Annotated in this window: 51 protein-coding genes (1 of these 51 only partly in view); 19 read left to right on the forward strand and 32 right to left on the reverse strand. The window is 63.3% G+C overall.

The genetic code is table 11. The features are described 5' to 3' along the window. Window positions 1-133 carry the 3' end of a DUF502 domain-containing protein gene (locus tag BM059_RS14610; protein WP_074939517.1) on the forward strand. It extends 539 nt beyond the left edge of the window, so 133 of the gene's 672 nt are visible here — the last part of the coding sequence; the start codon falls outside the window, past its left edge; its stop codon occupies window positions 131-133. Here BM059_RS14610 and BM059_RS14615 read toward each other — a convergent pair. After that, on the reverse strand, window positions 130-597 hold the full coding sequence (locus BM059_RS14615; RefSeq protein ID WP_017363889.1) for an Lrp/AsnC family transcriptional regulator: 468 nt from the start codon (window positions 595-597) through the stop codon (window positions 130-132). The two genes, BM059_RS14610 and BM059_RS14615, sit on opposite strands and share 4 nt — an antisense overlap. 127 nt (window positions 598-724) lie before the next feature. Here BM059_RS14615 and BM059_RS14620 point away from each other — a divergent pair, with 127 nt between their 5' ends. Next, complete coding sequence (locus BM059_RS14620; RefSeq protein ID WP_074939519.1) at window positions 725-1051, forward strand: hypothetical protein; 327 nt, start codon at window positions 725-727, stop codon at window positions 1049-1051. A 123-nt stretch (window positions 1052-1174) separates the two neighbouring features. Then, a complete protein-coding gene (locus BM059_RS14625) occupies window positions 1175-2959 on the forward strand; it encodes a type IV pilus assembly ATPase TfpB (RefSeq protein WP_074939520.1) in 1785 nt (594 codons plus the stop codon). Here the strand turns inward: BM059_RS14625 and BM059_RS14630 are convergent. Continuing rightward, window positions 2934-3608, reverse strand: a complete 675-nt coding sequence (locus tag BM059_RS14630; protein WP_074939521.1) for a murein L,D-transpeptidase catalytic domain family protein — start codon at window positions 3606-3608, stop codon at window positions 2934-2936. The two genes, BM059_RS14625 and BM059_RS14630, sit on opposite strands and share 26 nt — an antisense overlap. Before the next feature lie 165 nt (window positions 3609-3773). On the opposite strand from BM059_RS14630, the gene BM059_RS14635 reads away from it, so the two are divergent. Then, window positions 3774-4028: an NfeD family protein gene (locus BM059_RS14635; protein WP_074939523.1), complete on the forward strand. Its 255-nt coding sequence runs from the start codon at window positions 3774-3776 to the stop codon at window positions 4026-4028. An 88-nt stretch (window positions 4029-4116) separates the two neighbouring features. Next, window positions 4117-4446 (forward strand): DUF2388 domain-containing protein, encoded by a 330-nt coding sequence (locus BM059_RS14640; RefSeq protein ID WP_074939524.1) that lies wholly within the window; start codon window positions 4117-4119, stop codon window positions 4444-4446. Between the two features lie 105 nt (window positions 4447-4551). Here the strand turns inward: BM059_RS14640 and BM059_RS14645 are convergent, their stop codons facing one another. The 3 genes from BM059_RS14645 to desA form a co-directional block, all read right to left on the reverse strand. After that, the gene (locus tag BM059_RS14645; RefSeq protein ID WP_074939526.1) at window positions 4552-5865 is read right to left on the reverse strand and encodes an OprD family porin; all 1314 of its coding nucleotides are present in this window, start codon (window positions 5863-5865) and stop codon (window positions 4552-4554) included. A 428-nt stretch (window positions 5866-6293) separates the two neighbouring features. Further along, on the reverse strand, window positions 6294-7265 hold the full coding sequence (locus tag BM059_RS14650; protein ID WP_074939527.1) for a GGDEF domain-containing protein: 972 nt from the start codon (window positions 7263-7265) through the stop codon (window positions 6294-6296). Between the two features lie 110 nt (window positions 7266-7375). Then, window positions 7376-8566 (reverse strand): delta-9 fatty acid desaturase DesA, encoded by a 1191-nt coding sequence (gene desA, locus BM059_RS14655; protein WP_037003854.1) that lies wholly within the window; start codon window positions 8564-8566, stop codon window positions 7376-7378. A 169-nt stretch (window positions 8567-8735) separates the two neighbouring features. Here desA and dibA point away from each other — a divergent pair, with 169 nt between their 5' ends. From dibA to BM059_RS14680, 5 genes are all read left to right on the forward strand, one after another. Continuing rightward, window positions 8736-11036 carry a phosphodiesterase DibA gene (gene dibA, locus BM059_RS14660; protein ID WP_074939528.1) on the forward strand — a complete coding sequence of 767 codons (2301 nt, stop codon included), beginning with the start codon at window positions 8736-8738 and terminating at the stop codon, window positions 11034-11036. A gap of 2 nt (window positions 11037-11038) precedes the next feature. Further along, window positions 11039-12175, forward strand: a complete 1137-nt coding sequence (locus BM059_RS14665) for an HDOD domain-containing protein (protein ID WP_074939530.1) — start codon at window positions 11039-11041, stop codon at window positions 12173-12175. After that, window positions 12172-16335, forward strand: a complete 4164-nt coding sequence (locus BM059_RS14670) for a PAS domain S-box protein (protein ID WP_074939531.1) — start codon at window positions 12172-12174, stop codon at window positions 16333-16335. Before BM059_RS14665 ends, BM059_RS14670 begins: the two co-directional genes overlap by 4 nt. Before the next feature lie 64 nt (window positions 16336-16399). After that, the gene (locus tag BM059_RS14675) at window positions 16400-16786 is read left to right on the forward strand and encodes a response regulator (RefSeq protein WP_074939533.1); all 387 of its coding nucleotides are present in this window, start codon (window positions 16400-16402) and stop codon (window positions 16784-16786) included. After that, window positions 16779-18461 carry a diguanylate cyclase domain-containing protein gene (locus BM059_RS14680; RefSeq protein ID WP_037002312.1) on the forward strand — a complete coding sequence of 561 codons (1683 nt, stop codon included), beginning with the start codon at window positions 16779-16781 and terminating at the stop codon, window positions 18459-18461. The genes BM059_RS14675 and BM059_RS14680 overlap by 8 nt, the downstream gene beginning before the upstream one ends. A 97-nt stretch (window positions 18462-18558) precedes the next feature. Here the strand turns inward: BM059_RS14680 and cysW are convergent, their stop codons facing one another. The 17 genes from cysW to chrA form a co-directional block, all read right to left on the reverse strand. Next, window positions 18559-19386, reverse strand: a complete 828-nt coding sequence (cysW, locus tag BM059_RS14685; RefSeq protein ID WP_037002310.1) for a sulfate ABC transporter permease subunit CysW — start codon at window positions 19384-19386, stop codon at window positions 18559-18561. Further along, window positions 19383-20222 carry a sulfate ABC transporter permease subunit CysT gene (cysT, locus tag BM059_RS14690; protein ID WP_074939534.1) on the reverse strand — a complete coding sequence of 280 codons (840 nt, stop codon included), beginning with the start codon at window positions 20220-20222 and terminating at the stop codon, window positions 19383-19385. The genes cysW and cysT overlap by 4 nt, the downstream gene beginning before the upstream one ends. 114 nt (window positions 20223-20336) lie before the next feature. Continuing rightward, a complete protein-coding gene (cysP, locus tag BM059_RS14695; RefSeq protein WP_037002308.1) occupies window positions 20337-21353 on the reverse strand; it encodes a thiosulfate ABC transporter substrate-binding protein CysP in 1017 nt (338 codons plus the stop codon). Between the two features lie 302 nt (window positions 21354-21655). After that, window positions 21656-21871: a TOBE domain-containing protein gene (locus tag BM059_RS14700; RefSeq protein WP_003464423.1), complete on the reverse strand. Its 216-nt coding sequence runs from the start codon at window positions 21869-21871 to the stop codon at window positions 21656-21658. A gap of 89 nt (window positions 21872-21960) precedes the next feature. Next, complete coding sequence (ssuB, locus tag BM059_RS14705; RefSeq protein WP_074939536.1) at window positions 21961-22761, reverse strand: aliphatic sulfonates ABC transporter ATP-binding protein; 801 nt, start codon at window positions 22759-22761, stop codon at window positions 21961-21963. Further along, a complete protein-coding gene (gene ssuC, locus BM059_RS14710; protein ID WP_037002304.1) occupies window positions 22758-23552 on the reverse strand; it encodes an aliphatic sulfonate ABC transporter permease SsuC in 795 nt (264 codons plus the stop codon). Before ssuC ends, ssuB begins: the two co-directional genes overlap by 4 nt. A gap of 167 nt (window positions 23553-23719) precedes the next feature. After that, window positions 23720-24868 (reverse strand): FMNH2-dependent alkanesulfonate monooxygenase, encoded by a 1149-nt coding sequence (gene ssuD, locus BM059_RS14715; protein ID WP_074939537.1) that lies wholly within the window; start codon window positions 24866-24868, stop codon window positions 23720-23722. Between the two features lie 61 nt (window positions 24869-24929). Further along, window positions 24930-25895, reverse strand: a complete 966-nt coding sequence (locus tag BM059_RS14720) for a sulfonate ABC transporter substrate-binding protein (RefSeq protein WP_074939539.1) — start codon at window positions 25893-25895, stop codon at window positions 24930-24932. An 83-nt stretch (window positions 25896-25978) separates the two neighbouring features. After that, entirely contained in the window at window positions 25979-26572 is a 594-nt protein-coding gene (gene ssuE / locus BM059_RS14725) for an NADPH-dependent FMN reductase (RefSeq protein WP_074939540.1), read from the reverse strand. Window positions 26573-26581: 9 nt separating this feature from the next. Then, window positions 26582-27220, reverse strand: coding sequence for a peroxiredoxin (locus BM059_RS14730; protein WP_074939541.1), 639 nt, complete (start codon window positions 27218-27220; stop codon window positions 26582-26584). Window positions 27221-27318: 98 nt separating this feature from the next. Further along, window positions 27319-28014: a response regulator gene (locus tag BM059_RS14735; RefSeq protein WP_074939543.1), complete on the reverse strand. Its 696-nt coding sequence runs from the start codon at window positions 28012-28014 to the stop codon at window positions 27319-27321. Continuing rightward, window positions 28014-30665 carry a sensor histidine kinase gene (locus tag BM059_RS14740; protein ID WP_074939544.1) on the reverse strand — a complete coding sequence of 884 codons (2652 nt, stop codon included), beginning with the start codon at window positions 30663-30665 and terminating at the stop codon, window positions 28014-28016. The genes BM059_RS14735 and BM059_RS14740 overlap by 1 nt, the downstream gene beginning before the upstream one ends. A 10-nt stretch (window positions 30666-30675) precedes the next feature. Beyond that, the gene (kdpC, locus tag BM059_RS14745) at window positions 30676-31233 is read right to left on the reverse strand and encodes a potassium-transporting ATPase subunit KdpC (RefSeq protein WP_074939546.1); all 558 of its coding nucleotides are present in this window, start codon (window positions 31231-31233) and stop codon (window positions 30676-30678) included. A gap of 183 nt (window positions 31234-31416) precedes the next feature. Next, window positions 31417-33474, reverse strand: coding sequence for a potassium-transporting ATPase subunit KdpB (gene kdpB / locus BM059_RS14750; RefSeq protein ID WP_074939547.1), 2058 nt, complete (start codon window positions 33472-33474; stop codon window positions 31417-31419). Window positions 33475-33487: 13 nt separating this feature from the next. After that, on the reverse strand, window positions 33488-35176 hold the full coding sequence (kdpA, locus tag BM059_RS14755) for a potassium-transporting ATPase subunit KdpA (RefSeq protein ID WP_074939549.1): 1689 nt from the start codon (window positions 35174-35176) through the stop codon (window positions 33488-33490). A gap of 10 nt (window positions 35177-35186) precedes the next feature. After that, window positions 35187-35276 (reverse strand): K(+)-transporting ATPase subunit F, encoded by a 90-nt coding sequence (gene kdpF, locus BM059_RS14760; protein WP_017676012.1) that lies wholly within the window; start codon window positions 35274-35276, stop codon window positions 35187-35189. 263 nt (window positions 35277-35539) lie between these two features. Further along, window positions 35540-36874: a chromate efflux transporter gene (chrA, locus tag BM059_RS14765; protein WP_074939550.1), complete on the reverse strand. Its 1335-nt coding sequence runs from the start codon at window positions 36872-36874 to the stop codon at window positions 35540-35542. A 629-nt stretch (window positions 36875-37503) separates the two neighbouring features. Here chrA and BM059_RS14770 point away from each other — a divergent pair. The 3 genes from BM059_RS14770 to BM059_RS14780 all read left to right on the forward strand — a co-directional run bounded on the left by BM059_RS14770 (window position 37504) and on the right by BM059_RS14780 (window position 39490). Beyond that, window positions 37504-38133, forward strand: coding sequence for a hypothetical protein (locus BM059_RS14770; protein WP_074939552.1), 630 nt, complete (start codon window positions 37504-37506; stop codon window positions 38131-38133). Between the two features lie 166 nt (window positions 38134-38299). Further along, window positions 38300-38905: a DUF1780 domain-containing protein gene (locus BM059_RS14775; RefSeq protein ID WP_074939553.1), complete on the forward strand. Its 606-nt coding sequence runs from the start codon at window positions 38300-38302 to the stop codon at window positions 38903-38905. Window positions 38906-39031: 126 nt separating this feature from the next. Next, entirely contained in the window at window positions 39032-39490 is a 459-nt protein-coding gene (locus BM059_RS14780; protein WP_074939554.1) for a hypothetical protein, read from the forward strand. Between the two features lie 663 nt (window positions 39491-40153). On the opposite strand, the gene BM059_RS14785 is transcribed toward BM059_RS14780, so the two are convergent. From BM059_RS14785 to BM059_RS14805, 5 genes are all read right to left on the reverse strand, one after another. After that, complete coding sequence (locus BM059_RS14785; protein ID WP_074939555.1) at window positions 40154-40528, reverse strand: hypothetical protein; 375 nt, start codon at window positions 40526-40528, stop codon at window positions 40154-40156. Window positions 40529-40930: 402 nt separating this feature from the next. After that, on the reverse strand, window positions 40931-41662 hold the full coding sequence (locus BM059_RS14790) for an ABC transporter ATP-binding protein (protein WP_074939556.1): 732 nt from the start codon (window positions 41660-41662) through the stop codon (window positions 40931-40933). Further along, window positions 41659-42489 (reverse strand): ABC transporter permease, encoded by an 831-nt coding sequence (locus tag BM059_RS14795; RefSeq protein ID WP_074939557.1) that lies wholly within the window; start codon window positions 42487-42489, stop codon window positions 41659-41661. Before BM059_RS14795 ends, BM059_RS14790 begins: the two co-directional genes overlap by 4 nt. Before the next feature lie 3 nt (window positions 42490-42492). Continuing rightward, on the reverse strand, window positions 42493-43485 hold the full coding sequence (locus tag BM059_RS14800; RefSeq protein ID WP_074939558.1) for an aliphatic sulfonate ABC transporter substrate-binding protein: 993 nt from the start codon (window positions 43483-43485) through the stop codon (window positions 42493-42495). A 70-nt stretch (window positions 43486-43555) separates the two neighbouring features. After that, window positions 43556-44875 carry an OprD family porin gene (locus BM059_RS14805; RefSeq protein WP_074939559.1) on the reverse strand — a complete coding sequence of 440 codons (1320 nt, stop codon included), beginning with the start codon at window positions 44873-44875 and terminating at the stop codon, window positions 43556-43558. A 488-nt stretch (window positions 44876-45363) separates the two neighbouring features. Here BM059_RS14805 and BM059_RS14810 point away from each other — a divergent pair, with 488 nt between their 5' ends. The 4 genes from BM059_RS14810 (at window position 45364) to BM059_RS14825 (ending at window position 50182) form a co-directional block, all read left to right on the forward strand. After that, entirely contained in the window at window positions 45364-46323 is a 960-nt protein-coding gene (locus BM059_RS14810; RefSeq protein ID WP_074939560.1) for an aliphatic sulfonate ABC transporter substrate-binding protein, read from the forward strand. Next, window positions 46320-47549, forward strand: coding sequence for an acyl-CoA dehydrogenase family protein (locus BM059_RS14815; RefSeq protein WP_074939561.1), 1230 nt, complete (start codon window positions 46320-46322; stop codon window positions 47547-47549). Before BM059_RS14810 ends, BM059_RS14815 begins: the two co-directional genes overlap by 4 nt. A 103-nt stretch (window positions 47550-47652) precedes the next feature. Beyond that, complete coding sequence (locus BM059_RS14820; RefSeq protein ID WP_074939563.1) at window positions 47653-48579, forward strand: sulfurtransferase; 927 nt, start codon at window positions 47653-47655, stop codon at window positions 48577-48579. A gap of 418 nt (window positions 48580-48997) precedes the next feature. After that, the gene (locus tag BM059_RS14825; RefSeq protein WP_074939564.1) at window positions 48998-50182 is read left to right on the forward strand and encodes a YeeE/YedE thiosulfate transporter family protein; all 1185 of its coding nucleotides are present in this window, start codon (window positions 48998-49000) and stop codon (window positions 50180-50182) included. A gap of 168 nt (window positions 50183-50350) precedes the next feature. On the opposite strand, the gene BM059_RS14830 is transcribed toward BM059_RS14825, so the two are convergent. Beyond that, window positions 50351-51592, reverse strand: a complete 1242-nt coding sequence (locus BM059_RS14830; RefSeq protein WP_074939566.1) for an MFS transporter — start codon at window positions 51590-51592, stop codon at window positions 50351-50353. A 279-nt stretch (window positions 51593-51871) separates the two neighbouring features. Continuing rightward, complete coding sequence (locus BM059_RS14835) at window positions 51872-52156, reverse strand: hypothetical protein (protein ID WP_036998902.1); 285 nt, start codon at window positions 52154-52156, stop codon at window positions 51872-51874. Between the two features lie 174 nt (window positions 52157-52330). Here BM059_RS14835 and BM059_RS14840 point away from each other — a divergent pair, with 174 nt between their 5' ends. Continuing rightward, window positions 52331-52960 (forward strand): class I SAM-dependent methyltransferase, encoded by a 630-nt coding sequence (locus BM059_RS14840; protein ID WP_074939567.1) that lies wholly within the window; start codon window positions 52331-52333, stop codon window positions 52958-52960. Between the two features lie 226 nt (window positions 52961-53186). On the opposite strand, the gene BM059_RS14845 is transcribed toward BM059_RS14840, so the two are convergent. Beyond that, window positions 53187-53834, reverse strand: coding sequence for a DUF998 domain-containing protein (locus BM059_RS14845; RefSeq protein ID WP_074939569.1), 648 nt, complete (start codon window positions 53832-53834; stop codon window positions 53187-53189). Between the two features lie 29 nt (window positions 53835-53863). Beyond that, window positions 53864-55081 carry an MFS transporter gene (locus tag BM059_RS14850; RefSeq protein ID WP_074939570.1) on the reverse strand — a complete coding sequence of 406 codons (1218 nt, stop codon included), beginning with the start codon at window positions 55079-55081 and terminating at the stop codon, window positions 53864-53866. A gap of 104 nt (window positions 55082-55185) precedes the next feature. Between BM059_RS14850 and BM059_RS14855 the strand changes: the two genes are divergently transcribed. Then, entirely contained in the window at window positions 55186-55959 is a 774-nt protein-coding gene (locus tag BM059_RS14855; protein WP_074939572.1) for an AraC family transcriptional regulator, read from the forward strand. A 150-nt stretch (window positions 55960-56109) separates the two neighbouring features. On the opposite strand, the gene BM059_RS14860 is transcribed toward BM059_RS14855, so the two are convergent. Further along, window positions 56110-57021 carry a LysR family transcriptional regulator gene (locus BM059_RS14860; protein WP_074939573.1) on the reverse strand — a complete coding sequence of 304 codons (912 nt, stop codon included), beginning with the start codon at window positions 57019-57021 and terminating at the stop codon, window positions 56110-56112. Between the last annotated feature and the right edge of the window lie 39 nt (window positions 57022-57060).

Genomic DNA, 57060 nt, shown 5'->3' on the forward strand with positions numbered 1-57060 from the left:
CGTACCGGAAGAGTGGATACGCCACGCCGACATGGGCGTGGACCAGTTGACCAGCATCTACGTATCCATGGGGCTCACCCCGCCGGGCAAGCGCAACGTCGAGCAATCGCCCCCCGTGGTGATCAGACCTTAGGCGAGCGGCAGGCTGGTGGTGGACTTGATCTCCGACAATGCCACGATGGAGTTCACCTCCTGAATCCCCGGTACCAGTGACAGCTTCTCGAAGAAGAAGCGCTCATAGGCCTCGATATCGCGGGTGACGATACGCAGCATGAAGTCCACTGCGCCCATCAGCACGTGACACTCCAGCACCTCGGGAAACTCGCGCATGGCCTCAGCGAATTCAGTCAGGTTGGAACGGCCATGGGCGTTGAGTTTGACCTGAGCGAACACCTGTGTGTGCAGGCCGATGCGCTTGCGATCGAGCAAGGTCACCTGCTTGCGAATCACCCCCTCCTCCTTGAGGCGCTGGATACGGCGCCAGCAGGGCGACTGCGACAGACCGATACGCTCGGCGATCTCCGCGGTGGAGAGGCCTGCGTCTTCCTGCAGCAGAGCGAGAATGCGCTGATCATAAGCATCCAGCACAACGGACATAAAAATTCCTCACCAGCCTATTATTCAGGCAAGTCTATCCACAGAAACGCCATTAACACAGCAAACCAGGCAGAACTTTTGCCCAAACAAGGCGGAAACTTAGGTAAAACCTGCCTGAGTTGCCGCCATGCCTGATACCACGCCGTTTCCGTCCGCCCATAACCGCCGCGATCCCTGGCAGGATCGCGCCGATGCTTGTGTCGAATACCAACTGCGCACCGACGCCGAGGCCGACGTCATGTGCCGGCTGCTCGGCCTGTTCGCCCAACTGCAGTTGCTCCCCGAAGCGCTGCACATGCAGCGTCTGCAGGATGACCTGCACATCAACCTGCGCCTGCCCGGCATCTCACTGCATCGCGCTGGCGTATTGGCGCAGAAACTACGCGGCCTGGTATGCGTGTGGGAGGTGACCTGGCAGCACCGGGATCACAGCCTGGTGACGGAGGTGGCCTGAATCGGGTACCTGGTCACGTCAGGCCCTTCGCCCTGGCGTGGCTTTTCGGGCATCCTAGTCCGGCTAACAGGCTGCGGGAAAACCACCTGCTACCCTTGTCCAGGCCGACCCCAAGGAGCCCGCATGTCCGCCTTCACTGCCACCGCACCCGACCGTGTACTGGATCTCGGCGACCTGCTGCGCGAGCTGGTGGCTCAGGGCCGGGTCGAACAGGACGTAGCCGAGCAGTGCCTGGCGATTCGCCGCAGCTCACTGAACAACACCCAGCACCCACTGGAATTCCTGGCCGCACAACAGGTCGATGATCTATCGCGCCCCGGCAAAAAGCTCGATCTGGAGACCCTCACGGTCTGGCTGGCCAACTTCGCCGGTCAGCCCTATCTGCGCATCGACCCACTGAAGATCGACGTGCCGGCCATCACCCCGCTGATGTCCTACGCCTTCGCCCAACGCCACAAGATCCTCGCCGTGGCAGTGGATAGCGAAAGCGTCACCATCGCCAGCGGTCAGCCGTTGGTGCACAGCTGGGAAGCCAATCTGGTACACGTGCTCAAGCGCCCGATCAAACGCGTGGTGGCCAACCCCAGCGATATTCAGCGTTTCACCACCGAGTTCTACCGCCTGGCCCGCTCGGTCAGCGGCGCCAATGCAACGGATCAGAAGATCAGCGGCGTCGGCAACTTCGAACAACTGCTCAGCCTCGGCGCTCAGGACCAGGAACCGGACGCCAACGACGCGCACATCGTCAACATCGTCGACTGGCTGTTCCAGTACGCCTTCCAGCAACGCGCCAGCGATATCCATATCGAACCACGCCGCGAGCAGGGCACCGTACGTTTTCGCATCGACGGCGTGCTGCACACCGTCTACCAGTTCCCCGCGCAGGTCACCATGGCGGTGGTCAGCCGCCTGAAGAACCTCGGCCGCATGAACATCGCCGAGAAACGCAAACCGCAGGACGGTCGGGTCAAGACCAAGACCCCGGATGGCAACGAAGTGGAATTGCGTCTTTCCACCCTGCCGACCGCCTTCGGCGAGAAGATGGTGATGCGTATCTTCGACCCGGAAGTGCTGCTGAAAAGCCCGGATCAGCTCGGTTTCTCCCCCGAGGATCTGCGCCGCTGGGCCAGCATGACCAGCCAGCCCAACGGCATCATCCTGGTTACCGGTCCCACCGGTTCGGGCAAGACCACCACGCTCTACACCACCCTCAAGCAACTGGCGACCGAGGAGGTGAACGTCTGCACCATCGAAGACCCCATCGAGATGATCGAAGGCGCCTTCAACCAGATGCAGGTGCAGCACAACATCGACCTGAACTTCGCCAGCGGCGTACGCGCACTGATGCGCCAGGACCCGGACATCATCATGGTCGGCGAAATCCGTGACCTGGAAACCGCGGAAATGGCCATCCAGGCGGCGCTGACCGGTCACCTGGTGCTCTCCACCCTGCACACCAATGATGCCCCCAGCGCCATTACCCGCCTGCTCGAACTGGGTGTGCCGCATTACCTGCTCAAGGCGACCATTCTCGGCGTCATGGCCCAACGTCTGGTGCGCACCCTATGCCCGCACTGCAAGGCGCCGGTACAGCTGGATGAAGACACCTGGAATGGCCTGACCCGCCCCTGGAGCTCACCGCTGCCGACTCAGGCGCACCATGCCGTTGGCTGCCTGGAATGCCGCGAAACCGGCTACCGTGGGCGCGCCGGTGTCTACGAGATCATGCTGATCAACGATGCGATCAAGCCACTGATCAACGCTGACACCGATCTTACCGCCCTGCGCCGCGCTGCCTTCAAGGACGGCATGCGCAGCCTGCGTCTGTCCGGCGCACAAAAGGTCGCGGCCGGGCTGACCACCCTCGAGGAAGTGTTACGCGTCACTCCACAGAGCGAGCAACGCTGACACTCGTGCAGTCGCGATAGCGGTCTGCTTTCATCTGCGGATGCCAGGCGAACAGGTACTGGCCATCCTTGAGCTGATCCACCAGCACACGAATCACCTCCTGCTGCACAGCAGGGCAACCCAGGCTGCGCCCCATCCGACCATACTTTTGCGCCCATGCTGGCGCCACATAGTCGGCACCGTGGATCACCAGTGCGCGCGCCCGTGCCTGGTCATTCAAGCCCGGCTCCAGGCCATCGAGACGCAAGGAATGACCGTGACGGCCGCTGTAACTTTCGGCGCCGCGAAACAGGCCGAGGCTGGACTGATTGCTGCCAGGCAGATTGGAGAAATGCTCGGCGAGCAATTCGCCGGACTGACGGCCATGCGCAACGAACTCACGTTGCAGCAGCTGCCTGTGCGTCAGATCGAACACCCACAAGCGTCGTTCCAGCGACGACTGCGAGTAATCGATAACCGCCAACCGCCGGGCCTTGCTCGCCCCGCCACGCTCGGCGCACTGCAGTGCCTGCAACGCACCTTGTAGAGCCCGAGCCTCCAACTGCGGTGCCGCACGCTGCAGGGCATCCAACATTTCTCCCGCCATCACACGCGACCCCGGTAACAACAGAGCGACGAGCAGCAGCGGTATCAGCAGAGGTTGGAACATGCTCGAGCGCTCATGGATGACTGGACATCTGCCCACCTTGCGAAGGGGTCGGCGGCAGACCGCAGACGGCTGTGCTTAGATTGATTGATCTGGCAATGGAGTCTATGCAATGCACACCAAAGGGCGATCAGCGAACAGTCTGAGTATGGGCAGCCGCGTCCAACCATGATCACCTACCTGCAAAATCTGTCGTTCTGGGACTGGCTGGCCCTGGCCACCCTGCTGCTGATTCTCGAAGTGTTCGGCGCCGGCGGCTATCTGCTGTGGATAGGCCTGATCGCTGTCGGGGTCGGTGCGCTGACCTACTTGGCCCCCGAGCTGCCCTGGGTTTGGCAATTTCTGCTGTTCGCCACACTGGCGCTGCTCTCTGCCCTGCTCTGGTGGCGTCACCAGCATCGCGCACGCAGGTTGAGGAACTGAACGATCTGGCAACCGGCCATCGCCTGCAAGGAACCACCGGTGGCTTGCACGACTCCTAGGATAGGAATGACCCTACAGGAGTTTCATCATGCGTGTAACGAGCCGTGCCGCACTGGCGTTCAGTGCCTGCCTGATCGCCCAGACCGCAGCAGCCGATGGCATGCTGCGCGATATTCTGTCCTCGGGCGCCACTACCGCCTCGACCTATCTGACCTTCAAGGATCGCAAGCTGGTCGCCGCGGCTGAAGAAGATGCCAGCAGCTTCGTCGCCAGCAACGGCGAGATTCGCGGCCCGCATCTGGAAGCCGCGATGCAGCAACTGCGCAGTGCCAACCCGCAGCTGCAGGACGCCAACGATATGGAGCTGGCCAGTGCCATCCTCGCGACGTCAGCAGCACCAGCTGAAAGCGCACACTGAGCCGTCACCAGTCGCGCATAAAAAATGCCCGCGTCCAGTGGATACGGGCATTTTTGTTTAGCCTCGGGACATCAGACCTTACCGGCCTCCCGAAAACCTCTCGTCTTACATCAGCGGCAGGGTGTAGCTGACGATCAGACGGTTCTGGTCAGCGTCGGCGGTGGTGGTGTTACCACGCAGCACGCCATAACGCCAACCCAGGCCGAGCCCCTTGAGAGCGCCATCCTGGAACACATAATCCAGAGCGACATCGCGCTCCCACTCTTTGGCATCGCTACCAGTGGTCTTGATGTTGGTGCCCTTGAGGTAGGCGACAGAAGCCTTCAGGCCCGGAGCACCAATACTGGCGAAGTCATAGCTGTACTGACCAAAGGTCGTACGCTCACCAGCACGGGTGAAGCTGTTCACCAAACGGTCAGTCAGCAGATACACGCTGGCACCACCAGAACCTTCAATGCCACCTTGGTTCAGTTGCACGAAGTTGCTGTCCTCGGAAACACGCTGATGGCCGAGCATAACGGCATGGCTACCCAGGCTGTAGGTGAAGGCAGCACTCCAGGTGTTGTTGTCGATCTTGCCGTCACCATTGCGGGTGTAACCACCTACGGAGTAACCCGCTTCCTTGCCGTTCTTGCCGTCGGAAGAAGTACGGAAGTAACGCAGGTCGGTCTTCAGGCTACCTTCGCCCAGCGCCAGGTTATGACCCAGACCGGCAAAGTGTTGCTTGTAATAGTCTTCCAGATTGGCGTAGTAGTACTGCGCAGTCAGATCGCTGTTGATCTTCCAGTCACCGCCAGCGAAGTAGAACTTGTTGCTAGCCTCGCTGCCGCCAGCGACGGACAAGCCGGTGCTGTTGCTCGACGCACGGCTAACGGCGTGCTCAATCTGGCCAGCGGTCAGCGTCAGGTTGTCGATCTCGTTGGAGGTGATCATGCCCCCTTCGAACATCTGCGGCAGCAAACGACCGTCGTTGGATACCAGGATCGGCAGTTTCGGCATCAGGGTACCGATGCGACCCTCGGTCTTGGAGATGCGAACCTTGGCGGTCGCGCCAGCCTTGCTGAAGTCATCAACGGCGCTACCATCGGTTTCCAGCGGGAACAGCTGGCCCGGAGTACGGTCACGGCCGGTCTTGGTTGCACGACCACCACCGTCCAGACGCACACCCAGCATGCCAACGGCATCAACGCCGAAGCCCACGGTACCCTCGGTAAAGCCAGAGGTGTAGTTGAGAATGAAGCCCTGGCCCCACTCGCTGGCCTCACCATTATTGTTGGCGGTGTTCTTGGTGTTCTGGTCGAAGTAGAAATTGCGCATGGTCAAGCTGGCTTTGCTGTCACCGATGAAATCGGCGAAGGCAACTTGGCTCAGGCCCAGGGTGCTGGCGGCTACGGCCAGTGCCAGGGAGGTCTTTCTCATTATGTTTCTCTCCAGTGTGTTTAAGGTGACGCATCGTCCGGCGCAGACTTCGGCACGAAGAGGCAGGCCGGAACGAATAGGGCATACGCACCCGCGAGCCAGGACACGGCAGAAGCCGGGCTCGAATGGGTGCGTAAAAAACTCAGGAAGAACAGAACAACGGCGAACGCAATGGCGCGACCGAAATGAGGCGGGCAGAGTGGTGCATGGGTGAGTGCTCTCTCGTCGTTGTTATTGTGCGCCGACATCCTGGCCGGCATCTGACGGGGCGTATGCAGATAGCGCGCCAGCTTGGCAAAGCTAGCGCACAAGCCCTCTAGAACAGTAGGTTACATTTTTTCGACAGAGAGGAGGCTAGTCGATGACGATACCTGATCGGCAATTTTCCGCGCATGAGAACTCGCTCTCAGGCGGAAAATCGCCAACCATCATCCCAACACGATTTGATTCTTGCCCTGGCGCTTGGCCGCATACATGGCTGCATCGGCGCGTGCGTAAAGCACATCGAGACTGAGGTCAGTGGCCAACAAACTGGTAAGCCCCTGGCTGACGGTGATGCCGAAGCTGACACCCTCGTGTTGAAAGCCGAGGCGTTGCACCTCACGCTGCAGTCGTTCGGCCACTTGCAAGGCCACATCCGGCTCACAGCCCGGGAACAGCGCGGCGAACTCCTCACCACCAATACGACCGAACAGATCGCCACGACGCAGCGCGTTGCTGCCGCAATGCGCCAGACGCTGCAGAACCTGATCACCGATCTGGTGGCCGTACTGATCATTGATCTTCTTGAAGTCGTCGAGGTCGAGCAACAGGAATGCCAGCGGGCTGCCAAACTGGCGCGCGTGCTCAAACTCGCGGCGGGCACATTCAAAGAAGTGCCGCCGGTTACTGCTCTGGGTAAGCACATCGGTGGTGGCCAGGCGGTGCAGCTCACCCTCCAGGCGCTTTTTCTCAGTGATGTCTTCGGCGATGCCGACGATCACACTGCTCCGCTCCGCTCCCGGACGGGGGCTGACGAAGCATTTGTCGCTGAGCCAGCGCAGTTGCCCGTCGGCACGGATGATGCGGTACTCGCGAGACTCAACAGCGCCGGTTTCCAGCACCTTGGCCAGGCTTTCAGCCGCGTAGTCGAGATCGTCCGGGTAAATGCTGTTACGCCACTCACCGTAATCGGCCAGCAGCAGCGCGGCAGAGCGCCCGAAGATTCGTTCGTAGGCCGGGCTAACGTAGATCATCCGCTGCTCGCCCCAGTCGAACGCCCAGAGCACGGCATTGACGCTGCCAAGCAGGCTGCTGAAAAGCTGTTCGCGCGCGCCCAGGCGCTCCACTTCGGCACGACTGTGCAGTAGCGCCAAGGTGAGTTCTTCCAACTCGGAAACAGCGTTGCCCTGATCGTCCATTACAGCGGCCATCCGTCCTTCGCCTCGCATTGAAATGAGCATAGTGCGAGCTATTGGACAAACACAAAGGCCCGCCAGTTCGGCGGGCCTTCGCTTGTAACGAGCGGCGGTCAGGCCGTCGCGCTGGACGGTCGCAGCGAGTAGGTCTTGAGCTGCTCGGCAAACTCACGCAGCGACTGGATGCCGCTGGCCTCGGCCTCGTGCACCCACTGCTTCATGGCTTCGAGCATGTCGTGGCCGTTGCTGCTGGTCTTGACCCAGATTTGCTGCAGCGCCAGGCGTTTCTCGTAGATCACCTTGAGTGCCTGGCTCTGCGCCAACATGTCGGCGATGTGCGCATGATGCTGCTCTTCCAGCAGGCTCGGTTCACGCGACAGCAGGCGCTTGGCACGACGGAAAAGGTGACGAACGGACTCATCGGCCTTGGCAACTTCCTGCTTGACCAGTGGCGCGATGACCAGCTTGCGGTACTGCGCCATGATCTGAAAGCGGTTGTTGAGGATGGCCATGGCAGTGTCCATATCGAGATGGCCCTTGCCCTCCACGCGGTGAGCAATGGGCGCCACGCGCTGCACCTGCGCCAGGCCGAGGAAGCTGAACAGCTTGATCCAGGCCCAGCCCATGTCGAACTCCCACTTCTTCACCGACAGCTTGGCGCTGTTGGGGTAGGTGTGGTGGTTGTTGTGCAGTTCCTCACCGCCAATGATGATGCCCCAGGGCACCAGGTTGGTAGCGGCGTCGCGGCATTCGAAGTTGCGATAGCCGACGGCATGGCCAAGGCCGTTGATGACGCCTGCAGCCCATACCGGAATCCACATCATCTGGATCGCCCAGACGGTCATACCCAGTACGCCAAACAAGGCCAGGTCGATGATCGCCATCAAGGTCACACCGCCAATCGGGTAGCGGCTGTAAACGTTGCGCTCGATCCAGTCATCCGGGCAGTTCTTGCCATAGATACGCAGCGTTTCCTGGTTCTTGGCCTCTTCCTGGTAGAGTTCAGCGCCTTTGCGCAACACGGTGCTCAGCCCCTTGATGACCGGGCTGTGCGGATCATCGACGGTTTCACACTTGGCGTGATGCTTGCGGTGAATCGCGGTCCACTCGCGGGTGTTCTGGCCAGTGCTCAACCACAGCCAGAAACGGAAGAAATGCTTGAGCGCGGGGTGCAGTTCCAGTGCACGATGCGCAGAGTAGCGGTGCAGATAGACTGTCACGCTGACGATGGTCACGTGTGTCATCAGCAGAGTCGCAGCCACCAGCTGCCAGACCGAGAGGTCGAGTAAACCGTTGTACCACATGGGCGCTGTTGCCTCTTGAAGGGGGAACACGGTTTGTCCTACAAGGACGAACCTGATTGCATTATCCCTGACCCATGCCAGAAAACCAGTTGGTCTTTTAGATAAGAATGTTTCAGCACGCCCTCCATCTATACTGATCAACCTTTACAAGGAGCGTAGTTGCCCACCCATGCGTATCGACACCGCCGCCTTGCGTCTGACTCTGGGTTATCTGCTGCTGGCCGGCCTGTGGATACTATTGAGCGACCAACTGCTCACCGCACTGGGCCTTTCCGCAGCGCAGCAGGAACGCCTGCAATCGCTCAAAGGGCTGTTCTTCGTGGTGCTCACCAGCGCGCTGCTGTACCTGGTGCTGCACCGTCACGCTCGCCAGTATCGCCGCGCACGTCTGGCACTGGCAGGAAACGAGGAACGCCTGCGCCTGGCACTGGATGCCACGCGCGACGGGCTATGGGATTGGGATGTTTCCAGACGCAAGGTGTTCTTCTCCGAAGGCTACGCCAGGCTCCTCGGCCTCACCCCGCAAGCGCTGGGCGATACTCGCGAAGACTGGGCATCGCGCCTGCATCCGGATGACATGGAGCGCGCGCTGCATGCACTCAATGCCGAACTGAACGACCAACCCTACGAAAACATCTACCGCCTGCGCCACGCCGACGGCAGCTATCGCTGGATTCACTCGCGCGGCCGCCTGCTGCGTGACGAAAATGGTCAGCCACAGCGTTTCATCGGTATCGCCAGCGACATCACCCAGCAGCGCGCCATCGACGACAGCCTGCGCCAGGCGGCGGCAGTGTTCGACGCCACCCAGGAAGGCGTACTGGTTACCGATGCCGAGCAAAACATCGTGCACGTCAACCCGGCCTTCAGCCGCATCACCGGCTACAGCAGCGAGGAAATCCTCGGCCAGCACCCCAACCTACTCAAGTCCGGGCGTCATGACACCGCCTTCTACCAGAGCCTGTGGCATGCCCTGCAGAATCGCGGCGCCTGGAGCGGTGAAGTGTGGAACCGCCGCAAGAGTGGAGAAATCTACCCACAGTGGCAGTGCATCCGTGTGATCCACGATGAACAGGGGCGAGTCAGCCACTACGTGGCGGTATTCTCCGACATCACCGCACTCAAACGCTCGCAGCGCGAGCTGGACTATCTGGCCCACCATGATCCGCTGAGCAACCTGCCCAACCGCCTGCTGTTCACCGAGCGCGTCGCCCACGCACTGGAGCGCAGCAAGATCGAAGAACTGCGCGGTGCGGTGCTGCTGATCGACCTGGATCACTTCAAGCACATCAACGAGAGCCTCGGCCACAACGTCGGCGATCTGCTGCTCAAGGGCGTTGGTGAGCGTCTTCTGCAGAATTTGCCTAACGGCTGCACCTTGGCCCGCTTAGGTGGCGACGAATTCGGCTTGCTCAGCGAAAACTGCGCTGAAGCCGCCCAGGCAGCTGAGCTTGCACAATGCCTGCTGCGCAGCCTGGAAACACCCTTTCGCCTCAATGACCACGAGCTCTATATCGGTGCCAGCATCGGCATCAGCCTGTTCCCCGAGGATGCCGACAGTGTCGAGCAAGTGCTGCGCAACGCCGACTCGGCGCTGTTCAAGGCCAAGAGCAGCGGTCGCGAGGGCTACGCCTTCTACGAGCAGGAGCTGACCGACTACGCCCGTCAGCGCGTGGAACTGGCCAGCAGCCTGCGCCATGCCCTGGATAATGATGAGCTACGCGTGTACTACCAGCCGCTGCATGACCTGCGTGACGGGCGTCAGGTCGGCATGGAGGCCCTAGTGCGCTGGCAGCATCCGCAACGCGGGCTGGTCGCACCGGGGGAGTTCATCCCGATTGCCGAGGACAACGGCATGATCGGCGCTATCGACGCCTGGGTGCTGGAGCAGGCCTGTCAGCAGATGATGCGCTGGAATGGCGAGGGCAACACGCTGAGTTTCGTTGCGGTGAACATCTCCAGCCGTCTGTTCAGCCGTGGCGAGCTCGCCCAGAAAGTCGCCAGCGTGCTGACGCAAACCGGCCTGCCGCCCGAGCAGCTGGAGTTGGAAGTGACCGAAAGCGCGATCATGGAAGACCCGGACGCAGCACAGAAACTGCTCATCAGCCTTCGCGCGCTCGGCGTACGCCTGGCCATCGACGACTTCGGCACCGGCTACAGCTCGCTCGCACGCCTCAAGCGCCTGCCAGTGGACAAGCTCAAGCTCGACCAGAGCTTCGTGCGCGGCCTACCCGATGACGCCGAAGACGCCGCCATCGCCCGAGCGGTGATCGCACTCGGCAAGAGCCTGGGTCTCAAAGTGCTCGCCGAGGGTATCGAGCAACGGGCTCAGGCCGACTTCCTGCGTGAGCTAGGCTGCAATTATGGACAGGGCTATCACTTCGGTCGTCCACAGCCTGTAGCCAGCAAATCCGTTGACCCCGACAACACGGGCGATGCGAAGGACAGCCATCCCAGTACCAGGAACTGAGCATGCGCGTGCTGATTCTCGAAGACGATCCCTGGATAGCCGACCTGCTCAAACAGATCGTCCTCAGCTTGTGCCCTGGCGCCCAGGTCGACTGCCAGAGCCGCGTCGCCGATGCCCTCGCGGCCTGGAAACGGCAAGCCGCCCAACTGGTCATAGCCGACTGGCATCTGCCGGACGGCAACGGCACCCAATTGCTGGAGGTGGTGCGCCAGCGCAGCAAGGACATTCCTCTGGTCATGGTCACGGCCCGCGCCGACCGCGACAGCGTACTGACCATCCGTCCGTTGAATATCAGAGCCTTCATCAGCAAGCCCTTCCAGGTGCCCAAGGTGATCGCCAGCCTGCAGCCGCTCCTGGTGAATGCCCAGACCATCGCCGGTGAAATCGACACTGTCGGCGACTTCCTCCTGCATCTGGAAACGCTGGCCGATGACGCCCTCGAACTGCCCCTGCGTGAATCCCTGCACCAGCGCTTGCGCGACATGCCGCCCCCCTTCGACAATCTGCAGCAGCTCGGCGACCTTTGGCAGAACGACCCTGCCGTCCATGCGCGGTTGATCGCAGCGGCCAACAGCAGTAACTACAACAGCGCCGGGCAGCCCTGCGTCAGCCTCAGCGAGGCCGTGCAACGCCTCGGTCAGGCCACTGCCGTCAACCTGATTCAAGGCCTCGCCTTGAGGCCGCAGGCGGTGCTGAGCGACCCAGAGCTGCAACGCCACGGCGATGAACACTTCGTTCACGCCCTGCGCCTGCGCCAGCGTATCGGTGAGCTGGCGCGCAGCAGCCGGGTCGACCCGGCGCCACTGCACAGCGCCGCTCTACTCCAGCGCATGGGCGAGCTGGCCCTGCTGGATCAGGCACAACGCTGGCGCAGTGCCGGCCGAGAGCTGGACGAGCCGACCCTGGAAACCGCCCTGCAGCGCCATAGCAGCCAACTGGCCAATCGCCTCAAGGCACACTGGCGCTTACCTATAGCACTGCGCGAGCTGATCGGCGCCTGCTACGCCCTGCCCCCTGGCAATACCCGACGTGACACAGTGGTGATGCGCCTGGCCTGCGCCGAGTTGCTGGGCGCCGAGACGCAGGAGATTGCACGTCTTAGGCGTCTCGCCGGCCTGGCCCGGACAAGCGCACGATGACCGGCAGCCCCAGGCCGATTTCCATTCGCTGGATCGTGGTCGGCGGCAGCCTGTGCCTGGCGTTGTTCTTCGCTTTTCTCGGGCACCAGGCGCTGCACGAACGAGAGGCGCTGTGGCAGCTGCAGATGAACAAGCAGGCCGAGGCGCAGCGTCTGGCACTGCAGAGCTTTCAACATGGCCTGCGTGAACGTGCACAACTGCTGGCCGAGGCCATCGCCGCCGACGCCTGGGTGACCGATCTGGTGCGTCAGGCTGCGGTCCTGCCCGAGGATGACCCCAGCGACCTGACCAGCATCCGCAACCAGCTCTACACCCGCCTGGCGCCGCGTTGGCGCAACATGCAGCTGCACCGCCCGTTCCGCCTCTACGTTCATATGCAGAATGACGCACGCATCCTGCTGCGGGTGCATGACCCCGCGCGCTTTGGCGATACCCAAGAGGCCATGCGCCCATTGCTGCTGGACACCCAGCGCAGCGGCGACAGCCACGCAGAGCTTACGCTCACCCAGGACAGCATCGGTATTCGCGCCGCCGCCCCATTGCGGGTCGACAGCCGCGAAGGCCAACGCCAGGTGGGCGCCATCAGCGTGGCGATAGATGTGCTCAACGACCTGCCCCAGCTCGACCAGGACCTCGGCGCCGGCATCGCCCTGCTGCTCAATGCAATGCCCGAGTCGGACGCACAGGACGCTAGCGCACCGGCCTGGCGCCTGATTCAACAGTCTCGCCCACAGGCGCAGACCTGGCTGCAAGCGGGTCTACTGCCCTCGCCCAGTGCAGGCAACAGCCAGCGCCTGCTGGAAGATGGCGGGCAACATTACCTGCTCAGCCAGCTGTCGATGGCGAGCTCACCACAACCCGGCGCGCCAGCCATGGCCACGGTACTGACCTGGCGTGACGTCAGCGAGCTGTATGCCGTGCATGAGCACGACAAACGCTGGCTGGTGGTGAAGTGGATACTGGCCTGGTGCGGCGCCGAAGCCCTACTGATGATCCTCCTGCGCACGACACGTCGCAGCACCCAGCGTCTGATGCAGCGCCAGCAAAGCGCGCTGCACGCCCTCAACGAGATTTCCGCACTATCGAGCCTAAGCGGCAAGGAGCAACTGCGCGAAGCGCTGCGCATGGGCGCCAAGTACTTCGATATGCCGCTCGGTGTGATCGGCATGATCGACGCCGATCACTACCGCGTACTGGTCCAGGTCTGCCCTGACACGCAGCTCGAAGACGGCCAGACCTTCGCCCTCGGTGAAACCTATTGCAGCCTGACCTACGCCCAGGACGACATCCTCTGCATCGAGCACATGGCCAGTTCGCCCTACCGCGAACACGCCTGCTACGCCCGCTTCACCCTGGAAAGCTACATCGGCACGGCGATCTGGGTCGATGGTCGCCGGGTCGGCACCCTGGCCTTCTGCGACCAGCATCCACGTGACCACCAGTTCGACGAGAACGAACGCGAATTCCTGCGCCTGTTCGCTCGCTGGGTCGGCGCTACCCTGGAGCGCGAACAACAGCAGCAAGCGCGGCAAAACCTGCTCGAGCGCCTGGCCAGCATCATCGAAGGCACCGACGTCGGCACCTGGGAGTGGAACGTACAGAGCGGCGCCACCGTGTTCAACGAACGCTGGGCGCAGATGCTCGGCTACCGACTCGAAGAGCTGCAGCCCACCAGTGTCGAAACCTGGAAGCACTTCTGTCACCCGGATGATCGCGAGCCCAGCGAACGCATACTGCGACGCCACTTCGCTGGCGAGATAGCCTTCTACGATCGGCAGATACGCATGCAGCACCGAGATGGCCGCTGGCTGTGGGTACAGGTGCGCGGGCGCCTCTCCAGCCGCGACGAGCAAGGTCGACCGCTGCTGATGTATGGCACCCACACGGACATCAGCGCGGCGCGGCAGCGTGAGGATGCGGTGATCGAGGCGCGAGCGTTCCTGCAGACCGTGCTGGATTCGGCCAGCGGCGTTGCCATCATCGCCACCGACCCGAACGGCCTGATCACCCTCTTCAACTCTGGTGCAGAGCGTCTACTGGGCTATAGCAGCGACGCCGTGATCGGTCAGATGACGCCCGAACGCTTCCATCTGCCCAGTGAAATTGATGCTCGGGCCCAGCAGCTCAGCATCAGTTGCGGACATCCGGTCAGCGGCTTCCAGGTCTTCACTCACAACGTACGCAATGGCGAGTCGGAAACCCGCCAGTGGACGTACCTGCACAAGGACGGCAGCCAGCGCTTGGTCAACCTCACCACCAATGCCATCTTCGACTCCAGCGGCCAGATCACCGGCTTTCTCGGCATCGCCAGCGACATCAGCGCCCTGCAGCAAGCCACTCGCGCACTGCAGCAGAGCGAAAGTCGCTTCCGTGGCCTGGTCGCCAACCTGCCCGGCGTGGTCTATCGCTGCGCCAACGACAGCGACTGGAGCATGCGTTACATCAGCGACGAGATCTTCAGCCTGACAGGCTACCCACCCAGCGACTTCATCGACAATCGCGTGCGCAGCTTCTCCAGCATCGTGCACCCGGACGACCTGCCCATCACCTACCGGGCCAACGACAGCATCGCCCGGCACGAGGTGCTCGAACTGACCTACCGCCTACGCCATGCCGACGGTCACAGTGTCTGGGTACGCGAGAAAGGCCGTGGCGAGTACGACGCCCAGGGCCGCCTGGTGTGGATCGACGGGTTCATCTGGGACATCAGCGAACGCAAGGTGATGGAGGACGAACTGCGCCTGAGCCAGCAACTGTTCAGCAGCGCCTTCGCCACGGCGCCACAAGGCATGGCACTGGTGGCTATCGACGGGCGCTGGCTGGAGGTCAACGACGAGCTGTGCCGCATGCTCGGCTACAGCCGCGAGGAAATGCTCGCCCTCGACTTCCAGCACATCACCCACCCGGACGATCTCGACGCCGACCTGCGCAACGTCGACGATCTGCTGGCCGGGCGCATCAGCGCCTATCAGATGGAAAAGCGTTATCTGGACAAACAGGGCCAGGTGCTCTGGGTGCTGCTCAGCAGCGCGCTGGTGCGCAACACCCAGGGCCAGCCCGTGCACCTGGTCGCGCAGATCCAGGACTTCAGCGACCGGGTCGCCGCCGAGCGCGCGATTCGCGAACGCGAGCATTACCTGCGCACCCTGCTCGACAACGTCATCGACGCCATCGTCACCCTCGACGACCAGGGTCAGATCGAAACCTTCAACCACGCAGCCGAACGCATCTTTGCCTACCGCCAGGCCGACGTCGCCGGCCAGAGCATCGCCAAGCTAATCCCGAGCATGGCCAACGACACCCTGCGCCAAGGCTGCGCCAGTGACCAGATTCGTGAGATGGAAGGTCTGCGCCAGGGCGGCGAACGCTTCCCCGTGGAGTTGGCGATGTCGCAGATCAGTCACCAGGGTCAGGTGCGCTTCATCGCGGTGATCCGCGACATCGCCGAACGCAAACGCATCGAGCAGATGAAGAACGAGTTCGTTTCCACCGTCAGCCATGAACTGCGCACGCCACTGACCGCTATCGCCGGCTCGCTGGGTCTGATCAACGGCGGTGCACTCGGCACCGTACCACCACCCATGGCGCACATGCTGAGCATCGCCGAGGCCAACAGCCAGCGCCTGAGCGCACTGATCAATGACCTGCTGGACATGGAAAAACTGGTTGCCGGCAAGATGCATTTCGACCTCCAGCGCAGGCCCCTCAAACCATTGCTGGAATTGGCACTGCTGCATAACCAGCCGTATGCCGACCAGCATCAGGTGCGCCTCGAACTGCATGCCGAGCACGACGCCGAAGTACGAGTCGATGCCCAGCGCCTGGCCCAGGTGCTGGCCAACCTGTTGTCCAACGCCGCCAAGTTCTCACCGCCTGGGGCCGTGGTGCAGGTCGGCCTGGAAGCAGCGGGCGACAGGCTGCGGGTCAACGTGCGCGATCAGGGGCCGGGTATACCCGCGGCGTTCCATTCGCGCATCTTCGCCAAGTTCTCCCAGGCCGACTCTGGCGACACCCGGCAGAAAGGCGGTACCGGCCTGGGCCTGGCGATCTGCAAGGAGATCATCGAACGCATGCATGGGCGTATCGGTTTCAGCTCGCTACCTGGTCAGGGCGCGACCTTCTGGTTCGAACTGCCGCGCGTCGATGAAAACGAGACATGAACCCTGCGCAAGGCTACAAAGCTGTACCACACTGCAGAAACAGCCAACGGCCGGGGAGACCGTCATGACTGAGCTCAAGCGCATCCTGCATGTCGAGGACGACCCGTCGATCCAGGCCGTGGCCAAGGTCGCGCTGGAGGCCGTCGGCGGCTTTCAGGTGCTGAGCTGCGCCAGTGGCCAGGAGGCGCTCGACCAAGTGCAGGGCTTCGCGCCCGACTTCATTCTGCTCGACGTGATGATGCCCGGCATGGATGGACCCAAGACCCTGGAGCTGATTGGTCAACTGGTCGACACCACACACATTCCGGTGGCCTTCATGACCGCCAAGGTGCAGCCCGACGAAGTCGCCCACTACCTCAGCCTCGGTGCTCATGGCGTGATCATCAAACCGTTCGACCCGATGCAGCTCGCCGCCCAGGTGCGGCAGATCTGGAACCAACGCCATGGATAAACACGAAGGCAGTGCCGTCCCTCAGGCGCTGCAGCAACACCTGCAACAGCTTGGCCAGCAATTCAGCGAACGCTTGAACCAGGAACTGCCGCAACTGGCACAACAGGCTGGACAACTGCTGGATGCCAATGAAACCGAGCGCAAGCGCCTGCTGCAGGAGCTGCGTCATCAGTTGCATCGCCTGGCCGGCAGCGCCGGCACCTTCGGCTTCAGCCAGCTCGGCCAGCAGGCGCGCGATCTGGAGCAGCACGCCGAACGCTGGATGGAGCGCCTGCTGCGGCAACAACAGAGCCTCAACGAGTTCGTCGCTGCCTTGCAGGTACTCGGCGAGCAACCGGTCAGCGCCGGCCCCCCCGCCGAACCGGCAGGCAAGGCGCGCAAGCTGCCACGCCAGGAGGACGACAGCCGCACCATTTACATTCTCGAAGGCGAAGCGGCCGTCGGCGAAAACATGCGCCAGACGCTGAGCAACTTCGGCTACCGCGCCGAGCACTTCAATTCCATCGCCAGCCTCGACACCGCACTGCAACAGCAGTTACCCGATGCGCTGATCATCGACGCGAAACTGCCCGGCGAGGCCAGTTGCGGCCTGGATTATGCCCACCAGCTGCGTGATCGCCTGGACGAGCCTCTACCGCTGCTGGTGCTCACCGACCAGCAGGACGACTTCGCCACCCAGCTGCATGCCGTGCGCGCGGGCGCCATGGGCCTGTTCAGCAAGCCGGTGGACATTCCACAGCTGGAAAGCCGTCTCGAACGTTGCTTCTCGCAGCAGAGCGGTGAGCCCTACCGCGTACTGATAGCCGACGATGACCATGACCTGGCCAGCCGCTACAGCCTGGTGCTGCGCGATGCCGGCATGCTGGTGGAGATACTCAGCGAGCCGGCGCGCATCTTCGCCCACCTGCGCGACTTCAACCCGGAGGTGGTGCTGCTCGACGTCAACATGCCGCACTGCACTGGCCCCGAGCTGGCGCAGATCATCCGCTGCAACGACGACTGGCTGCGCATCCCGATCATCTACCTGTCAGCAGAAACCGATATCGGCAAGCAGATGAACGCGCTGATCAAGGCCGGCGACGATTTCGTCACCAAACCCATATCCGACAACGCCCTGGTCGCCACCGTGTTCTCCCGCGCTCAGCGCGCACGCCTACTCTCCGACGCCCTGGCGCGCGACAGCCTTACCGGCCTGCTCAAGCACGCAGATATCAAGGAACAGGTGGCCATCGAACTGGAGCGCGCTTTGCGCAGCGGTGACCGCGCCAGTGTGGTGATGCTGGATATCGACCACTTCAAGCGGGTCAATGACGAACACGGTCATGCCGCTGGCGACAACGTCATCCGCGCCCTGGCCAACCTGCTGCGCCAGCGCCTGCGCCGCGTCGACAGCCTGGGTCGCTACGGTGGCGAGGAATTTCTCGCCGTATTGCCGGACTGCACGCCGGAGCAGGCACGCCTGATCGTCGACGAGATTCGCCAGCGCTTCGCCGAGCTGCGTTTCATCGCCGACGGCGGAGAGTTTTCCGTGACCCTCAGCGCCGGTATCGCCGGCACCGACGTCAACAGCGACGCCGAGCAACTGCGTGAACGTGCGGACAAGGCTCTATACGCTGCCAAGCACAGCGGGCGCAATCAGGTGCAGATAGCGGCCTCGGAAGAGCATCGCGGCTAAAGCCGCTCCTACACCAGCACCACACTCCGTAGGAGCGGCTTCAGCCGCGATGGTCATAAAGGCTATAGCGGAGTGTCACCCGCCAATGCCACCCCGATCACGCTTCGGCGCGTTGCATCAGACGACGCTGGCGCCACTCCATGAAGGTCTTGAGAAACAGCGTAAGCAGCGCCATGCAGGCCAGCAGGCCTGCAGCGGTGAAGGCGGCGGCGGGCTTGTAGTCGTTGTTGAGCTGATCGACCAACAGCGGCAGGGTCAGGGTCTGGTTGATGATGGTGCCGGACACCACCGACACCGCGCCGAACTCACCGACCGCGCGCGCGTTGGTCACCACCACGCCGTACAGCAGTGCCCACTTGATCTTCGGCAAGCTGATGCGGCGGAAGATCTGCCAGCCGCTGGCGCCCAGGCACATGGCGGCGGCTTCCTCGTCCTGGCCCTGGGCCTGCATCACCGGAATCAGGATGCGCGCCACGTAGGGCGCGGTGACGAACACGGTGACCATGACGATGCCCGGCCAGGCGAACATCAGTTGCATGCCGTTATCGTAGAACCAGCGGCCGATGAAGCTTTCCAGGCCGTACACCACCAGATAGCAAAGACCAGCGACCACCGGCGACACCGCGTAAGGGATGTCGATCAGCGTGGTCAGCAGCTTGCGCCCGCGGAAGTCGTAATGGGTCACGCACCAGGCCAGGCAGATGCCGAAGCACAGGTTCAGCGGCACGGTGATCGCTGCCACCAGCAGGGTCAGACCAATGGCGTGGAGCATGTAGTCCTCGCCGAGGTTGCTCCACAGCAGGCCCAGCCCGCCGGCCAGCGCCTTGCTGAAGATCAGCGCCAGCGGCACCAGCAGAATCAGCGCCACGAACAGGAGACCGAGGATTACCAGCGCCCACTGGCGCCAATCTTGGGGCTTTTTCATCGACCTTGCCGTTGCCATGCGAACAGACGCCCCTGCACGACCTGCAGGAGGAACAGAAGAGCCAGCGACGCGAGCAGGATCACCGAAGCGATGGCCGCCGCCGCCGGGTAATTGAATTCCTGCAGACGGACGAAAATCATCAGCGAGCTGACCTCTGTCTTATAGGGAATGTTGCCGGCGATCATGATCACCGCGCCGAACTCGCCGAGGCTGCGAATGAACGCCTGCGAGCCACCGGTGACCAGTGCCGGCGCCAGGGTCGGCAGGATCACCTTGCGGAAGGTCTGCACACGGCTGGCGCCGAGGGTGCGCGCGGCCTCTTCGTATTCCGAGCCGAGATCCTGCAACACCGGCTGCACGGTGCGCACCACAAAGGGGATGCTGGTGAACACCATCGCCACCACGATACCGGCGTAGACATAGGCCACCTTGAAGCCCAACCACTGGCCGATCCAACCATTGGGCACGAGCAGCGCGGCCAGGGTCAGACCGGCTACCGAGGTCGGCAGGGCGAAAGGCAGGTCGATCAGCGCATCGACCATACGCCGGCCAGGGAAGTCGTAGCGGGTGATGATCCAGGCCAGCAGCAGGCCGATCACCAGCACCGCCAGGGTCGAGTAGAACGCCGCCGAGATGGTCACCTTGTAGGTCTGCACCACGCGCGGATCGCTGATGGCGAACCAGTACTGCGCCCAGGTCATGTCGCTGACGTACAGCAGCAGCGCCGACAGCGGCAGCAGGATCACCAGCGAGAGGTACAGCACACTGACGCCGAAGCTCAGGCCGAAGCCAGGCAGCAGCGGGGTCTGCAGGAAGAACAGCGTCGGTTTACTCACGAAAAGCTCGGCTCTACAAATGCAGTTGGCCGCCAATAAGGCGGCCAACGGACCATTACGATGCTCTCACTCATGGCTGGCGGGTTGCACCCGCCCTACGCCAGAGCGCCGCTATCAGCGACCCTCTGCGAGAAGCTGATCAAGAATACCACCGTTGTCGAAGTGCTTGGCGGTGATGTCATCCCAGCTACCGAGGATCTCGTTCGGGTTGATCAGACGCACCGGCGCGAACTGGGCCTTGGTCGCCTCGACCACTTCCGGGTTGTGCACACGGTAGTTGTAGCGGGTCAGCAGTTGCTGGATGTCCTTGCTGTACTGGAAGTCGAGGAAGGCTTTGGCTTGCTCGCGGGTGCCGCGCTCGTCAGCCACCTTGTCGACGATGGCCACCGGGAATTCGGCCAGCACGCTGACTTCCGGTACCACGATTTCCAGGTTGGCGGATTTGAACTCGTCGCCCTTGGCGATGTTGATCACTTCCGATTCGAAGGTCAGCAGCACGTCGCCCTGGCCGTTCTGGGCGAAGGCCACGGTGGCACCACGGCCGCCGGTGGGGAAGTTCTCGACGTTCTTCAGCAGCTTGCCGACGAAGGCTTTGACCTTCTCCTGGTCGCCGTTGAATTTCTCGTTGGCGAACAGCCAGGCGCCCAGGTAGCTGTAGCGGGCGTTGCCGGAGGTTTTCGGGTTGGGGAATACCAGCTTCACGTCATCGCGAATCAGGTCGTCCCAGCTCTTGATGTTCTTCGGGTTGCCTTCGCGCACCAGAAAGGCCGTGGTGCTGTAGTACGGCGAGGCGTTGTTGGGGAACTGCTTGGCCCAGTCTTCACGCAGCAGACCGCGCTTGGCCAGGATGTCCACGTCGGAAACCTGGTTGAAGGTGACCACGTCGACCTTCTTGCCCTGGATGATGTCCTGCGCCTGGCGCGAGCTGCCGGCGAAGGACTGGATGATCTTCACTTCCTTGCCGCTCTGCTGCTTCCAGTGCTCGACGAACAGCGGGTTGATCTCGCCGAACAGTTCGCGGGCGATGTCGTAGGAGGCGTTGTGGAATGGCGTGTCGGCGGCAGCATGGCTCAGCGAGCCAGTCAGCAGGGTGGCGCTGGCCACGGTGGCCAGAACGATCTTCTTCAGCATCTATGGCGTCCTTCTTATCGAGAGAGGAACCTGCAGGCAGGCTATTTGATGGCGCAATTCTGCAGAAAAATCATATAGCTGAAAAATATCTTTTTATTTACTTCTTATAACAAAAGCCCATTCGACGTTAAAAACGCCATGCAGCACTCGTCGCCGAGGCTGCTCAGGCAACTACCCTTTGCTCATTCCTCACGCTCCGCGTGGGAATGCATCCAGAGACGCTCTGCGTCAGATGCTGGTGCAGCACCAGAGCGCCAGGGCTTGGGCTCCCACGCTGACGCGAGGGAGCCATCATTCGCCGATCAGAGTTTGGCGATGGACACTTCGGTGGATTTGACGAAGGCGATCACTTCGCTGCCCACCTGCAGTTCCAGTTCGCGCACGGAGCGGGTGGTGATCACCGACGTGACGATGCCGGCAGCGGTCTGCACGTCGATTTCCGACAGCACGTCGCCGATGACGATTTCCTTGATGTTGCCCTTGAACTGGTTGCGTACGTTGATGGCTTTGATGGTCATGGTGTTTCTCCTCAGGTCGTTTTACAGGTAGCCCGGATGCAATCCGGGGAATTCTCGAACCGCACCCGGATTGCCTCCGGGCTACGGCGTCAAAGCGCCCAACGCAATTGCGTGGGCAGGGGTGATACGGGTTCCGGTGGTATGGGTAATTCAGGCTGCGCCAGTACCCGGTCGAGCACGCGCGCTTCCAGTGCCGCCAGCAGCGGCGAACCATGTGGACGCGGACGTACCAGTTGCACGTCGAGGTCGAGACCGATCTGGCCGTCCTCGATGAGGATCACCCGATCCGCTACGGCTACCGCCTCGGCGACGTCGTGGGTGACCAGCAGCACGGTGAAGCCATGCTGCTGCCACAGCCGTTCGATCAGTTGCTGCATCTCGATACGAGTCAGCGCATCCAGCGCGCCCAGCGGCTCGTCGAGCAGCAGCAGGCGCGGCCGATGGATCAGTGCACGGGCCAGGGCCACGCGCTGCTTTTGCCCGCCGGACAGCGCCGCCGGCCACTCATGAGCGCGATCCGCCAAGCCAACCGCCGCCAGGGCCTCTTCCGCCTGCCTGCGCCAGTCGCCGGAAAGGCCCAGGCCGACGTTGTCGATCACCCGCTTCCAGGGCAGCAGGCGCGAATCCTGGAACATCAGGCGAATGTCCTCGCGCACCGCGTTGAGCGAGCCGCTGCCGGCCATCAACTGGCCGCCGCTGGGCTGATCCAGGCCGGCCAGCAGGCGCAGCAGCGTGCTCTTGCCGCAGCCACTGCGACCGACCACAGCCACGAACTGACCAGCGGGAATGTGCAAATCGATGCTCTTGAGCACCTGACGCTCGCCAAAGGACTTCTCGATTTTCTCGATGACCAAGGGGATGCCCTGGCGAATGCTATGCAATGCGGTCATTGCCCACCTGCCTTGGCCTGATAGGCCGGATGCCAACGCAGCCACACACGCTCCAGCCCTCTTGCGGCGACATCAGCCAGCTTGCCGAGCACCGCATAGAGCAGGATCGCCAGCACCACCACGTCGGTCTGCAGGAACTCACGGGCGTTCATCGCCAGGTAGCCGATGCCGCTGCTGGCGGAAATGGTCTCCGCGACGATCAGGGTCAGCCACATGAAACCGAGGGCGAAACGCACACCGACCAGGATCGAGGGCAGCGCGCCGGGCAGGATCACCTGACGGAACAGCGCGAAGCCGGACAGGCCATAGCTGCGCGCCATCTCCACCAGCGCCGGATCGACGTTGCGGATGCCGTGGTAGGTGTTGAGGTAGATCGGGAACAGCGTGCCGAGCGCGACCAGGAACACCTTGGCCGCCTCGTCGATGCCGAACCAGAGGATCACCAGCGGAATCAGCGCCAGGTGCGGCACGTTGCGGATCATCTGCACCGAGCTGTCGAGAAAGCGCTCGCCCCATTTCGACAGGCCAGTGATAAAGCCCAGCAGCAGGCCGATACCGCCGCCAATGACAAAGCCTATAGCGGCGCGCTGACCACTGATCGCCAGGTGCTGCCAGATTTCGCCGGAGGCCAGCAACTGCCAGCCGGCGGCGAGCACGGCGCTGGGCGCCGGCAGGATGCGACTGGACAGCCAACCGCTGGCCACCGCCAGTTGCCAGGCGGCCAGCAGCCCCAGCGGCAAGGCCCAAGGCGCAGCGCGCAGGGCCAGTTTGTGAAGGGTCGTGTTGCTCATGGTTGCCTCGAAGAATTCTGTGTTGCTGCTCCCGGATTGCATCCGAGCTACATCGGCCCTCTCCCCCACCCCCACCCCCTCTCCCGCAAGCGGGAGAGGGCTGGGGAGAGGGGCTTTTCAGTCCGTAGCCCGGATGCAATCCGGGAAACCCTATGCCTGCGCTACCCTCAACTCGCCGAAGCCGCCTTCGGCAGGATGTCGCTGGAGATCATTTCGCCGAACGGGCTGACATACCCCCGGCTCTCCGGGCGCGCAGGCGCGGCCACGTCCAGGTGCGGGAACAGCAGTTCGGCAACCCGGTACGATTCCTCCAGGTGCGGGTAGCCGGAGAAGATGAAGGTATCGATGCCCAGCTCCGCGTATTCCTTGACCCGCGCTGCCACGGTCGGGCCATCGCCGACCAACGCGGTGCCGGCGCCGCCGCGCACCAGGCCAACTCCGGCCCAGAGGTTCGGCGACACTTCCAGGTTGTCGGTCTTGCCGCCGTGCAGGGCGGCCATGCGCTGTTGGCCGACGGAGTCGAAGCGCGCCAGCGACGCCTGGGCGCGGTCGATGGTGTCCTGATCCAGGTGGCTGATCAGGCGATCTGCTGCCGCCCAGGCTTCCTCATTGGTCTCACGCACGATCACGTGCAGGCGAATGCCGAAGCGCACTTCACGGCCCTGCTTGGCTGCCTTCTCACGCACCTGAGCGATTTTCTCGGCCACGGCAGCCGGCGGCTCGCCCCAGGTCAGGTACAGCTCGACCTGCTCGGCGGCCAGATCCTGCGCCGCGTCGGATGAACCACCGAAATACAGCGGCGGACGCGGCTGCTGAATCGGCGGGTAGAGCAGCTTGGCGCCCTTCACCTGGATGTGCTTGCCGTCATAGTCAACGGTTTCGCCCTCCAGCACGCGGCGCCAGATGCGGGTGAATTCGACGGAGGCCTCGTAGCGTTCGGCATGAGACAGGTGCAGGCCATCGCCGGCCAGCTCGTCCGGGTCGCCACCGGTCACCAGATTGAACAGCGCACGGCCATTCGACAGGCGATCCAGGGTCGCCGCCTGGCGCGCAGCCACGGTCGGCGAAATGATCCCCGGACGCAGGGCGACGAGGAACTTGAGGTGCTGCGTGAGCGGGATCAGCGAGGCCGCCACCAACCAGGAGTCCTCGCAGGAACGTCCTGTCGGAATCAGCACACCGCCGAAACCAAGGCGGTCGGCAGCCTGGGCGACCTGGGCCAAGTAGCCATGGTCGACGGCGCGCGCGCCTTCGGCGGTGCCCAGGTACTTGCCATCGCCATGGGTAGGCAGGAACCAGAAGATATTGAGGCTCATGGAGTTGTCTCCTTGGATTCGCTCCCCTCTCCCACCGGGAGAGGGGCTGGGGGTGAGGGTTCTATTGGGCCTGCACGACTTTGGCCGGCGGATTCCAGATCACATCCTTGATGGTCAGCTGCTTGGGGATCAGCTTCAGCTCGGTAAAGGTGTCGGCGATCTTCTGCTGCGCCTCGATCACATCCGGGGTGATGAACTGCGCACCGTAGCCCTGGCGTTCCACGGCCTGGCGAGTGATCTCCGGGGACAGGCCGATCAGCGGCGCGACCTGGCTGGTGGCTTCGTCGAGGTTGCCCTTGACCCACTCGCCGACGCCGCGGATTTCCTCGACCAACGTGCCAATCACCTGTGGGTGCTGCTCGGCATAAGTGCGGGTCGCCAGGTAGAACTGGTGGTTGTCGACCAGGCCAGTACCATCACGCAGGCTGCGCGCTTGCAGTTGTTTCTCGGCGGCGGACTGGAAGGGGTCCCAGATCACCCAGGCGTCGACGCTGCCACGCTCGAAGGCGGCGCGGGCATCGGCTGGCGGCAGGTAGACCGGGGTGATGTCGCTGTACTTGAGACCGGCGTCTTCCAGCGCACGCACCAGCAGGTAGTGCACGTTGGAACCCTTGTTCAGGACGACTTTCTTGCCCTTGAGCTCGGCCACCGATTGGATCGGCGAATCCTTGGGCACGAGGATCGCCTCACCGCTCGGTGCCGGCGGTTCATGGGCGACGTAGAGCAGGTCGGCGCCAGCCGCCTGAGCGAAGACCGGCGGAGTTTCACCGGTGACGCCGAAGTCCACGGAGCCGACGTTGAGACCTTCGAGCAGCTGCGGGCCGCCCGGGAACTCCGTCCACTTGACCTCCACGCCCTGCTCGGCCAGGCGTTTTTCCAGGGTGCCCTTGGCCTTGAGCAGCACCAGGGTGCCGTATTTCTGATAGCCGATACGCAATGTCTCGGCCTGAGCGTGAGTGATGGCGCCGAAGGAAATAGCCGCAGCAAACAGGGCGACCAGGCTTCGACGCAAAGTAATGGTGCGCATGGCGCTCTCCCTTTGCGGTGATGTCTTGGTTGGCTACCTGCTTGCCCGTTGGCGGGCGAGTAAGGCGGGGTGTTACAGATGGATCAGATGCTCCAGCGGGCGTTTACCAGCCGGTCGTTCAATACATTCGGATCGATCGGCTTCGGCCGTCGTGCCAGGGCTGCGCCCAGTTGCTCCAGTGCCTCGTCGAGGCGTTCGCGCAACTCGTCGTCGATCTGCGCGGGCCTGTCCCCTTCCGGATAGGCAATCTGTTTGTCCACGGCGAACACGCCGCTGAGCATTTCCTGCGCCTTCAGCGCGGCCAGCACCGGCTTGAGCGCGTAGTCCACCGCCAGCAGATGCGCCGGGCTGCCGCCACTGGCCAGGGGCAGTACCACCTTGTGCGCCAGGGCACGTTCGGGCAGCAGGTCCAGCAGCACCTTCAACGCGCCAGTAAACGACGCCTTGTACACCGGCGTACCGACCACCAGGCCATCGGCGCTGGCCACCACGGCCTGCAGCTGCTTCACTGCCGGGCTGTCGAAGCGCGCATGCAGCAGATCCTCGGCCGGGAAGTTGCGCACCTTGAGCAGGCTCACTTCCACCTGCTGCGCCTCGAGGCACTGGCGTACGTAATCCAGCAGCACCTCGGTGCGCGAGCGCGCCGCAGGGCTGCCGGATAGCAACACGACATGCATGATGATTCCTTAACGGTTGGGCTGCGGCGTCAGGCGCAGATAGGGTTTGACCGCGCGATAGCCTTTCGGGAAGCGCTCGGCGATCTCGGCCTCGTCCTTCAACGACGGCACGATCACCACCTCTTCACCGTCCTGCCAGTTGGCCGGCGTGGCGACCTTGTAGTTGTCGGTCAGCTGCAACGAATCGACGACGCGCAGGATTTCGTTGAAGTTGCGCCCGGTACTGGCCGGATAGGTGATGGTCAGGCGCACCTTCTTGTTCGGGTCGATGATGAACAGCGAACGCACCGTCAGGGTGTCGTTGGCGTTCGGGTGGATCAGGTCGTAGAGGTCGGACACCTTGCGGTCGGCATCGGCGATGATCGGGAAGTTGACCGCCGTGTTCTGCGTCTCGTTGATGTCATCGATCCATTTGATGTGCGAATCCACCGGGTCGACCGACAGGGCGATGGCCTTGACGCCGCGCTTGGCGAATTCGTCCTTGAGCTTGGCGGTGAAGCCCAGTTCGGTGGTGCACACCGGGGTGAAGTCAGCTGGGTGGGAGAAGAGGATGCCCCAGCTGTCGCCCAGCCACTCATGGAAACGAATGCGGCCTTCGCTGGAATCCTGTTCGAAGTCAGGGGCGATGTCGCCCAGGCGGATGGTCATGATCGTGCTCCTTGGCAGTAGCTTGCATGGTGCTCACTATGCTCAGGAACGAAACGAAACAAAAAGAATAAATAATGATTTATTTATAACTAAAACAGCTAATCAGTTTCCGCACGTAGGCGATAACCCACACCTGCCTCAGTGATCAGATAGCGCGGCGCAGCCGGGTCGTCACCGAGTTTCTGCCGCAGGTGGCCGACCACCACGCGCAGGTAGTGGCTGTCGCCGACGTGGCTCGGGCCCCAGATATCACGCAGCAGTTGCTGCTGGGTGACCACTCGGCCGAGATGCTGGGCGAGCAGGGCCAGCACTGCGTACTCCCTGGGCGTCAGGGCGATTTCGGCGCCGGCGAGGCTGACCCGACGATAGGCCAGGTCGATGCTTAGCGCGCCGCAGACGATGCTCGCCGGCAGCGCTTCGCGGCCCTGGCCCTGGCGCAGCAGCACGCGCACCCGGGCGAGAAATTCCTGGATGCCGAACGGCTTGGTCACGTAGTCGTTGGCGCCGCCATCCAGCGCCAGCACCTTCTCGCCCTCGCTGGCACGCACCGAGAGCACCAGCACCGGCACCTGGCTCCACTCGCGCAGGCCGCGCAGCACCTGCTGGCCGTCGAGGTCGGGCAGGCCGAGGTCGAGCACGACGAGATCGGGGTTATGCAGCGCCGCCTGGGCCAGGCCGTCTTCGCCGTTCGCCGCCTCCAGTACCCGGTAGCCCTGGGCACTGAGGGCGATGCGCAGGAACTTGCGAATCTGCGCCTCGTCGTCGATCAGCAGAATGTTCGGCCCTTGGCTCATCAGTCTTCCTCGGCGGCTTGCGGTTGCGCGGTCAATGGCAGGTGCAGGGTCAGGCTGGCGCCACGGCCGTCGAGCCCCTCGCCGACCGTGACGCGGCCGCCATGGGCACCCACCATACCCTGGCAGATCGCCAGGCCCAGGCCCGTGCCCTGGCCGCCGCGATCACCCCGCGCTGCGGTGTAGAACATGTCGAAGATCTTCGCCCGTTCCGCCTCGGGAATGCCAGGGCCCTGGTCGGCGACGACGAAGCGCAGCGCCTGTTCGTCGTACTCCAGCGCCACGCGCAGACGGCCACCGGGCGGCGAGAAGCGCGCGGCATTCTCCAGCACATTGATCAGTGCCTGCTCGATCAGCGCCGCGTGTACGTACAGCAGCGGTGGTTCCGGCGGCAGTACGCATTCGACCTGCAGCGGCGCGAGCACCGCGCGCAGACGTTGCAGGGCGCTGGCGACGATGTCACTGGGCGCCACCCAGTCGCGCGCCAGCTTGAGCCCGCCATGGCCGAGGCGGGTCATGTCGAGCAGGTTCTGGATGTAGCGGTCGAGGCGCTCGGCCTCGTCGCGGGTGCCTTCGAGCAGTTCCCGGCGATCCGCCAAGGGGATCGCCTCACCCAGCGCCAGCAGGCTGTCGATGGAACCGCGCATGGCGGTCAGCGGCGTGCGCAGGTCGTGCGACACCGAAGCCAGCAGCGCGCTGCGCAGTTCCTCGGTCTGCCCGTGCAGGCGCGCCGCCTCCAGCTCCTCGGCCAATTGCGCGCGAGCCAGGGCCTGCGACAGCGGCTGGCCCAGGGCAGCGACCAGGCGTCGGCGCCCGTCCGCCAGTGGCGCGCCATCGACGTGTTGCAGGCCGATCAGCAGCAGCGGCCCCTCCTCCCCGCACAGCGGCCACCACCACCAGCGGCTGCTGGGCAAAGTATCGGTGCCGAGGCCGGCAGGTTGCTCGTGCTGCCAGGCCCAGTCGGCGGCGGCGCGCTCGACATCGAGCAATTCGGCGTGCAGGCCACCCTCGTGCTGCCACTGGCCATCTGCATCACGCGACAGCAGGGTCAATTGCAGCTCGGCCCAACCACCCAGTTGCTGCTCGGCCACCGCCAGCACGGCCTGGCGGTCGGCGGCGACGGTGAGCTTGCGCGACAACTCCAGCAGCGCCGTGGTCTCGCCTTGCGCCTGGCGCAGCGCCTGCATCTGGCGGCGCTGACGGCTGGCTAGGTTGCCGGTCAGCCCGGCCATGAGCAGGAAGAACAGCAGGGTCAGCACGTCCTCCTGACGCTGGATGCGCAGGGTCAGGGTCGGCGGAATGAACAGGAAGTTGTAGGCCAGGAACGACAAGCCCGAGCACGCCAGCGCCGGCCCCAGGCTGCTGCGCACGGCCACCAACAGCACGGCGGCGAGGAACACCAGGGAGATATTCGGCAGCTCCAGCACCCGCGCCAGGCCGAGGGAGATCAGCGTGGCGCAGGCGGCGGCCAGGGTAGCCAGCAGGTAGTCACGCCAGCGCGGGGCGATGCGCGTGCGACGACCAGCCCTCGGCTGATCACCCGCCGCATCGAGCACGCTCACCTCCAGCCCGGCGCCAGCTGCCAGCAGGCGTTCACCGAGGCCACGCCCGAACCAGCGCCGACGCAGGCGCCGCGTGCTGCTGCCGACCAGGATCAGGCTGGCGCGGCGCTCGCGGGCATGGTCGAGCAGCGTGCGCGCCACCGAGTCGCCGTGCAGCGTCACCACTTCGCCACCAAGGCGCTCGGCCAGGCGCTGCGCCGCTTGTAGCCGTGCCCGTTGCTCCTCGTCCATGGCTGCGCGGCTGTCCACATGCACCACCGACCAGGGCAGATGACGCCGCTCGGCCACCGCGCAGGCGTGGCGCACCAGGCGCTCGGCCTCGCCGTCGCCGTCCACCCCCACCAGCAGGCGGCCGAGCAGACTGGGCGCGGCCTGGCCGAGCTGGCGGTAGCGTTGGTCGAGGTCGGCATCGACCCGCGCGGCGGCGGTCTGCATGGCCAGTTCGCGCAGCGCGGTGAGGTTGGTCGGCGAGAAGAAGGCGTCGATGGCCGCGCGAGCCTGCTCGGGCATGTACACCTTGCCGTCGCGCAGGCGTTCGAGCAGCTCGCGCGGCGGCAGGTCGACCAGCTGGATCTCGTCGGCCTCCTGCAGCACCCAATCGGGCACGGTTTCGCGCACCTGCACGCCGGTGATATCGCGGACGCGGTCGTTGAGGCTTTCCAGGTGCTGGACGTTGACCGTGGTGTAGACGTCGATGCCGGCGGCGAGCAGTTCCTGCACGTCCTGCCAGCGCTTGGCGTGGCGGCAGCCGGGCGCGTTGCTGTGCGCCAGTTCATCGACCAGCGCCAGTTTTGGCGGGTCGGCGAGCAGGCCGTCGAGGTCCATTTCGCTGAGTTCCAGGCCGCGATATGGCAAGCGCAGTGGCGGCTGTTGCGGCAGGCCCACCAGCAGTGCCTCGGTTTCGCTACGGCCGTGGCTTTCCACCACTCCGGCGCGCAACGCCATGCCCTGGCGCAGTTGCCCATGGGCGGCCTGGAGCATGGCGTAGGTCTTCCCTACGCCCGGCGCAGCGCCGAGAAACACCTTGAGCCGACCACGGCCTTCACGGGGCAGGTCGGCGAGCAGCGCTTCGGCGCGCAGGCTGTCGTTCATCGAGCACTCGTCACGGGGAAGAAGTGGATGGATTGTCGGCCAGCGCCAGGTTCAGAGCCAGCACATTGACCACCGCCGGGCCAAACAACGGGCGCTCGGTGTGCGCCTCAACCAGGCGCAGCAGCTCGGCTTGCGGCAGGCCGCGGGCCTGGGCGATGCGAGGAGTCTGCCAAGCCGCAGCTTCGGGCGACAGGTGCGGGTCGAGGCCGCTGCCCGAGGTGGTCACCAGTTGCATCGGCACCGGCGCCTGGCTGCTCAGCCCGGCGCTGGCCTGCTCGAAGCGCTCGCGCAGCTTCGGGTTGCTCGGCGCCAGGTTGCTGGCGGCGCTGGCCACGGTGGCGTAGTCGCCAGCCGAGGGGCGTGGCTGAAACCACTGATCACCGTCGAAGGCCTGGGCGATCAGGCGGCTGCCGCGCACCTGACCGGCATCGTTACGCACCAGGCTGCCAGCGGCCTGATCGGGGAAGGCCACCTGGGCCACACCGGTGACCACCAGCGGATAGGCCACGCCGGTGAGCAGAGTCATCAGCGCCAGGGTGGCGATGGCGGGGCGGATTGAGTTGAGCATGATGAGTCTCCGATATCGATTCTTTGCTTGTCTCCCCTCTCCCGCTTGCGGGAGAGGGGCCGGGGGAGAGGGTCTATCCGGTAATACCGAGTGGCCTGCCCTACCCTCTCCCCAGCCCTCTCCACTGGGCGTGCCCCCATGAATAGGAGAGGGGGCAGACCGCGTGCGAGTGAAACAACACTGTTAAACCCAGCCCAACCCCACCAGCAGCAGGTCGAGCAGCTTGATGCCGACGAAGGGCGCGACGAGCCCGCCGAGGCCGTAGATCAGCAGGTTGCGCCGCAGCAACTGGCCAGCGTCCAGCGCCTGAACGCGTACGCCGCGCAGCGCCAGCGGGATCAGCGCGACTATGATCAGCGCGTTGAACACGATGGCCGAGAGGATCGCGCTCTGCGGGCTGTGCAACTGCATCAGGTTGAGCGTGCCAAGCTGCGGGTAGATGCCGGCGAACAGCGCCGGGAGGATGGCGAAGTACTTGGCCACGTCGTTGGCTACCGAGAAGGTGGTCAGCGCGCCACGGGTCACCAGCAGCTCCTTGCCCACCTGCACCACGTCGATCAGCTTGGTCGGGTCGCTGTCCAGATCCACCAGGTTGGCGGCCTCGCGCGCGGCCTGGGTGCCGTCGTTCATGGCCAGGCCGACGTCGGCCTGGGCCAGCGCCGGGGCGTCGTTGGCGCCGTCGCCGCACATCGCCACCAGTTTGCCTTCGGCCTGCTCGGCGCGGATGCGCGAGAGTTTCTTCTCCGGCGTGGCTTCGGCGATCACGTCATCGACTCCCGCTTCGGCGGCGATGGCGGCGGCGGTCAGCGGGTTGTCGCCGGTGACCATCACGGTGCGAATGCCCATGGCACGCAGCTCGGCGAAACGCTCGCGGATGCCCGGCTTGACCACGTCCTTGAGGTGAATGGCGCCAAGCAGGCGACCATTGCCGGCCACCAGCAACGGCGTGCCGCCACTCTGGGCGATCTTCTCCACCTCACGCGCCAGTGGCGCCGGCAGATCTGTTCGGCCCAGGCCAAGGTAGGCCAGCACGGCGTCCACCGCGCCCTTGCGATAGGCCACGCCGTTCACATCGGCACCGGACAAACGCGTCTCGGCGCTGAAAGCGATCAAGGTCATGCCGCTACGGTCTGGCGCTTCCATCGGGTGCAACGAGGCCAGGTATTCGATGATCGACTTGCCCTCCGGCGTGTCGTCGCCCTGCGAGGCCAGCAGCGCTGCCTCGGCCAGCTCCGGCGTGGCCACGCCCGGCGCCTTGACCATGGCGCTGCAGCGACGGTTGCCGAAGGTGATGGTGCCGGTCTTGTCCAGCAGCAGGGTGTGCACGTCACCGGCCGCCTCCACGGCGCGGCCGGACTTGGCGATGACGTTGAGGCGCACCAGGCGATCCATGCCGGCGATGCCGATGGCCGAGAGCAGGCCTCCGATGGTGGTGGGTATCAGCGTCACCAGCAGCGCCGCCAGGTAGATCAACGGCAGGTCGCCGCCTGCAAAACGGGCGAACGGCTGCAGCGTGGCCACCACCAGCAGGAAGATCAGGGTCAGGCCGATCAGCAGGATATCCAGCGCCACCTCGTTGGGCGTCTTCTGCCGGCGCGCGCCTTCGACCAGGGCGATCATGCGGTCGAGGGTGGACTCGCCGGGGTTGGCGCTGATCCGCACCAGCAGCCAGTCCGACACCAGCCGGGTGTTGCCGGTGACCGCCGAGCGGTCGCCGCCAGACTCACGGATCACCGGCGCGGACTCGCCGGTAATCGCCGCTTCGTTGACCGCCGCGACACCTTCGATCACCTCGCCGTCGCCGGGGATCAATTCGCCGGCCTCGACCCGCACCACATCGCCCTTGCGCAGGCTGCTGGCCGGCACGGACTGGAACTGCTCGCCGACCTGCTTGTTCGCCATCAAGCCCTGACTGCCGGATTTGAGGCTGTCGGCGCGAGCCTTGCCACGCCCCTCGGCCAAGGCCTCGGCAAAGTTGGCGAAAAGCACGGTGAACCACAGCCACAGGGCGATCTGCACGCCCAGGGCGGTACTGACGGCAGGATTGGGGACGAAGCACAGCACGCTGGTGACCAGCGCCGTCAGCTCCACCACCAGCATCACCGGCGAGCGCACCAGTTGCCGTGGGTCGAGCTTGACGAAGGCCTGCTTGAGGGCCGGGCGCCACAGCGCGCCGAGGCCGGTCTGCGGCTGGCTGCTGGACGATTTGGCGCTGCGTTGCGCCGTTACGGGGGCATTCATCACGGTTTCTCCTTCAGAACGCCAGGTGTTCGGCCAGCGGGCCCAGGGCCAGCGCCGGCATGAAGGTCAGGCCACCCACCAGGAGGATGGTCAGGGTCAGCAGCACGACGAACAGCGGCCCATGGGTGGGGAAGCTGTTCTGCCCCTGCGGCGCGGCGCGCTTGGCCGCCAGGCTGCCGGCAATCGCCAGCACCGGCAGGATGTAGCCGAAGCGCCCGAGCAGCATGGCCAGGCCGAGTATCAGGTTGTGGAACGGGGTGTCGGCGGTGAAGCCGGCGAAGGCCGAGCCGTTGTTGCCGGTGGCCGAGCCGTAGGCATACAGCGCCTGGCTGAAGCCATGCGGGCCCGGGTTGCCGATAGACGCCGCCGGCCCGGCGAAGCTCACCGCCAGGGCGCCGAACACCAGCACGCCGACTGGCATCACCAGCAGCGTCGCGACCATCAGGCGCACCTCGCGCGCTTCCAGCTTCTTGCCCAGGTAGGCCGGGGTGCGGCCGATCATCAGGCCGGCGAGGAACACCGCGATCAGCGCGAACAGCAGCATGCCGTAGAGGCCCGCGCCGACGCCGCCGAAGACGATCTCGCCGAGCAGCATGTTGACCAGCGGCACCAGCCCGCCGAGGGCGCTGAAGCTGTCGTGCATGGCGTTGACCGAACCATTGGACGCCGCCGTGGTGGTGGTCGCCCAAAGCGCCGAGGCGAAGGAACCGAAGCGCGCCTCCTTGCCCTCCAACGAGCCGACCTGCTCGATGGGCAACCCCGCCAGCGCCGGGTTCGGTTGCAGCTCCGCCCAGGCACAAACGCCCAGACCGATGATGAATAGCAGCAGCATGCTGGCCAGGATCGCCCGGCTCTGGCGCAGGTCACGCACGTAATGGCCGAAGGTGAACACTAGCGCCGCCGGGATCAGCAGGATCGACGCCAGCTCCAGCAGGTTGCTCAGCGCCGTGGGGTTCTCGAACGGGTGCGCCGAGTTGACGCCGAAGAAGCCGCCGCCATTGGTGCCCAGTTGCTTGATGGCGATCTGGCTGGCTGCCGGCCCCATCGGCAAGGTCTGCTCGCTGCCCTGCAGAGTGGTGGCCGACACGTAGTCGCTGAAGTTCTGCGGCACGCCCTGCCATACCAGCAGCACGGCCAGCACCAGGCACAGCGGCAACAGGCCGTAGAGCACGGCGCGGGTGATATCCACCCAGAAATTGCCCAGGCGGTCGCTGGACTGCCGCGCCAGGCCCCGGCACAGCACCACCAACACCGCCAGACCCACCGCCGGGCTGACGAAGTTCTGCACGCCAAGGCCGAGCATCTGACTGAAGTAACTCAGCTGCGCCTCGCCGCTGTAGGCCTGCCAGTTGGTATTGGTGACGAAGCTCACCGCCGTGTTGAACGCCAACGGCAGGCTCATCCCCGCCAGGTGCTGCGGGTTGAGCGGCAGGGCGCCCTGCAGCAGCAGAATGCTCATCAGCGCCAGCAGGCAGACCAGGGTGAAGGCCAACAGCGCCAGGGCGTAGCCGCGCCAGCTTTGCTCCTGCTGCGGGTCGACGCCCGCCACGCGGTAGCACAGGCGCTCCACCGGCTTCAGCACCGGGCTGAGCCAGGTGCGCTGGCCCTCCATCACGCGGTAGAAATAGCGCCCGAGAAAAGGTGCCGGTACCAGCACCAGCAGGGAAAAGGCTGCCAGCAGCAGCCAGTCGTAGTCATGCATGGCCGTCTCCTCAACCACGCCCGGCGGTGAGCAGGGCCACCAGCAGGTAGGCGAAGAGGCCGACCACCAGGATCAGCGACACACCATCGATTGCGTTCATCTACAAAGCTCCACGATGCGGGGAATCCGCTCGCGAGCATTGTCGAAAGGCTGCCCGTAAAAATTCGATTGCCGCCCCGCGCCCGGGGCGTAAAGAAATCGTATTGAAGCAGTGGCGCTTCAGCGGCGACTTATTCGGTGTCGCGGCTGCGACTGCAGGAACGCAGCTCCCGTAGGGTGGTTTAGCGGCGCAGAACACCGCTCAAACAGCCACGCCCAATCTCAAGCGCCGCGTAACCCACCAAGCGATGCCAAGCCCATCCATCAAACCAACAGATGCGCCACCAGCCCGACTACAGCGCACCCCGCAATGGTCTCGATCACCCCGCGCTTGAAAGCGAACAGGGCCAGCGCCGCACCGAGGGTAATCAACGCCGACACCCAATCGAACGCACCAGCGAAGCCCTCGGGCCAGAGCACGTGATAACCGAAGAACAGCGCCAGGTTGAGGATCACCCCAACCACAGCGGCGGTGATGCCGGTCAGCGGCGCGGTGAATTTCAACTTTCCGTGGGTCGACTCCACCAGCGGCCCGCCAGCGAGGATGAACAGAAATGACGGTAGGAAGGTGAACCAGGTGACCAGCACCGCCGCCAGCGCACCGCTGGCGAAGGCCGAATCACCACCGAACACCGGCTGGCCAAAGGCACCGACGAAGGCGACAAACGCCACCACCATGATCAGCGGCCCCGGCGTGGTTTCACCCAGTGCCAGGCCATCGATCATCTGCCGGGGCGTCAGCCAGCCGTAGTGGTCGATGGCGCCCTGGTACACATAGGGCAATACCGCATAGGCGCCGCCAAAGGTCAGCAACGCCGCCTTGGTGAAGAACCAGCCCATCTGCGTCAGCGTACCCTGCCAGCCGAACGCCAGGGTCAGCAGGCCCATCGGCAGCAACCAGAGCACTGCGCCGACCAGCAGAATCAACGCCAGCCGGCTGGAGCGAAAATGCGTGTGCGCCAGGCGCGTCTCATCATCGATCAATGCCGGCGCATGCGCCCCGCCCGCCTCGCCATGCCCGGCGCCGACCGCGAGGTGCTGCGGCGCCAGTCGCCCGCCGATATACCCCACCAGCGCCGCGCCGAGCACGATCAGCGGGAACGGCAGCTGCAACGCGAAGATGGCGACGAATGCCGCCGCCGCGATGGCCCACAGCCAGGCGTTCTTCAACACCCGCCCACCGATACGCCAGGCCGCCTGCACCACGATGGCCGTCACCGCCGGCTTGATGCCATAGAAGATCCCCGCCACCAGCGGCACATCACCGAATACCAGATAAACCCAGGACAGCGCGATCAGGATCAACAGCGACGGCAGCACGAACAGCACCCCGGCGATCACCCCGCCCCAGGTGCGGTGCATCAGCCAACCGATATAAGTCGCCAACTGCTGCGCCTCCGGCCCGGGCAGCAACATGCAGTAGTTCAGCGCATGCAGAAAACGCCGCTCCGACAACCAACGGCGCTTCTCCACCAACTCCTGATGCATGATCGAAATCTGCCCCGCCGGCCCGCCAAAACTGATCAGCCCCAGCTTCAACCAGAACCAGAAGGCCTGCAGCAAACTGACCGGGGCGGGACGTTCAGGCGAGTCCGACATTTAGAGGCTCCAGCGGCTGCAAATCGACCGGCCACTATAGCCACGAAACATGACATCCGCGCGACATCGCACGAAAAATCACCAGCCCCACGCAGCCCTTGCCCCACCTGGCTTGGACGAGTTTTCCCGCATCTTATCCACAACGCTTTCCCCAGATTCTGTGCACGACACACATCAACACGCCCTCGCCCTGCCCCGCTGTTGAAAACCCGAGCCAAGTGATTGATTAAAAGCGATATTCCGCCTGACGATAGCGCCAGCAGAGCGTCATTGGATAAAAACTGAACGGCCTGCCGAGGCCCGCTTGAATGCTAGGCGCAGAAGGCTTTTGCAAAGGTTATCCACAGTGGTGTTAACAGAATTTGTGGGTGGCCTGTGGGAAGGTCTGGATCGACATTTCCACAACGGCAATTTACTCACATGGCATTTTGCCCACGAAGCGTGGACAGCGCAGCGGTGGATGGACTAGGTTCTGGCTTGGTTCTGCTGTAGTGGTGATCCAGCAGGGCGGGCTTGCCGTTACGCAGTCGCATTTTGCCGGAGTGCTGTCGTGGTTCACGCGAACCCCTCCCGCGAAATAAGGACTTGCAGAACGACAAGGAGTGCTATGTACATATTGAGAACTCCGAATGGACATTGGAAAAATTGAAATAAAACTGGATAAGCGCTGGGAGTTACAAGATTTCTCCGTAGTCACCAAAGAGTACGTCCAGCTATACAGCTTTTTCTATGTTCTCAAGTGCGTAAATGAAGGGCTATACGTAGGGCTAGACTTCTCCACATACCCGTGGGGTGGCGGTTACAGCGTTGTCAATTTCTTCAAAGGCTCTTACGGGCTAACTCCAGAGAAATATCGACTTCAGGTAACAAAAATTCAATATGCCTCACCTGGCTTTATTGAGCTTAGCGGTGTCATCTCCGTCGCCACTGATGTCAGCATTTTAGTTAGCGCACTGTGCGCCTCAGCCTTAGCGCTTAACAAAACATATGACACCATAGTAAAAAGCTATCACAGTAGAAGACTAGGACAAATCAAAGTTTACGAAGCAGAGTCAAGACTAATCCAAAGCGACATCGCATTTATACAACAATCAATTAAACGCCTATCCTCTGAGTTCAACCTGCGTCCAGATCAAATAAATGCAATACAAAAAATCACAAACGGAAATGAGCTTGTCCAACTAAAGATTCTTTTAGCACTTTATCGTCGAGCAGAGCCAATTCAAGAACAGCAGTCAACAGGAAAGGCAAAATTGTAGCCATATGAAATCTAGACCGAATAGCTGACTTCAAAAACCGAGGCAGACCAAAGTATAAAATACATATCTATATACTGGAACGCTCAGCAAAAAAAACAAGCCTATTCCCTTTTTGCCCCTACATCTATGACACATAACTAATATTTAGATGAGAAGGAGGTCAGACATGGATGACGAAATCATCAAGGAACGCATTTCCGCCATAGAAAACTCAATAAAGTTCTATTCATCCAGCAACAAGCCAGAGCGTGAGCGCTGGGTTGTTGCTAGATTCCTTGAAAATATGAACGTACCTCATGACTCCACTGACATTGAAACACCAACTGAAGATCCTCCTGACGTTGTTGCCCTAGGTGGAACATTTGAAGTCAAAGAAATTCTCGACCCGGGACGTCGCAGGCATCAGGAATATAAAGATGCGCTTAACGCGGCAAAAAACGCCACAACCTCGAAAGAGCTTCTAACAGAAGCAACGCCCAGAGACTCATCAATTAAAGAAATATACGAACTTTGCAAAAATAGCATTAAAAAACTAGAAACAAAATACCCTCTTGAAGTTCGCGAATCATTAGACATCCTCTTTTACGTAAACCTTCAAGGTGTAATGGACATAATGGAGCATCCATACCCCGATGTAACGGAGCTTCGCTCAAGTGGTTGGAGATCAATTTCTTTTGTAGAAGGGGATATTGCTTGTTGTTTTTACGTTAAAGCTGAAGCGCCGCATTGGTTACAAAGGCGAGCGGGTACTGTGCACCATAAAAAATGGTGAGGGCTGCCATCTAACAGCTAAAAAACCTTCTCCCATAGAGAAAAAGTAAACTGTTTTACTCAACATCCAACTCCTTTCGCTTTACGAGCCGACCAGTACAGCATTTAGACATATAGAGGAGGATTAATGCAGACAAAAGATACAAGGCTCGCAGAAATCTGGCATAAAGCTGATCCACCTGTAATTTTCAAAAGAAAGTCTGGAGAGACTCTTCTTGTGCGGCTTCCTTTTAACTCAAGCAACTTTGCCATTATCCGTGGCGAAAAAAAGCACAAGCCGAAGTGGAACGAGAAATTTAAATGCTGGGAGACACCTGCCGCTTGGTATGATGACCTCGCACGGCGCCTGCTCAATCGTTTTGGCGGTGTATACCTCGTTCAACTTTATCGAGAGCAACAAAAGTGTGCTCCGGCATGCTGGAATGCCTCTGGCCTACATTGTGAATGTTCGTGCATGGGGGCCAACCATGGATCAGGGCATCCAGGTGGAAACTGGCATGAGGTCAGCGAAACGTTTGCCTTTGAGTGGGGCGACAAGAAATACGCCAGTCGCCTACTGCTCTCAACTTCAGCGCAAGCAATATGAAAAAGGCACAATTTTATTTACTACCTTTGCAACCTACCGCATTTGAAATGTTCGGTGCGCACAGCGCACCCTACGATAAGAACGCCGATACATCAGGCGCGCAAGTAGCCCCTTCAGTAGGGTGAGCGAAATCGTCGTGGAAGAGGTTGAGCGGCATGGATGCCGCGAGAGCTGCGATGGGCCAGGGATGGCCCTTCGCAGCGGGCCTCTGGAACGACGATGGAGCGAACGAACCCCGGCGAAGCCGGGGCCGGATGGCGGGGCGGGCGGTTTTGGTTACTTTTGCCAAGACAAAAGTGACTCGCCCGAGGGGGCGAAACCGAAAATAAGGAGGACCGATTTATTTAACGGTCTGCCAGCCGAAAATAAATCCCCCCTTTTCCGAGTGATCGTCACGCCAGCGAAGGCGGGAGCCCTGACGTTTCGTGTCCTCTGGATGATTCCCCGCCGAGCCAACGCAAGTACTGCTCAGAGGAGAAAGGCACAGATTTGTCGACGGCCTTTGCAACCTGTGAGTGTTCAAAACAGCGCACCCCACGGTAAAAATGCGGGGGGCTATCAGGATCGAATTGCAAAATAAATTTGCCTCCTCTCCCGACCGTTCTGCGCCCCATGAAAAACGCCCGATCTATCGGGCGTTTTTCATGGGGCGGTATGTGTCGCTTACATACCGGCCGCTTTCAGCAGGGGGTTGCCATTGGAGCCGGCACCGCCATTGGTCTTGTAGGCGTCCAGCAGTTTGCCGGCCTTGCTCCACTCGAACACGGTCGATTCATTCTTGTTGGGCGCGCCCGGCAGGGCGGTGATCAGGCTGTAGTCGTATTTCCATATTTCCTTGCCGCTCAACTCCGACTTGGCGTTCGGGTAGCCAATCTGCTTGACGACTTCATCCTGAGAGGCACTGGAGCTCTTCAGTTGTTGCACCGTTTCAGGGGCGATGTAGGTGCCCGTCTCATAGTCCAGCGGCGTACGCCCACCACACCCTGCCAGCAGGAGCAAAGAAAGGGCTGCCGCGGCAGTGAGAGCTGTCTTGTTCATGATGGATATCCTTGATTCGATCCGTCCATAGCGCAAACGGGATCCTTTTCGTTGCAGGAGAGAAGCCACGGACAGAACCGTGAACAGAGGAGGATAGGGACGTGCAGGAAGGTCGGCCATAACACAGATGACCTAATAGCCCTGTGCCGCATCGGCGATAGAAAGGGGAGATTCCTTGACGGTCGTTGCAACCGCCCGAAGCCCGGTGCGCATGGCGCACCCTACGGCGGAAATCCCCCTTCCCAGCGAATGAACGCATCGGTTTCAAGCCCGCAATATCCCACCATCTCTAGCAAACAAAGCCCCCGAATTTCATCCGGGCTACAAAAGCCTGCGCGTGCGACGCAGGCAAAAAAATCGGGCCTTACGACCCGAAAAAGTACTCCACCTTGAAGAGTTCGTTTACAGCACGTGCGACTGGTACAGCTCGGTCAGTGCTTCGCCGCGCAGGTAGGCCAGCTCGGCCGAGCGGCGGTCGCGGGGGCGGGTCAAGGGCACGGCCAGTTCGCGTTGCAGGCGGCTTGGCGTGCCGCCGAGGATCAGCACGCGGTCGCTGAGGTAGAAGGCTTCGTCGAGGTCGTGGGTGACCAGCAGCACGGCGATCTCGTAGCGGGCGGCCAGCTCTACCAGCAGATCCTGCAGCTTCATGCGGGTGAAGGCGTCCACCGCGCTGAAGGGCTCATCCAGCAGCAGCACCTGCGGTTTGCCGTAAAGGGCGCGGGCGATGGCCACGCGCTGGGCCTGGCCACCGGAGAGGTGTTTGGGCAGCGCCTCGCCGCGTCCGTGCAGGCCGACGTCACGCAGCAGTTGTTCAACCCACTGGTCGTCAGCCACCCAGCCATCGGCGAAGCCGACGTTCTGCGCCACGCTGAGCCAGGGCATCAGCCGGGGCTCCTGGAACACCACGCCGATGCCGCTGCCACGGCCGAAGTTAAGCAGCGGGTTGAGTTCCAGCCCGCCCTGGTAGTCCTGATCCAGCCCGGCGGCGATACGCAGCAGGGTGCTCTTGCCGCAACCGGAGGGGCCGAGCAGGCTGACCACTTCGCCAGCGGCCAGGCTCAGGCTGACGTCTTCGAGCACACGCACGTCAGCGAAGGCCTTGTGGATATTCTGCAACTTCAGCAGCGCACTCATGCTCCGCCCTCCCCGCCCTGGAAGCTGTCGCGCCAGTGCAGGGCACGGGTTTCCCAAGCCTTGAGCAGGCTGTCGCTGAGTTTGCCGAGCAGCGCCAGCAGCAGGATCGCGGCGATCACCAGATCCGGCCGCGAGGTTTCCCGGCCGTCACTGAGCAGGTAGCCAAGGCCACGGGTGGCGGCGATCAGTTCGGCGGCGACGAGGAACATCCAGCTCAGGCTGAGCGCGCCGCGCAGGCCGGTGAACAGGCTCGGCAGCGCAGCGGGCAAAAGAATACGGCGCACCAGCGCCAGGGAGGAAAGACCGTAGAGCCGGCCCACTTCCACCAGTTTGCGGTCGATGTTGCGGATGCCGGCGAGCAGTGCCAGGTACACCGGGAAGAAGGCGCCAAGGGCGATCAGCACGATCTTCGGCGTTTCGTCGATGCCCAACCAGAGCAGCAGCAACGGTACCCAAGCCAGGCTGGGAATCGCCCGCAGCGCCTGGAAGGTCGGCTCCAGATAGGCTTCGGCGCGGCGGCTGAGGCCCACCCAGGTGCCGATGACGATGGCCAGCGCGGCGCCGATGGCAAAACCGGCGCCGACGCGCAGCAAGCTGGCGTTCAGATGCCGCCACAACTCGCCGCTCTGTGCCAGCAGGTACAGCGTTTGCGCCACCTGGCTCGGCGCGGGCATCTGGTGCGCGGGCAATACGCCGCTGCGCACCAGGGTTTCCAGCAGGGCCAGGAGCAGCAGGGGCACCACCCAACCGCGCAGGTCGGTCAGTGCCGGCCGCCAGCCGGGGAGCCGTTCAGCCCAGCGACCGATGACGAGGTTGAGCGCGCCCATCGGTCAGTTCCCCGCCTTGGCCACGTTGCTGCCGATCACCTGAGCGGCCAGTTGCGGCTGGATCAGTTGGTCGACCACCTGGGCTACGTCGGTGCCGGGACGCACCAGTTGCTCGTCAAGCAGGATGGGGGCGGCGGCTTTCAGCGCCTTGATGTGTTCGGCGCCCGGCTGCGAGTTGCTGAAGTCGGTGCGCGACAGTTGCAGCTTGGCCACTTCCAGCGGCAGCTTGGCTTCGTCGGCGAGCAACTGGGCCAGGGCATCGGGGTTGGCGATGGCCCACTGGCGCGCCTGCTCGTAGGCGGCGATCACCTGCTTGATCAGCTCGGGCTGCTGCTTGGCGAAGGTCTCGGTGACGCTGAGCACGCTGTAGCTGTTGAAGTCGCGGTTGCGGTACAGCAGGCGCGAACCGGCCTGCAACTCGCTGGCCGCCATCAGCGGGTCAAGCCCGGCCCAAGCCTGCACGTCGCCGCGCTCCAGGGCAACGCGACCGTCGGGGTGTTGCAGATGGACGATTTCCACGGCGTTCTTGTCCAGCCCGGCCTTCTGCAGGCCTTGCAGGAGGAACAGGAAAGGGTCGGTGCCCTTGGTGGCGGCGACCTTCTTGCCTTTGAGATCAGCCAGCGACTGGATGGGCGAGTCCTTGGGCACCACCAGCGCTGTCCACTCCGGGCGGCTGGCGACATAGACGGTGTTGATCGGCGCACCGTTGGCGCGGCTGAGCACGGCGGCCAGGCCGGCGGTGGAGGCGAAATCGGTGCTGCCGCCGTTGAGGTATTCCAACGAGCGGTTGCTGCCCTGGCTGAATACCCATTTGACGGCGATGCCCTGCGGCGCGAGGGCTTTTTCCAGCAACCCCTGCTGCTTGAGCACCAGGCTGGTGGGGGCGTAGTAGGCGTAGTCCAGGCGGACTTCTTTCGGTGGTGCGGCATGTACGGCGGCGGGCAACCAGGCGGCGAACAGAGCCGCCAGGCCAACGCGCAAGGCATTCTTCTTCATGGTCATCTCCTCATGGATGAATGGCCTTCCGGCCCGTTGGCGGGCCGGTCAGGAGATGGCGAAACCGGGTTTACAGAAGGGTCAGGGTGTAACTCAGGATCAAACGGTTCTCGTCGGCGTCGGTGGCGACGTTGCCGCGCTGGGTCGCGTTGCGCCAGGACACGCCGAGGCCTTTCAGCGGGCCATCCTGCAGGGTGTAGTCGAGGCGGAAGTCGCGCTCCCACTCCTGCAGATCGCCCGTGGCGGAATCGACATTGTCGCCCTTGAGGTAGGCGACGCTGGCCTTCAGGCCCGGTACGCCGAGTTTGGTGAAGTCATAGCCGTACTCGGCCAGCCAGGTGCGCTCGCCGGCGTTCTGGAACTTGCCGATCTGGCGGTCGGTGATCAGATAGGACGAGCTGCCGCCGCCCTGGTTGAGGAACGGGAAGGCGCTGTCGCCTTCGACCTGCTGGTAGCCCAGGCTGGCGAAGTGGCTGCCCAGGTTGTAGGTGAACAGCGCGCTCCAGGTCTGGTTGTCGACCTCGCCGGTGCTGCTGTCGCCTGCACGCCAGTAGCCGGCGCTGCGGTAGCCATCGGCACGGCCGGAGGCGCTGCCGTTCTTGCCGTCGGAGTTGCTGTCGAAGTAACGCAGGTCGGTCTTCAGCGAACCCGGGCCGATCGCCCAGTTGTGCACCAGGCCGAGGAAGTGCTGTTTGTAGAAGTCTTCCAGGTTGCCGTAGTAGTACTGCAGCGTCAGGTCTTTGGTCAGCTTGTAGTCACCACCGGCGAAGTAGAACTTGTTGCTGTCGGCGTCACCGCTGGCGCCAGCGATACGCAGAGCGATGTCGTCGGTGGAGCTGCGGGTCTTGGTGCTTTCCAGCTGGCCGGCGGTCAGGGTCAGGCCGTCGATCTCGTTGGAAGTGATTTGCCCGCCTTCGAAGGTCTGCGGCAGCAGGCGGCCGTCGTTGAAGGTCACCACCGGCAGCTTCGGCAGCAGGGTGCCGATGCGCGCCTCGGTCTTGGACAGGCGCACCTTGGCGGTCACGCCGGCCTTGCTGTAGTCGTCCACGGCGCTGCCGTCGCGCTCCAGCGGGAAGAGTTGGCCAGGGGTGCGATCACGGCCGGCCTTGCCGGCGCTGCCGCCGGAGTCCAGCTTGACGCCCAGCAGGCCGATGGCGTCGAGGCCGAAGCCGACGGTGCCTTCGGTGAACCCGGAGCTGTAGTTGAAGATGAAGCCCTGCCCCCACTCTTGCGCCTCGCCGTTGTTGTTGGCGGTGTTCTTGTTGTTCAGGTCGTAATAGAAATTGCGCAGGCCGAGACTGGCCTTGCTGTCTTCGATGAAACCGGCGGCGGTGGCCTGGTTGGCGATGGCGGCCAGCGTGACGGCCAAGGCCAGGGTGGATTTTTTCATGCTCGATGCTCCAAGTGCTTTGTGTGCTGTTCTGGGGTTGGCACTGCACAGGGGCTCGGCAGGACAGCGGACGTGGCGCTGGTCTCGGCGGATTGGCAAAAGAGCCCCTGATTCGGGCCCGATGCGGTGGTCCGCTGTCGGCTGCTGGCTAATCTACGAAATACTCGCTAATCCCTAAAAAGAATTATTTTTCACTTTATAGTAACTAAAAAGAATATGACCCTGATCCCGATGCAACTCGGTCCGTAGGAGCTGACTCATCCGCGAATCCTGCGAGCCACTCCTGACTGCTTGTTCCGCCAGCCCGCACAAGGCCACTGCTGCGCCTGACAAACTGGCCTTAGCTAATTCCTAAAAATTATTTAACAACCAGTTTTTATATCGTCTAGCTTCTCTCCACCGGATCACCGGACTTCTTTCCCTCAACACTGAAGTACGCGTGATCCGCCGCAGACCATGGCCGGCACGTGTTCGTATCGAGAGCCGCCATGTCCAACACCCATTCCAAACGCAGCACACTGATCGCCGCCTCGCTGGCCATCGGCCTGCTCGCCGCCCCACTCACCGAGGCCGCCGAGCAACTGCGCATCGGCTACCAGAAATCCTCCACGCTGATCAGCCTACTGAAGAGCCAGGGCACCCTGGAAAAAGCACTTGCCGATCAGGACATCAGCGTCAGTTGGCACGAATTCCCCAACGGTCAGCCGCTGCTGGAGGCTCTCAACGTCGGCAATATCGACCTCTCCGCCGATGTCGCCGACACCGTGCCGGTGTTCGCCCAGGCTGCCGGCGCCGACCTCGCCTATTTCGCCCAGGAAGCGCCCTCCCCCAGCGCCCAGGCGATCATCGTGCGCGAGGATTCGCCGATCAAAACCCTGGCCGACCTCAAGGGCAAGAAGGTCGCCGTGACCAAGGCGGCTGGCGTGCACTACCTGCTGATCGCCGCGCTAAACAAGGCTGGCCTGAAATTCAGCGACATCGAACCCGCCTACCTGACCCCGGCCGACGGACGCGCTGCTTTCGAGAACCGCAAGGTGGACGCCTGGGTCACCTGGGAGCCCTTCCTCAGCGGCGCCCAGCAACAGCTGCCGACGCGCATCCTCGCCGACGGCAAGGGCCTGGCCGACTACCAACGCTACTACCTGACCAGCGCCACCTTCGCCAAGAGCCACCCGCAGGTGCTGCAGACCGTGTTCGCCGAGCTGGTGAAGACCGGCGACTGGCTGCGCGCCAACCCGCGCCAAGCGGCTGAAATCCTCGGCCCACTGTGGGGCAACCTAGACCCGGCCATCGTCGAGAAAGCCAACGCAAAACGCAGCTATCAGGTACGTCTGGTGCAGCCGGACAGCTTGGTCGAGCAGCAAAAGATCGCCGATGCCTTCTACGGCGCCAGCCTGCTACCGACCTCGGTGGATGCCCGCGAAGTCAGTATCTGGAGCCCGCAATGAGTGCTGAAGCCCGACTGCATCCCAGCCTGCGTGACGAGCCGCTGTTCGCCGCGCACCTGTTCCCCGTGGACTTCGGCAGCCGCACGGCCAAGGTCGAACGTTTGGCCCGGCGCCTGGCGGTCAGCGCGGTGGAGCGTGATCGTGCTGGCGGCAGTGCCCAGGCCGAACGCGAGCTATTGCGCGACAGCGGCCTGCTGACCCTGGCCGCGCCACAGCAATACGGCGGCCTGGGAGTGGCCTGGCCGGAGATCTATCGCATCGTGCGCTACCTGGCGGCGGTGGACAGCTCACTGGCCCACCTCTTCGCCTTCCAGCACCTGCAGGTGGCGACCATCCAACTGTTCGGCAACCCCGAGCAGCAGCGCCACTGGCTGACGCGCACGGTGCAGGAGCGCTGGTTCTGGGGTAACGCCACCAACGGCCGCGACACCGGCCTCAAGCTCAGCCCGCGCGAAGAGCATTACGAGCTCAATGGCAGCAAGTCGTTCTGCTCCGGTGCGCTTGGCGCCGACGCGCTGGTGGTCAGCGCACCGCGCGGCAAGAACCCGGAGGATCGCGTGTTCATCGTGCTGCCCAGCCAGCGCGAGGGCCTGGCGGTGAACAGCGACTGGGACGGCTTCGGCCAACGCCAGACCGACAGCGGCACGGTGCAGTTCGAGCAGGTATTCGTCGACGCCAGCGAGCTGCTCGGCCCGGTCGGCCCCAGCCCACGCACCACGCTGCGCGCCTGCCTGTCGCAGCTGATCCTCACCCAGCTCTACCTGGGCAACGCCCAGGGCGCGCTGGACGCGGCACTGCGCTACACCCGCGAGCAGAGCCGCGCCTGGCCGGCATCGGGCGTGGCCACTGCCAGCGACGATCCCTTCATCCAGCAGCGCTACGGCGAACTGTGGCTGCGCTACCGCAGCGCCCTGCCGCTGGCCGAACACGCCGCCCAGCGCCTGCAAGCCGCCTGGGAAAAACCGGCATTGACCGCCGCCGAACGCGCCGAGGTAGCGCTGGCCATCAGCGAGGCCAAGGTGGTGGCGGTGCGTTCTGCCCTCGATATCACCAGCCAGATATTCGAAGCCATGGGCGCCCGCGCCACCAGCTCGCGCTACGGCTTCGACCGTTTCTGGCGCAACGTGCGCGTGCACAGCCTGCACGATCCCATCGACTACAAGGTGCGCGACCTCGGCCACTGGCTGCTCAGCGGCCAGGGCCCGCAGCCATCGCTGTACAGCTGACAAGGAGGTCAACGCCACAGGAACCCTGCAAGGAAACCACTATGGTCCACCACGACGAAGGCGGCTCGGCCGCACAACTGCCAACTCTCAAGAGGTCGCACCCATGACGATCAAGACTCTCCTCGGCGCCGGTCTGCTGGCCGCCGCCACCCTGCTGCAAACGGTCACGGCGCATGCCGCCAGCCAATACCTGGTGAGCACCGACTGGCTGGAAAAGAACCTGAAAGACCCCAAGGTACGCATCATCGAAGTCAGCGTGGTGCCCGGCGTCTACGAACGCGGGCATATCCCCGGCGCGGTGAATTTCGCCTGGCACAGCGACCTGGTCGACCCGGTACGCCGCGACATCGCCAGCCAGGAAGCCTTCCAGCAGTTGCTGCGCAAGGCTGGGGTAAATGACGACAGCACCACGATCATCTACGGCGACAACAACAACTGGTTCGCCGCCTGGGGCGCCTGGGTGTTCGACGTGTACGGCGTCGATAACGTCAAACTGCTCGACGGTGGCCGCGCCAAGTGGGAGGCCGAAGGCCGTACCCTGGACAGCCGCGCCAGCACGCCGAAAGCCGGCAACGTGACCGTGAACGCAGCCAACAAGGATCTGCGCGCCTTCCTCCCTGACGTACTGGCTGCCGCAGAGAAACGCAGCGACGTGCAATTGGTGGATATCCGTTCGCCGGACGAATACAACGGCAAGGTCTTCGCCCCGCAAGGCGTGCAGGAGCTGGCCGTGCGCGCCGGCCATGTACCGGGTGCAGTGAACGTGCCCTGGGGCCAGGCGGTAGCCGCTGACGGCACCTTCAAATCGGCCGAGGAGCTGAAGAAAGTCTACGGCGCGGTAGGCATCGACGGCAGCAAGCCGATCATCACCTACTGCCGCATCGGCGAGCGCTCCAGCCACACCTGGTTCGCCCTGAAGAAAATCCTCGGCTACGACGTGCGCAACTACGACGGCTCCTGGACCGAATACGGCAATGCCGTAGGCGTGCCGGTGGTGAACGTGGCCGGCACCGTCTGGGGTGGCAAGTAAGCCCTCTAAGAGCCTGTTTACAACCTGCTGCGCGTCGGCTAACCGGCGTTGAAAACAACCTCGAACTGCTCATTTACAACGCGTAAAGTCGAGCGCGACTCCGACCGCTCCTCGGTCGTTTTCGCTGCCGTTTATCTCTAGCTTGCGAAATCGTAAACAGGCTCTAAGACTGCCGCCTTGCGCGGATGGCTTTTGTAGGGTGTCGCGGGGCCGCCTAGGCCGCGCGCACCAATGACGGCAGCGCTGGCACGGCGATGCGCACGGCGCACCCCACATCTGATGCTTCCTGTAGAAGCGGATTTATCCGCGATTTTCGCGGCTGAAGCCGCTCCTACATAACAAACGTCAGTCACGCAAAACACGGCCCTGGCCTGACCCCCAGGGCCGCTTTCGTCATCACGGTCGGAAAGGACAACCCATGACCGCCAGTATTTCTTCCACTCGCGCAGTGCTGCCCATCACCCTGGCGGGCCTGCTCGCTCTCGCCCTGCTCGCCTTCATCTGGCAACTGTCCGATGGCAGTAATCAGGGCCGTGCCTTCGGCTATTCGCTGGCCAGCGGCGCACTGTTCGGCTTGTTGTTACAGCGTTCACGCTTCTGCTTCTTCTGCGTGACACGCGACTTCATCGAACGCCGTGTGCCGGACGGCCTGCTCGGCCTGCTCGCCGCCCTGGCGGTCGGTACCCTCGGCTATCACGCGGTGTTCGGCGCCTTCCTGCCAGACCCCAGCAGCGGGCGGCTACCACCAGATGCCCATATAGGCCCGCTGAGCTGGGTGCTGGCTCTGGCCGCCACGATGTTCGGCATCGGCATGGCGATTTCCGGCTCGTGCATCAGTGCGCACCTGTACCGCCTCGGTGAAGGCAACTTCGCCTCACTGGCTGCACTCGCCGGCGCACTGCTTGGCTTCGCCCTCGGCTTTCTCAGCTGGAATCCGCTGTACCTGGCCGCCCTGCAGGAGGCGCCGGTGCTGTGGCTGCCGGGCAAGCTCGGTTATGGCGGTTCGCTGCTCTTGCAACTGATCCTGCTTGGCGCGCTCGCTGCCTGGCTGCTGCGTTATCGCCAAGCGAGTAGCCCGGCACAGGTTCGCGGGCTGTGGTCATTGCTGTTCGGCGCACGCTGGCCGACCTGGGTCGGCGGCGTGCTGATCGGCGGGTTGGCAGTGCTGGCCTATTTTCGCGTCGCACCACTGGGGGTGACCGCCGAGCTAGGTAGCCTGGCGCGCACCAGCGCCGATAGCCTGGGCTGGCTGCCCGAACGCCTGGAGGGGCTGGACGGCTTTTCTGGTTGCGCCACGGTGATCAAGGAAACTCTGCTGTCGAACAACGGGCTGTTCGTGATTGGCCTGGTGGTCGCGGCCTGGGCCAGTGCCCTGGCCGCAGGCGATTTCCGCCCCAGTCGCGCCGCACCGCGCGACTGGCTACGCGGCTTGCTTGGTGGCGTGCTGCTGGGTTGGGGCAGCCTGCTGGCGCTGGGCTGCACCGTGGGCACGCTGCTGTCTGGGTTGATGGCTGGCGCGGCGTCAGGCTGGGTGTTCGGCCTGTTCTGCCTGGTTGGCACGGTGCTTGGTTTGAAGCTCAGGCCGTTGCTACGGTTGGGGTAGTCGGGGTTCGCCTCGATACGCGGGCGCGTCTAGGGTAATCAGGGCACTCGGTTCGACCGCGGTGCGCACGGCGCACCCTACGGAACAAGGCAGGTCCCGTAGGAGCGGCTTCAGCCGCGAAACCTGACACCCGCGTTGGTGACCAAACTGCTCCAGTGCCTGCTCTCGCTAGCCCACCTTGCTTGGCGACGCATCCTCGAAGCGATTCACCTTGCGCAGGCTCTTGAAGCCGAGCATCCAGCCGCCGGTCACGGTCAGGGTGCAGGCGCAACCGATCAGCGCCGCCGGCACCACGCCAAACCAGGCGGCGCTGGTGCCGGCGCGGAATTCGCCCAGCTCGTTGGAAGAGCCGATGAACAGCATGTTCACCGCGTTGACCCGGCCACGCATGGCGTCCGGCGTGGAGAACTGCACCAGCGAGGAACGGATGTACATGCTCACCATGTCCGCGCCACCGGCCACCACCAGCGCGGCGAACGACAGCCAGAACAGGCTGGACAGGGCAAACACCAGGTTGGCCACGCCGAACAGCGCCACCGCGCCGAACATCACCAGGCCGACATGACGGTTGAACGGTTTCATGCTCAGGTACAAACCGACTGACACCTCGCCGATGGCCATGGCGCTGCGCAACAGACCGAGGCCGGTCGGCCCGACTTCCAGCACCTCCTGGGCGTAGATCGGCAGCAGCGCGATCACGCCGCCGAGCAGTACGGCGAACAGATCCAGCGAGATAGTGCCGAGGATGATCGGCCGCGTACGAATGAAGTGGATGCCGGCGGTAAAACGCGCCCAGGCGGTAGCTTCCAGCGCCTGCATCTTTTCCGCGTAGCGCACGGGCACCCGCAGCATCAGCACACAGCCGGCGAGGAAGCAGGCCAGGCACACCGAGTAGGTCAGCCCGCCGCCGCCGATGGCGTACAGGCCGCCGCCGATCACCGGGCCGGAAATGGTCGCGCCGCGCATGATCATGCTGTTGGCGGCGATGGCTGCAGCCAGACGCTCGCGCGGCACGATCTGCGGCAACAGGCTCGACAGCGCCGGCCCGGTGAAGGCGCGGCCGCAGCCGTAAAGCACAAGCACCGCGTAGTACCAACTGACCGCCGCCCCGCTCAGCGACAACCACAGCAGCGCCGCGGCGCACACCCCTTCGACCAGCCAGCTGAGCACCAGGATCAGCTTGCGGTCGTAGCGGTCGATCAGGTCGCCAGCCGGCATCAGTAGCACCAGCATGGGGATGAACTGGGCCAGGCCAACATAGGCCAGCGACAGCGGGTCGCGCGTCAGGTCGTAGACCTGCCAGGCCACCACAATGGCCTGGATCTGTACGGCGAACACCACCACGATGCGGGCGATGAGAAAAGGCAGGAAACCGGGAAGCCGGTAGACGGAAACGGGGGCAGCAGGCACGGCGAAAATCTCGAGGCATGACCGGCCAGTGCCGGACGAGGTGAGCCGGCCAATCTACGTCAAGGCGCCGCTGCGGGGCAAACGGGTGAACAGCCTGTTGCGTGGATCGAACCCTGAGGCCGTGGAGAACATATCGAGGCGAATCGTGGCAGGCGCTTCAGTAGCGACCGAGGCGACTCATGGTGCAGCGCCTCGATCGCTCACTGTAGGGACGCGGCGCCTACAGGTGTTGGCAGCGCGCCCAGGTGCAGGAGGTAATTCCTCCTGCAACTTTCCAGACTAGACGAATGCCTGATCGCCGAAGCCGCGCGGCAGTCGTTGACGGCCCGGCAAGGCAGTCAGGCGTGCTTCCCAGGAGGTACGCCAGTCGTTGACCGCACGCGCGGCTTTCTCGCGGCGGGCTGCACGGCGCGCGGCATTGCGTGAGTTACGTCGAGCTTCGGTGAAAACTTCGGTCTTGCGGCAGTTGCGGCATTTGACCTTGCCCAGCTCGGTGGTGGAAGGCAGTTTTTCACCATGAGAGCCACAGGCAAGGTGGCCAGAGACTTTGTAGTGCGTAACCATCGCGTTATCTCCTTGGAATAGTGGGCGCCCGACTGTAACCAGCCGGTTTACACCCCTCAGGAAATGGGACTGTGCAAGCGGTACGCAGGTTCAGTGCCGGCGACCAAGGGTCGGTCGCCCTGGCCGTACGCATCGCCAAGCAGTTTTAATGCACTCTTTTGCCGGAACCCCACCATGCCCCTGAGCATCGACGAACTCGCGCAGATCAGCACCCTCACCCTGGCCCACTACCAGAGCAGCGCCGAGGACTTTCGCGAGGGCACCCGCGACCATGACGTGAGCCAGAACATCGCCGCCCTGCTGCGGCATATCGAGGGTGAGAAGCCCTGGCGCATCCTCGATTTCGGCTGTGGGCCGGGGCGTGACCTGCGCACCTTCAGCGGCCTTGGTCATACCGCCGTCGGCCTCGATGGCTGCGCCGAATTCGTCGCCATGGCGCGCGCCGACAGCGGCTGCGAAGTGTGGCAGCAGAGCTTTCTCGAACTGGACCTGCCGGCCGCGTATTTCGACGGCATCTTCGCCAATGCCAGCCTGTTCCATGTGCCGGATCAGGAGCTGCCGCGCGTGCTCGACCAGTTGCACGCGGCGCTCAAGGCCGGCGGCGTGCTGTTCAGCTCCAACCCGCGCGGCGAGAATCAGGAAGGCTGGAACGGCCCACGCTACGGCAGCTACCACGACCTCGAACGCTGGCGCGCGCGGCTCACCGCGGCCGGCTTCGTCGAACTGGAGCACTACTACCGCCCTGCCGGCCTGCCACGCGACCAGCAACCCTGGCTGGCCAGCGTGTGGCGGCGAGTCGGTTAAGGTTCACCGGCGAAAGGCATGCAAGAACGCTCGCCCGATACGGTCAGTAGTTGGTCTGACTGGAAAAACTGAGCAGTGCCAGCGCCACGTCACTGGCTCCCTCGGATCACGCAAGTAGCCATGGCTCGGCCAGCAGATGCATCTACTACGCAACGAAACCGCCTTCGCCAGCAACCGTCATCAGCAGAGCACCGACCGGCTGGCGCTCCAATGATCGCGAAGCACCTCAAGCGGTAACCAAACGAAGGGAGCCGGAACGACCTCGCAACAGCATCAGCGCCACGCCTGCGACCCAGATCACCGAGATACCGTAATTGATGCGCTGATACAGGCCGAACGAATGCCCGGCCTCTACCGCCTGAGCCATCAGCACCACAGTGGCCACAGCCAGCACGGTGCAGGCGAGGGAGAACAAGCCGAAACCACGCGAACCCAGCAGACGTCTGCTGACAAAAGCCCAAAGCAGGCTGGCCAGGGTCAGCGAGAGGAACATCACCAGGCCAGCCAGGTTGTGCATCTGCTGCGAGAAGGATGGCTGTGCTGGTGCGCAACCCTGATCGCAGGCGAAGTAGCCCGTGGCGAAGCTGGCCAGCCCGTGAACGAAGATCAGCACGGCGCTGAACAGAGCCAGCCGAGAGCCTCGCACCTGACGCATGACCCCAACGGCGAAGAGCACGAATAACACACCCAGCGGCAGGTTATTGACCCAGGCCGAGAAGCCTTGGGTGGGTGCCCCCTGCGCCCCCAGCTGGCTCATAGCCTGATCCAGATGGCTGTAACCGGGATAGGCCAGCGCGGTCAGCAGCACCCCAAAGAACAGCCAGAACGGTATCAACACACCCAGGCCAAGCAGCATCCGATCGATATTTTTCATTCTTCCCTGTTCCTTTTCCCTACGGGTAATTAACGCGCCTTCAAGGACGGCAGCAATGCCGTGAGGATGCCCAGCAGCGGCAGGAAGGAGCACAGCAGGAACACCTCCTCGATGCCGTGGATGTCCGCCAGGTAGCCCAGCAGCGCCCCGCCGATACCGCCGAAGCCGAACATCAGGCCGAAGAACAGCCCGGCGATCATGCCGACGTTGCCCGGCATCAGTTCCTGGGCGAAGACCACAATGGCGGAGAACGCCGAGGCCAGGATGAAACCGATCACCATGCTCAGCACGCCCGTCCAGAACAGGTCGACGTGCGGCAGCAGCAGGGAGAACGGCGCCACGCCGAGGATGGAGAACCAGATCACCTGCTTGCGCCCGATGCGGTCGCCTATCGGCCCGCCGAAGAAGGTGCCGGCAGCCACCGCGCCGAGGAACAGGAACAGGTAGAGCTGCGAGCTGGCCACCGACAGGTCGAATTTCTCGATCAGGAAGAAGGTGAAGTAGCTGGTGAAACTGGCCATGTAGAAGTACTTGGAGAACACCAGCAACGCCAGGATCAACAGGGCGAACTTCACCCGCCCGGCCGACAAACCGTGGGTAGCCGCGCCGCCCTGCTTGAGCTTGAACAATGTCAGGTGGTGGCGATACCAGCGGCTCAGGCCGTACAGCACGACGATGGCGAAGGCGGCGAACAGGCCGAACCAGGCGACGTTGCCCTGCCCAAAAGGAATGATGATGGCCGCCGCCAGCAGCGGGCCGAAGGCCGTGCCGGCATTGCCGCCGACCTGGAAGGTGGATTGCGCCAGGCCATAGCGACCGCCCGAGGCCAGGCGGGCAATGCGCGACGCCTCGGGATGGAAGGTCGAGGAGCCGATACCCACCAATGCTGCGGCCAGGAGGATCGCCGGGAAGCTGCCGACGAAGGCCAGCATGAGGATGCCGACCAGGGTACACACTGAACCGGCCGGCAGCAGCCAGGGCTTGGGATGGCGGTCGGTGTGATAGCCCACCCACGGCTGCAGCAGCGAGGCGGTGAGCTGGAAGGTCAGGGTGATCAGGCCGATCTGGGCGAAGCTCAGGCCGTAGTTGAGCTTGAGCATCGGGTAGATGGCAGGCAACACCGCCTGGATCAGGTCGTTGATCAGGTGCGCCAGGGCGCAGGCACCGATCACGCGCATCACCAGGGGGCTGGCCTGGCTGACGGGCGAAGCGCCGGCCAGTGAGGGAGCGGCAGGACTGCTGGACATGCTTGAAGCTTCCGGACGAGGTGAGGAACGGCGCTATGCTAGGCTGCGCCCAATCGCCTGTCTCACGAAGATAGGGAGATAACCCTCGCAAAAAAGGCACACTCATGCGCTTAGCCGACAAACTGCTGGCCGAGATCGACGCCTCCCCCTGGCTGGTCAGCAGCAGCGCCACCGATTACCCGCTCAACGCCGTCATCGAGCCGCACTCGCACCGCAACAAGCATCAGCTGATCTACGCCATTTCCGGGGTGATGGTGGTGACTTCGGCACTGAGCCAGTGGACGGTGCCACCGAGCCGGGGTATCTGGATGCCGAGCGGCCAGGTGCATGCGATCCGCTGCATTGGCAACGTGCGGATGCGCAGCGTTTTCGTGCGCCCCGACAGCCTGCCAGACATGCCCACCGAGTGCCGCGCCGTGGCCATCTCGCCATTACTGGGCGAGCTGATCCGCGCAGCCGTGGGCATCACCCAGCCCTATGCCGACGACTCGCGCGAGGCGCGGGTGATGCGCCTGATCCTTGATGAGCTACGCATCCTGCCGACCCTGTCACTACACCTGCCGCAGCCGGCCGACCCGCGTATCCAGGGGATTTGCACGACGCTGCAGGACGACCCCGGCGACGCCTCTACCCTGGCCGACTGGAGCGCCCGCCTGGGCCTGGACGAGAAAACCATCCAGCGCCTGTTCCAGAAAGGCACCGGCATGACCTTCGGCCAGTGGCGCCAACAGGCCCGCCTGTTGCTGGCGCTGGAGCGCATCGCCCTGGGTGAGAAGATCATCGACATCGCCGGGGAGCTGGGCTACGACAGCCCCAGCGCCTTCGCCACCATGTTCAAGAAGCAGTTCGGCCTGACGCCCAGCCAGTTCTTCAAGTGATTCGCGGTGGGAGATTCTTGAGCGGCGATTATCGCGGCTGAAGCCGCTCCTCCACTGCATGCATCAACACCGGGGCGCAGCCGGTCAAACTCGCACTGTAGGAGGCGCTTTAGCGGCGGCGGTTCTATCGCGGCTGAAGCCGCTCCTACATCATGCACTCAGGTTGTCGCCGGATGAGCGCTCGGGCGAGAGGTAGCTGACCAGTTGCCGCGCATGGGATGACAGCGACTCCCAGCTGCGCACGCACAGGCGCAGCTCGCGGGTGGCCCAAACATCCTCCAGCATCACCACCGCCACCGGCAGTTCCTGGGCGAAGCGAGTCGCGGCCACCTCGGGCAGCATGGACACACCAACACCCTGCGCCACCAACTGGGCGATGGCATCGAAGCTCGGCGCGCGCACGCGCACCTTGAGTGGCAGTGCATTGCGCACTGCCATGTATTCGATGAAGCGCTGCATCGCCCGCTCGGCTGGCAGGCAGACGAAGGGGTAGTTGAGCGCATCGCGCAGCGAGGCCGCGCGCTGGCCGATCAGCGCATGTCCGTGCGGCACCAACAGCACCAGGCGGTCGTTACGAAACGGTAGCGACAGCAGGTCATCGGTGGGCAGGTTGCCGTCGTACACGCCGATGTCGATACCGCCTTCACGCACCGCCTGCAGCACATCCTTGCTGTTGTGCTCGGCCAATTGCAGGTCCACTTCCGGGTAGTCGGCCAGGAAGGGGCCAAGCGCCGCCGGCAGGAAGGTACTGTTGGCCACCGTGGAGGCCGCCAGGCGCAGGGTCATGCGCCGCTCGCCCTTGAGCTCCTGCAGGGTATCGCTGAGCTGACGAGCCTCCTTCAGTACGCCCTGGCAGGCCTCCAGCACCAGGCGCCCGGCCGGGGTCAGGCTCATGCCGTCGCTGCCGCGCACGAACAGCGTCAGCCCGCAGCGTTCCTCGAACAAGCGCAGGCGAGTGCTGGCCGCCGACACCGCGACGGGAAAGGTCGCCGCCGCCTTGCTCAGGCTGCCGGTGGTGGCAATCGCCGCAATCAGGCGCAGGTCGGGCAAGTCGAAATGCATGAGGCTTTCTCCAAATCAGAACGCCATCTTCGTGAAATT

Origin of the sequence: Ectopseudomonas composti (assembly GCF_900115475.1) — a bacterium.
GTDB classification, from domain to species: Bacteria; Pseudomonadota; Gammaproteobacteria; order Pseudomonadales; family Pseudomonadaceae; genus Aquipseudomonas; species Aquipseudomonas composti.

Coding starts and splice junctions, on each gene's coding strand:
- chrA (WP_074939550.1), bottom strand. CDS start 36,874: ATGTCGGACTCGCCTGAACGTCCCGCCCCGGTCAGTTTGCTGCAGGCC.
- ssuC (WP_037002304.1), bottom strand. CDS start 23,552: ATGAGCAACACGACCCTTCACAAACTGGCCCTGCGCGCTGCGCCTTGG.
- BM059_RS14680 (WP_037002312.1), top strand. CDS start 16,779: ATGGATAAACACGAAGGCAGTGCCGTCCCTCAGGCGCTGCAGCAACAC.
- BM059_RS14810 (WP_074939560.1), top strand. CDS start 45,364: ATGTCCAACACCCATTCCAAACGCAGCACACTGATCGCCGCCTCGCTG.
- desA (WP_037003854.1), bottom strand. CDS start 8,566: ATGTGGTACAACGGTTTACTCGACCTCTCGGTCTGGCAGCTGGTGGCT.
- BM059_RS14620 (WP_074939519.1), top strand. CDS start 725: ATGCCTGATACCACGCCGTTTCCGTCCGCCCATAACCGCCGCGATCCC.
- BM059_RS14670 (WP_074939531.1), top strand. CDS start 12,172: ATGACCGGCAGCCCCAGGCCGATTTCCATTCGCTGGATCGTGGTCGGC.
- BM059_RS14735 (WP_074939543.1), bottom strand. CDS start 28,014: ATGAGCCAAGGGCCGAACATTCTGCTGATCGACGACGAGGCGCAGATT.
- kdpC (WP_074939546.1), bottom strand. CDS start 31,233: ATGCTCAACTCAATCCGCCCCGCCATCGCCACCCTGGCGCTGATGACT.
- kdpA (WP_074939549.1), bottom strand. CDS start 35,176: ATGCATGACTACGACTGGCTGCTGCTGGCAGCCTTTTCCCTGCTGGTG.
- kdpB (WP_074939547.1), bottom strand. CDS start 33,474: ATGAATGCCCCCGTAACGGCGCAACGCAGCGCCAAATCGTCCAGCAGC.
- BM059_RS14730 (WP_074939541.1), bottom strand. CDS start 27,220: ATGACCATCCGCCTGGGCGACATCGCCCCTGACTTCGAACAGGATTCC.
- ssuB (WP_074939536.1), bottom strand. CDS start 22,761: ATGACCGCATTGCATAGCATTCGCCAGGGCATCCCCTTGGTCATCGAG.
- BM059_RS14790 (WP_074939556.1), bottom strand. CDS start 41,662: ATGAGTGCGCTGCTGAAGTTGCAGAATATCCACAAGGCCTTCGCTGAC.
- BM059_RS14825 (WP_074939564.1), top strand. CDS start 48,998: ATGACCGCCAGTATTTCTTCCACTCGCGCAGTGCTGCCCATCACCCTG.
- BM059_RS14795 (WP_074939557.1), bottom strand. CDS start 42,489: ATGGGCGCGCTCAACCTCGTCATCGGTCGCTGGGCTGAACGGCTCCCC.
- BM059_RS14800 (WP_074939558.1), bottom strand. CDS start 43,485: ATGAAGAAGAATGCCTTGCGCGTTGGCCTGGCGGCTCTGTTCGCCGCC.
- BM059_RS14625 (WP_074939520.1), top strand. CDS start 1,175: ATGTCCGCCTTCACTGCCACCGCACCCGACCGTGTACTGGATCTCGGC.
- BM059_RS14815 (WP_074939561.1), top strand. CDS start 46,320: ATGAGTGCTGAAGCCCGACTGCATCCCAGCCTGCGTGACGAGCCGCTG.
- BM059_RS14740 (WP_074939544.1), bottom strand. CDS start 30,665: ATGAACGACAGCCTGCGCGCCGAAGCGCTGCTCGCCGACCTGCCCCGT.
- BM059_RS14640 (WP_074939524.1), top strand. CDS start 4,117: ATGCGTGTAACGAGCCGTGCCGCACTGGCGTTCAGTGCCTGCCTGATC.
- BM059_RS14700 (WP_003464423.1), bottom strand. CDS start 21,871: ATGACCATCAAAGCCATCAACGTACGCAACCAGTTCAAGGGCAACATC.
- BM059_RS14615 (WP_017363889.1), bottom strand. CDS start 597: ATGTCCGTTGTGCTGGATGCTTATGATCAGCGCATTCTCGCTCTGCTG.
- BM059_RS14665 (WP_074939530.1), top strand. CDS start 11,039: ATGCGCGTGCTGATTCTCGAAGACGATCCCTGGATAGCCGACCTGCTC.
- BM059_RS14805 (WP_074939559.1), bottom strand. CDS start 44,875: ATGAAAAAATCCACCCTGGCCTTGGCCGTCACGCTGGCCGCCATCGCC.
- BM059_RS14785 (WP_074939555.1), bottom strand. CDS start 40,528: ATGAACAAGACAGCTCTCACTGCCGCGGCAGCCCTTTCTTTGCTCCTG.
- kdpF (WP_017676012.1), bottom strand. CDS start 35,276: ATGAACGCAATCGATGGTGTGTCGCTGATCCTGGTGGTCGGCCTCTTC.
- BM059_RS14840 (WP_074939567.1), top strand. CDS start 52,331: ATGCCCCTGAGCATCGACGAACTCGCGCAGATCAGCACCCTCACCCTG.
- BM059_RS14850 (WP_074939570.1), bottom strand. CDS start 55,081: ATGTCCAGCAGTCCTGCCGCTCCCTCACTGGCCGGCGCTTCGCCCGTC.
- BM059_RS14820 (WP_074939563.1), top strand. CDS start 47,653: ATGACGATCAAGACTCTCCTCGGCGCCGGTCTGCTGGCCGCCGCCACC.
- BM059_RS14770 (WP_074939552.1), top strand. CDS start 37,504: ATGGACATTGGAAAAATTGAAATAAAACTGGATAAGCGCTGGGAGTTA.
- BM059_RS14675 (WP_074939533.1), top strand. CDS start 16,400: ATGACTGAGCTCAAGCGCATCCTGCATGTCGAGGACGACCCGTCGATC.
- BM059_RS14860 (WP_074939573.1), bottom strand. CDS start 57,021: ATGCATTTCGACTTGCCCGACCTGCGCCTGATTGCGGCGATTGCCACC.
- dibA (WP_074939528.1), top strand. CDS start 8,736: ATGCGTATCGACACCGCCGCCTTGCGTCTGACTCTGGGTTATCTGCTG.
- cysP (WP_037002308.1), bottom strand. CDS start 21,353: ATGCTGAAGAAGATCGTTCTGGCCACCGTGGCCAGCGCCACCCTGCTG.
- BM059_RS14630 (WP_074939521.1), bottom strand. CDS start 3,608: ATGTTCCAACCTCTGCTGATACCGCTGCTGCTCGTCGCTCTGTTGTTA.
- cysW (WP_037002310.1), bottom strand. CDS start 19,386: ATGAAAAAGCCCCAAGATTGGCGCCAGTGGGCGCTGGTAATCCTCGGT.
- BM059_RS14845 (WP_074939569.1), bottom strand. CDS start 53,834: ATGAAAAATATCGATCGGATGCTGCTTGGCCTGGGTGTGTTGATACCG.
- ssuD (WP_074939537.1), bottom strand. CDS start 24,868: ATGAGCCTCAATATCTTCTGGTTCCTGCCTACCCATGGCGATGGCAAG.
- BM059_RS14775 (WP_074939553.1), top strand. CDS start 38,300: ATGGATGACGAAATCATCAAGGAACGCATTTCCGCCATAGAAAACTCA.
- BM059_RS14635 (WP_074939523.1), top strand. CDS start 3,774: ATGATCACCTACCTGCAAAATCTGTCGTTCTGGGACTGGCTGGCCCTG.
- BM059_RS14650 (WP_074939527.1), bottom strand. CDS start 7,265: ATGGACGATCAGGGCAACGCTGTTTCCGAGTTGGAAGAACTCACCTTG.
- BM059_RS14855 (WP_074939572.1), top strand. CDS start 55,186: ATGCGCTTAGCCGACAAACTGCTGGCCGAGATCGACGCCTCCCCCTGG.
- BM059_RS14645 (WP_074939526.1), bottom strand. CDS start 5,865: ATGAGAAAGACCTCCCTGGCACTGGCCGTAGCCGCCAGCACCCTGGGC.
- ssuE (WP_074939540.1), bottom strand. CDS start 26,572: ATGCATGTCGTGTTGCTATCCGGCAGCCCTGCGGCGCGCTCGCGCACC.
- BM059_RS14720 (WP_074939539.1), bottom strand. CDS start 25,895: ATGCGCACCATTACTTTGCGTCGAAGCCTGGTCGCCCTGTTTGCTGCG.
- BM059_RS14780 (WP_074939554.1), top strand. CDS start 39,032: ATGCAGACAAAAGATACAAGGCTCGCAGAAATCTGGCATAAAGCTGAT.
- BM059_RS14835 (WP_036998902.1), bottom strand. CDS start 52,156: ATGGTTACGCACTACAAAGTCTCTGGCCACCTTGCCTGTGGCTCTCAT.